Origin of the sequence: Paenibacillus motobuensis (assembly GCF_039521865.1) — a bacterium.
Lineage (GTDB): Bacteria > Bacillota > Bacilli > Paenibacillales > Paenibacillaceae > Fontibacillus > Fontibacillus motobuensis.
Genome location: NZ_BAAACX010000026.1, coordinates 56,651 through 114,321, shown reverse-complemented (window position 1 = coordinate 114,321; position 57,671 = coordinate 56,651). Strand labels below are relative to the sequence as shown.

The 57,671-nt window shown below is 46.9% G+C and carries 55 protein-coding genes, 1 pseudogene and 1 riboswitch (2 of these 57 running past the window's edge); of the genes and pseudogenes, 46 read left to right on the top strand and 10 right to left on the bottom strand.

Annotated features, from left to right (window positions below):
* The 3 genes from ABD014_RS23060 to ABD014_RS23050 form a co-directional block, all read left to right on the top strand.
* Positions 1-1,047 carry the 3' portion of a sensor histidine kinase gene (locus ABD014_RS23060; protein ID WP_343865296.1) on the top strand. The gene continues 675 nt to the left of window position 1, outside the view, so only the last 1,047 of its 1,722 coding nucleotides appear in the window; its start codon lies beyond the left edge, outside the window; it ends in the stop codon at positions 1,045-1,047.
* Positions 1,048-1,060: 13 nt separating this feature from the next.
* The gene (locus tag ABD014_RS23055; protein ID WP_343865294.1) at positions 1,061-2,407 is read left to right on the top strand and encodes an ABC transporter substrate-binding protein; all 1,347 of its coding nucleotides are present in this window, start codon (positions 1,061-1,063) and stop codon (positions 2,405-2,407) included.
* Positions 2,408-2,648: 241 nt separating this feature from the next.
* Positions 2,649-4,265: a response regulator gene (locus ABD014_RS23050; protein ID WP_343865292.1), complete on the top strand. Its 1,617-nt coding sequence runs from the start codon at positions 2,649-2,651 to the stop codon at positions 4,263-4,265.
* 86 nt (positions 4,266-4,351) lie between these two features.
* Here ABD014_RS23050 and ABD014_RS23045 read toward each other — a convergent pair whose 3' ends face one another.
* The gene (locus ABD014_RS23045) at positions 4,352-4,609 is read right to left on the bottom strand and encodes a GlsB/YeaQ/YmgE family stress response membrane protein (RefSeq protein ID WP_343865290.1); all 258 of its coding nucleotides are present in this window, start codon (positions 4,607-4,609) and stop codon (positions 4,352-4,354) included.
* 172 nt (positions 4,610-4,781) lie between these two features.
* On the opposite strand from ABD014_RS23045, the gene ABD014_RS23040 reads away from it, so the two are divergent.
* From ABD014_RS23040 to ABD014_RS23030, 3 genes are all read left to right on the top strand, one after another.
* A complete protein-coding gene (locus tag ABD014_RS23040; RefSeq protein ID WP_343865288.1) occupies positions 4,782-4,976 on the top strand; it encodes a hypothetical protein in 195 nt (64 codons plus the stop codon).
* A gap of 94 nt (positions 4,977-5,070) precedes the next feature.
* On the top strand, positions 5,071-5,406 hold the full coding sequence (locus ABD014_RS23035; protein ID WP_343865286.1) for an antibiotic biosynthesis monooxygenase: 336 nt from the start codon (positions 5,071-5,073) through the stop codon (positions 5,404-5,406).
* Positions 5,407-5,748: 342 nt separating this feature from the next.
* A complete protein-coding gene (locus tag ABD014_RS23030; RefSeq protein WP_343865284.1) occupies positions 5,749-6,522 on the top strand; it encodes an exodeoxyribonuclease III in 774 nt (257 codons plus the stop codon).
* Between the two features lie 75 nt (positions 6,523-6,597).
* Here the strand turns inward: ABD014_RS23030 and ABD014_RS23025 are convergent, their stop codons facing one another.
* From ABD014_RS23025 to ABD014_RS23015, 3 genes are all read right to left on the bottom strand, one after another.
* The gene (locus ABD014_RS23025; protein ID WP_343865282.1) at positions 6,598-6,918 is read right to left on the bottom strand and encodes a PAS sensor protein; all 321 of its coding nucleotides are present in this window, start codon (positions 6,916-6,918) and stop codon (positions 6,598-6,600) included.
* A 198-nt stretch (positions 6,919-7,116) separates the two neighbouring features.
* Complete coding sequence (locus ABD014_RS23020; protein ID WP_343865280.1) at positions 7,117-8,244, bottom strand: VanZ family protein; 1,128 nt, start codon at positions 8,242-8,244, stop codon at positions 7,117-7,119.
* Positions 8,245-8,257: 13 nt separating this feature from the next.
* On the bottom strand, positions 8,258-9,169 hold the full coding sequence (locus ABD014_RS23015; RefSeq protein WP_343865278.1) for a LysR family transcriptional regulator: 912 nt from the start codon (positions 9,167-9,169) through the stop codon (positions 8,258-8,260).
* 134 nt (positions 9,170-9,303) lie between these two features.
* Here ABD014_RS23015 and ABD014_RS23010 point away from each other — a divergent pair, with 134 nt between their 5' ends.
* The 16 genes from ABD014_RS23010 (at position 9,304) to ABD014_RS22935 (ending at position 27,864) form a co-directional block, all read left to right on the top strand.
* Positions 9,304-10,518: an MFS transporter gene (locus tag ABD014_RS23010; protein WP_343865276.1), complete on the top strand. Its 1,215-nt coding sequence runs from the start codon at positions 9,304-9,306 to the stop codon at positions 10,516-10,518.
* 84 nt (positions 10,519-10,602) lie between these two features.
* Positions 10,603-11,523, top strand: coding sequence for a carbohydrate deacetylase (locus tag ABD014_RS23005; RefSeq protein WP_343865273.1), 921 nt, complete (start codon positions 10,603-10,605; stop codon positions 11,521-11,523).
* Between the two features lie 185 nt (positions 11,524-11,708).
* Positions 11,709-12,914, top strand: coding sequence for a phosphoenolpyruvate hydrolase family protein (locus tag ABD014_RS23000; RefSeq protein WP_343865271.1), 1,206 nt, complete (start codon positions 11,709-11,711; stop codon positions 12,912-12,914).
* Positions 12,915-13,039: 125 nt separating this feature from the next.
* Complete coding sequence (locus ABD014_RS22995) at positions 13,040-14,254, top strand: Tm-1-like ATP-binding domain-containing protein (RefSeq protein ID WP_343865269.1); 1,215 nt, start codon at positions 13,040-13,042, stop codon at positions 14,252-14,254.
* Between the two features lie 31 nt (positions 14,255-14,285).
* Positions 14,286-15,110: a phosphoenolpyruvate hydrolase family protein gene (locus tag ABD014_RS22990; protein WP_343865267.1), complete on the top strand. Its 825-nt coding sequence runs from the start codon at positions 14,286-14,288 to the stop codon at positions 15,108-15,110.
* Between the two features lie 79 nt (positions 15,111-15,189).
* A complete protein-coding gene (locus ABD014_RS22985; protein ID WP_343865265.1) occupies positions 15,190-15,348 on the top strand; it encodes a hypothetical protein in 159 nt (52 codons plus the stop codon).
* A 187-nt stretch (positions 15,349-15,535) separates the two neighbouring features.
* Positions 15,536-15,982 (top strand): OsmC family protein, encoded by a 447-nt coding sequence (locus tag ABD014_RS22980; RefSeq protein WP_343865263.1) that lies wholly within the window; start codon positions 15,536-15,538, stop codon positions 15,980-15,982.
* A 703-nt stretch (positions 15,983-16,685) separates the two neighbouring features.
* On the top strand, positions 16,686-17,687 hold the full coding sequence (locus ABD014_RS22975; protein ID WP_343865261.1) for a glycosyltransferase family 2 protein: 1,002 nt from the start codon (positions 16,686-16,688) through the stop codon (positions 17,685-17,687).
* Positions 17,688-17,730: 43 nt separating this feature from the next.
* Positions 17,731-18,900, top strand: coding sequence for a hypothetical protein (locus ABD014_RS22970; RefSeq protein ID WP_343865259.1), 1,170 nt, complete (start codon positions 17,731-17,733; stop codon positions 18,898-18,900).
* The gene (gene wsfD / locus ABD014_RS22965; protein WP_343865257.1) at positions 18,893-20,401 is read left to right on the top strand and encodes a glycan biosynthesis hexose transferase WsfD; all 1,509 of its coding nucleotides are present in this window, start codon (positions 18,893-18,895) and stop codon (positions 20,399-20,401) included. The genes ABD014_RS22970 and wsfD overlap by 8 nt, the downstream gene beginning before the upstream one ends.
* Positions 20,402-20,448: 47 nt before the next feature.
* Entirely contained in the window at positions 20,449-21,984 is a 1,536-nt protein-coding gene (locus ABD014_RS22960; RefSeq protein WP_343865256.1) for a hypothetical protein, read from the top strand.
* Between the two features lie 10 nt (positions 21,985-21,994).
* A complete protein-coding gene (locus ABD014_RS22955; protein ID WP_343865254.1) occupies positions 21,995-23,245 on the top strand; it encodes a glycosyltransferase family 2 protein in 1,251 nt (416 codons plus the stop codon).
* Between the two features lie 16 nt (positions 23,246-23,261).
* Complete coding sequence (locus ABD014_RS22950) at positions 23,262-25,340, top strand: cellulose biosynthesis cyclic di-GMP-binding regulatory protein BcsB (protein WP_343865252.1); 2,079 nt, start codon at positions 23,262-23,264, stop codon at positions 25,338-25,340.
* Positions 25,341-26,192: a GGDEF domain-containing protein gene (locus tag ABD014_RS22945; protein WP_343865250.1), complete on the top strand. Its 852-nt coding sequence runs from the start codon at positions 25,341-25,343 to the stop codon at positions 26,190-26,192.
* Between the two features lie 207 nt (positions 26,193-26,399).
* Positions 26,400-26,831 carry a GtrA family protein gene (locus ABD014_RS22940; protein WP_343865248.1) on the top strand — a complete coding sequence of 144 codons (432 nt, stop codon included), beginning with the start codon at positions 26,400-26,402 and terminating at the stop codon, positions 26,829-26,831.
* 481 nt (positions 26,832-27,312) lie between these two features.
* Complete coding sequence (locus tag ABD014_RS22935) at positions 27,313-27,864, top strand: hypothetical protein (protein WP_343865246.1); 552 nt, start codon at positions 27,313-27,315, stop codon at positions 27,862-27,864.
* Between the two features lie 15 nt (positions 27,865-27,879).
* Here ABD014_RS22935 and aac(2')-IIb read toward each other — a convergent pair whose 3' ends face one another.
* Both aac(2')-IIb and ABD014_RS22925 read right to left on the bottom strand, forming a co-directional pair.
* Positions 27,880-28,599: a kasugamycin N-acetyltransferase AAC(2')-IIb gene (aac(2')-IIb, locus tag ABD014_RS22930; protein ID WP_343865244.1), complete on the bottom strand. Its 720-nt coding sequence runs from the start codon at positions 28,597-28,599 to the stop codon at positions 27,880-27,882.
* Positions 28,600-28,647: 48 nt separating this feature from the next.
* The gene (locus ABD014_RS22925; protein WP_343865242.1) at positions 28,648-29,703 is read right to left on the bottom strand and encodes a serine hydrolase domain-containing protein; all 1,056 of its coding nucleotides are present in this window, start codon (positions 29,701-29,703) and stop codon (positions 28,648-28,650) included.
* 203 nt (positions 29,704-29,906) lie between these two features.
* On the opposite strand from ABD014_RS22925, the gene ABD014_RS22920 reads away from it, so the two are divergent.
* Positions 29,907-31,316 carry a deoxyguanosinetriphosphate triphosphohydrolase family protein gene (locus ABD014_RS22920; RefSeq protein WP_343865240.1) on the top strand — a complete coding sequence of 470 codons (1,410 nt, stop codon included), beginning with the start codon at positions 29,907-29,909 and terminating at the stop codon, positions 31,314-31,316.
* Positions 31,317-31,572: 256 nt separating this feature from the next.
* On the opposite strand, the gene ABD014_RS22915 is transcribed toward ABD014_RS22920, so the two are convergent.
* The gene (locus ABD014_RS22915) at positions 31,573-32,142 is read right to left on the bottom strand and encodes a thymidine kinase (protein ID WP_343865238.1); all 570 of its coding nucleotides are present in this window, start codon (positions 32,140-32,142) and stop codon (positions 31,573-31,575) included.
* Between the two features lie 150 nt (positions 32,143-32,292).
* Here ABD014_RS22915 and ABD014_RS22910 point away from each other — a divergent pair, with 150 nt between their 5' ends.
* Complete coding sequence (locus ABD014_RS22910; protein WP_343865236.1) at positions 32,293-33,057, top strand: SDR family oxidoreductase; 765 nt, start codon at positions 32,293-32,295, stop codon at positions 33,055-33,057.
* Between the two features lie 94 nt (positions 33,058-33,151).
* On the opposite strand, the gene ABD014_RS22905 is transcribed toward ABD014_RS22910, so the two are convergent.
* Positions 33,152-34,282: an amidohydrolase family protein gene (locus ABD014_RS22905; protein ID WP_343865234.1), complete on the bottom strand. Its 1,131-nt coding sequence runs from the start codon at positions 34,280-34,282 to the stop codon at positions 33,152-33,154.
* Between the two features lie 112 nt (positions 34,283-34,394).
* Here ABD014_RS22905 and ABD014_RS22900 point away from each other — a divergent pair.
* The 5 genes and pseudogenes from ABD014_RS22900 to ABD014_RS22880 all read left to right on the top strand — a co-directional run.
* A pseudogene (locus ABD014_RS22900) lies at positions 34,395-34,583 on the top strand (exosporium protein C); the annotation flags it as partial.
* Positions 34,584-34,970: 387 nt separating this feature from the next.
* Positions 34,971-35,417, top strand: a complete 447-nt coding sequence (locus tag ABD014_RS22895; protein ID WP_343865232.1) for a hypothetical protein — start codon at positions 34,971-34,973, stop codon at positions 35,415-35,417.
* 1 nt (position 35,418) lies between these two features.
* Positions 35,419-35,637, top strand: a complete 219-nt coding sequence (locus ABD014_RS22890; RefSeq protein ID WP_343865230.1) for a helix-turn-helix transcriptional regulator — start codon at positions 35,419-35,421, stop codon at positions 35,635-35,637.
* 79 nt (positions 35,638-35,716) lie between these two features.
* Entirely contained in the window at positions 35,717-36,415 is a 699-nt protein-coding gene (locus ABD014_RS22885; RefSeq protein ID WP_343865228.1) for a DUF4386 domain-containing protein, read from the top strand.
* Between the two features lie 5 nt (positions 36,416-36,420).
* Complete coding sequence (locus ABD014_RS22880) at positions 36,421-37,041, top strand: class I SAM-dependent methyltransferase (RefSeq protein WP_343865226.1); 621 nt, start codon at positions 36,421-36,423, stop codon at positions 37,039-37,041.
* 183 nt (positions 37,042-37,224) lie between these two features.
* On the opposite strand, the gene ABD014_RS22875 is transcribed toward ABD014_RS22880, so the two are convergent.
* A complete protein-coding gene (locus ABD014_RS22875) occupies positions 37,225-38,061 on the bottom strand; it encodes a sulfurtransferase (protein ID WP_343865224.1) in 837 nt (278 codons plus the stop codon).
* A 499-nt stretch (positions 38,062-38,560) separates the two neighbouring features.
* Here ABD014_RS22875 and ABD014_RS22870 point away from each other — a divergent pair, with 499 nt between their 5' ends.
* Together ABD014_RS22870 and ABD014_RS22865 are read left to right on the top strand one after the other, a co-directional pair.
* Positions 38,561-39,358, top strand: coding sequence for a sulfite exporter TauE/SafE family protein (locus ABD014_RS22870; RefSeq protein WP_379340745.1), 798 nt, complete (start codon positions 38,561-38,563; stop codon positions 39,356-39,358).
* Between the two features lie 116 nt (positions 39,359-39,474).
* Positions 39,475-40,416 carry a DMT family transporter gene (locus tag ABD014_RS22865; RefSeq protein ID WP_343865222.1) on the top strand — a complete coding sequence of 314 codons (942 nt, stop codon included), beginning with the start codon at positions 39,475-39,477 and terminating at the stop codon, positions 40,414-40,416.
* 76 nt (positions 40,417-40,492) lie between these two features.
* Here ABD014_RS22865 and ABD014_RS22860 read toward each other — a convergent pair whose 3' ends face one another.
* Positions 40,493-40,708 (bottom strand): hypothetical protein, encoded by a 216-nt coding sequence (locus ABD014_RS22860; protein WP_343865220.1) that lies wholly within the window; start codon positions 40,706-40,708, stop codon positions 40,493-40,495.
* Between the two features lie 198 nt (positions 40,709-40,906).
* On the opposite strand from ABD014_RS22860, the gene ABD014_RS22855 reads away from it, so the two are divergent.
* The 15 genes from ABD014_RS22855 to purM all read left to right on the top strand — a co-directional run.
* Positions 40,907-41,479, top strand: coding sequence for a hypothetical protein (locus tag ABD014_RS22855; RefSeq protein ID WP_343865218.1), 573 nt, complete (start codon positions 40,907-40,909; stop codon positions 41,477-41,479).
* Positions 41,480-41,766: 287 nt separating this feature from the next.
* Complete coding sequence (locus ABD014_RS22850) at positions 41,767-43,887, top strand: DNA topoisomerase III (protein WP_343865216.1); 2,121 nt, start codon at positions 41,767-41,769, stop codon at positions 43,885-43,887.
* A gap of 57 nt (positions 43,888-43,944) precedes the next feature.
* Positions 43,945-44,082, top strand: coding sequence for a hypothetical protein (locus tag ABD014_RS22845; protein ID WP_343865214.1), 138 nt, complete (start codon positions 43,945-43,947; stop codon positions 44,080-44,082).
* A gap of 109 nt (positions 44,083-44,191) precedes the next feature.
* Positions 44,192-44,455 (top strand): DUF1294 domain-containing protein, encoded by a 264-nt coding sequence (locus ABD014_RS22840; protein ID WP_068778265.1) that lies wholly within the window; start codon positions 44,192-44,194, stop codon positions 44,453-44,455.
* An 86-nt stretch (positions 44,456-44,541) separates the two neighbouring features.
* Positions 44,542-44,976, top strand: a complete 435-nt coding sequence (locus ABD014_RS22835; protein ID WP_251416717.1) for a universal stress protein — start codon at positions 44,542-44,544, stop codon at positions 44,974-44,976.
* A 199-nt stretch (positions 44,977-45,175) separates the two neighbouring features.
* Positions 45,176-46,594, top strand: a complete 1,419-nt coding sequence (gene spoIIP / locus ABD014_RS22830; RefSeq protein WP_343865210.1) for a stage II sporulation protein P — start codon at positions 45,176-45,178, stop codon at positions 46,592-46,594.
* Positions 46,595-46,891: 297 nt separating this feature from the next.
* Positions 46,892-46,993, top strand: a riboswitch (purine riboswitch).
* Between the two features lie 427 nt (positions 46,994-47,420).
* Complete coding sequence (gene purE, locus ABD014_RS22825) at positions 47,421-47,924, top strand: 5-(carboxyamino)imidazole ribonucleotide mutase (protein ID WP_343865208.1); 504 nt, start codon at positions 47,421-47,423, stop codon at positions 47,922-47,924.
* Positions 47,925-47,932: 8 nt separating this feature from the next.
* The gene (gene purK / locus ABD014_RS22820; RefSeq protein WP_343865329.1) at positions 47,933-49,198 is read left to right on the top strand and encodes a 5-(carboxyamino)imidazole ribonucleotide synthase; all 1,266 of its coding nucleotides are present in this window, start codon (positions 47,933-47,935) and stop codon (positions 49,196-49,198) included.
* The gene (purB, locus tag ABD014_RS22815; protein ID WP_343865206.1) at positions 49,195-50,496 is read left to right on the top strand and encodes an adenylosuccinate lyase; all 1,302 of its coding nucleotides are present in this window, start codon (positions 49,195-49,197) and stop codon (positions 50,494-50,496) included. Before purK ends, purB begins: the two co-directional genes overlap by 4 nt.
* Before the next feature lie 107 nt (positions 50,497-50,603).
* Positions 50,604-51,500, top strand: coding sequence for a phosphoribosylaminoimidazolesuccinocarboxamide synthase (locus ABD014_RS22810; protein ID WP_343865203.1), 897 nt, complete (start codon positions 50,604-50,606; stop codon positions 51,498-51,500).
* A gap of 163 nt (positions 51,501-51,663) precedes the next feature.
* Positions 51,664-51,909, top strand: coding sequence for a phosphoribosylformylglycinamidine synthase subunit PurS (gene purS, locus ABD014_RS22805; protein WP_068778258.1), 246 nt, complete (start codon positions 51,664-51,666; stop codon positions 51,907-51,909).
* A gap of 3 nt (positions 51,910-51,912) precedes the next feature.
* Positions 51,913-52,602: a phosphoribosylformylglycinamidine synthase subunit PurQ gene (purQ, locus tag ABD014_RS22800; RefSeq protein WP_343865200.1), complete on the top strand. Its 690-nt coding sequence runs from the start codon at positions 51,913-51,915 to the stop codon at positions 52,600-52,602.
* The gene (gene purL / locus ABD014_RS22795; protein WP_343865198.1) at positions 52,580-54,826 is read left to right on the top strand and encodes a phosphoribosylformylglycinamidine synthase subunit PurL; all 2,247 of its coding nucleotides are present in this window, start codon (positions 52,580-52,582) and stop codon (positions 54,824-54,826) included. Before purQ ends, purL begins: the two co-directional genes overlap by 23 nt.
* Positions 54,811-56,283, top strand: coding sequence for an amidophosphoribosyltransferase (gene purF / locus ABD014_RS22790; RefSeq protein WP_343865196.1), 1,473 nt, complete (start codon positions 54,811-54,813; stop codon positions 56,281-56,283). The genes purL and purF overlap by 16 nt, the downstream gene beginning before the upstream one ends.
* A 396-nt stretch (positions 56,284-56,679) precedes the next feature.
* A protein-coding gene (gene purM, locus ABD014_RS22785; protein ID WP_343865194.1) for a phosphoribosylformylglycinamidine cyclo-ligase crosses the window boundary here: on the top strand, positions 56,680-57,671 show its 5' portion. 52 nt of this gene lie beyond the right edge of the window; the window shows 992 of its 1,044 coding nt (coding positions 1-992); it begins with the start codon at positions 56,680-56,682; the stop codon falls past the right edge of the window.

The following is a 57,671-nucleotide window of genomic DNA, read 5'->3' as shown; positions in this document are numbered from 1 at the left end:
CCGTTCCTGGCTGACGGCTATGACAATGAACGGGGCTATTACGTCGATAACTATCTTGGCGAGAAGTCGCTGATCACATATTTGCCTTCCTACAATAAGGATTGGTATTTGGCAGCCATTACACCCAGCCGTATGATTGCTTCGGAGTCCGTCTCGATCCGCAATATCGCAGTCATTCTGGTGTTAGTCTCACTGATCTCCGCCTTTCTGTTCGACCGTTTCTTCGTCCGCCGGCTGGTCGGCAGCATCATTAGCGCTGTGAACGGGATGAAGCGGGTTCAGCAAGGTATTTTCGTGCCGATTATAACCTCTGTCAAGGCGGATGATGAGCGTGATCTGCTTATCGATGGGTTCAACCGAATGAGCAAACAGATCGTTGAGCTGATTGAGCAGGTCCAGAAGGAGCAGGATCGCAAGAAAGAGGTTGAACTACAGGCTCTTGTGGCGCAGATCAATCCACATTTTATATATAATTCGCTGGAATCGATCAATTCGATGGCCGTGCTGGAGGGGAACCGGAATATCAGCAAAATGGTCGTGTCGCTCGGGAAACTGCTTCGCATAAGCATTAGCGAGAATCAGGAGATGATTCCGTTAGCGATGGAGATGGAGCATGTTCGTCATTACATGGACATCCAGAAGTTCCGATTCGAGGACAAGTTCTCCTATCAAATTGAAGTGCCGGAGGAATTGAAGTTCTATAAGACACAGAAGCTGATCGTTCAGCCTATCGTAGAGAATGCATTGTACCATGCGATAGAACCGATGGAGGGGAACGGAATGATCTCGATCACTGCCGGGGAGTATGGAGATGATATTGTCATTGATGTCAGAGATAATGGGCCCGGCTTCGATCAGAGTACTCTACTAAGTCTATGGAGTAAGGATTGGAGCACCCTTAAGAAATATCGGGAGAACGGCGTAGGGTTGAAAAATGTCCACGAGCGGCTTCATCTTCAATTCGGTGAATATTACGGCATTATGATTTGTTCCTCCCCTGGATTTGGGTCGATCATCCGAATCCGTATTCCAAAGATGGTGCCATAAGGGGGGGAGAGAAATGAAGTGGTTATTGAATTGGGGCTGGATTGTTCTGTATGCATTGGTACTGGGCGTGTCAGTATTAATCATTATCGCAAACGGAAGTGAACCGATTGAGGAGCCTCAGAGCGAGAAAATAACGTTGACCTTCCGCCATTTCTGGATCAAGGAGCATGACCGACAAATGCTGAATATTTTTGAAGATGTTGTGGAGTCCTATCAGGCATCTCATCCTAATGTAAAGATTAACTTCGAAGGTATGGACCAGACGGTACACCGCGAACAGAAGCTGAAGAGTGAAATGGTAACGGGGACGCCGCCAGATATGTTCGTATTGTTTGGCGGGGCCGAAATTGAGCCTTATGTTCGTTCCAACCGGCTGATGGATTTAACGGGATTCGTACAGGAGAATGGGCTCGGGAATGAGTTCCAGGATCTACAACTATGGACCTTCGACAATCATGTATATGGGTTGCCGATTGAAGGGAACGCAGAGCCGCTCTATTACAATAAGCTTGTCTTCGAGAAGCTCGGTATTAATCCACCAAGAACGTTGACTGAACTGGACTCGGCGATCAAGACCTTGAAGAATTATGGATATACGCCGTTTGCGCTGGGAAATGAAGAGAGATGGCCTGCGGCGATTTATGTCCATTATCTAATGGACCGGTATGCCGGATCGACGCTTATCCAGCAGCTGGCACAGGGAGAGCAAGACAAGAGCTTCAATAATATCGCTTATTTGCAAGCCTTCAGGCATTTCAAGAAGTGGGTTCGAGAAGGAGCCTTCACCTCGCCGGCCAATGATCTGTCGACCGAGGAGGCGATCGATTCCTTTACGAGCGGCCGAGCGGCGATGTATCTGAACGGAAACTGGGACATTAATTTATTTCATAGCAAAGAGGAAACGGAAGATTTCCAGAGTCAAGTGGGGGTTATCCCGTTTCCGTCTCTTCGCGCGGATCAACCGCGTTCGATGGCGGGTGGCTATACGATTGGCATCGGGCTCTCCTCTACTCTTGAAGGCAGCAAGCGGGAGGTGGCGCTGGAATTGCTTAAAATGTTCTATACCCAGGAAGTCCAGAGCAGAGTAGTATACGAGGGCCTGCGGATTCCTTCCATGAAAATCACTTTCGATTCCGAGCAGACAGGCCCGGTATTCGCGCAGGTTGTCAAACTGATGGAAGGCAGCAAACAAACCTTTGTACCTTATGATAATGCACTGTCGCCGGAGGTCAGCAAGACCTTCCTTAAAGTGATCGAAGGGATGATTCTGGATCAGACTTCTCCGAATGAAGCGTTGGAACAAATTCAACAAACCTCAGATCAGTATTGGAAGCAGCGAAAAAGTTTTTTACCGAATTAAAGGGCATGTTCAAAAAGTCCGACTTTCAGCACCGAGAAGGTTGGATGAAGCTAGGGTCTGAGGAGCGGAGCTACACGTTTTCGTAGAAAACGACCTCGGAAGCATTTACTTGTAGTTTGTACGTGAGTACCGGAAGACCCGGCTGAATTCAAGATTCGATGTCGAATAAACTTTCAATGCTACTTCGTGATCAAAGTGGACTTTTTGAACTACTTCTAAAAAAAATCTGGAGGTGTGTGGGATGGAACAGAGAGAGGGGAAGTACCGGGTTATTCTTGTTGACGATGAGCCGATTATTTTACGCAGCTTGAAGGTGGCGATTCCCTGGAATGAACTGGAGCTCGAAATTGTCGGAGAAGCGCGGAATGGAGAAGAGGCGCTGCGTCTCGTACGCGAGCTTGCTCCCCATATGATTATTAGTGATATACGGATGCCTGGCATAGACGGGATCACGCTGATGAAGAAAGTGTTGGCTGAGGACGCCAAGAGGTTATTTATTTTTATTAGCGGCTACGGAGAGTTTGAATATGCCCGGGAGGCTTTGCGGGAAGGGGCATTCGATTATCTGCTGAAGCCGATCGATCATGATGAACTGATTGAGATGATCCTTCGCGCCAAGAAAACCTTGGATAAGCAGATGGAAAATGACAAGCTGCTGCATTCGGTGCAGGTGCTATCGCTGTTAGCCCGTGAACGGATGTTTGCAGAGGTGATTGAGGGCAATCACAGTCAGAGCCCGCTGCAGCATATGCGCTGGCTGGAGAACAGCGAATTGGAAGAAGAGTATTTTATGGCGGTCGTGCAGCTGGATCATTATTTGAAGCTGAACAAAATATGGTCGCTAGAGGAACGAAGGTTATGGCTATTTGCCATCCGCAATATACTTAGTGAGTGGTCGCTGTCCCAGGGGGCGCTTACGGTATTTCCTTTTCATAGCGGAGAATGGGTTCTGCTCTTTCCGGGTTCGATGAAGGAAGAGAAGGAGCGGCTGGGAATCGATATTATTCAGCAGATCAAATGGAATACCAAATTGCCATGCTCCATTGGCTTCAGCCAGCCTGTTACCGGTATTGAGCGATTAAGCCAGGCATACCAGAGCGCGGCCAAAGCGCTGTACCAGCGCTTCTATAGTGATGAAGAAGGAGTATTTATCGATTCGCTTCAAGGAACTGGCGATGCGGGCGACCCGAAATATCCGAAGCATCTGGAATCATCCATGCTGGAATGCATTCGCACGCTGAACCATGATAAGCTTATGGAATTGCTAGATAAGACCCGGGCATATATTGAGGACGAGTCCTTCTCCAAAGAATTGGCCGAGCGGAGCATCGTCGAGTTGACCGTTGTGCTGTACAGGGAATTTGAACATATGAATCTAATTCCTGAATGGTCTCTGGAGGGTCTGCTGCAGGAGCTGCATTCTCTGGGCATACTTAGTGAGATGATTCAGTTATTGAAGATCAGCTTCGGGAAGTGGATTCGCGAAGGGGAACAGAATGAATCCAAAGAAAATGTTCACGTGATCATTACGAAGTCAAAGTCTTATATCGACAATAATTATCATAAGGACCTCAGTGTAGAAGAAGTATCCGAGATCGCCGGACTGAGCATCAGCCACTTCTGTATGCTGTTCAAGCAGGAGACAGGCTACACTTTCCTGGAGTACTTAACGAATTATCGAATTGAGAAGGCTCAATATATATTGAAGAATAGTCATGTTAAAGTCTATCAGGTTGCTCCGTTAGTCGGTTATCAGGACCCGCGTTATTTCACGCAGGTATTCAAGAAGGTAACGGGAAGGACGCCAACAGAGTATCGTGAAGAGAGCCTTAAGACAGGGAGCGGTAATAACGTATAATTGCGGCTTCTGTTCATGTGAAAAAAGGCCAGCCAGACAAATTCTGGGCTGGCCTTTTTTGGTCTTTGGAAAGTCCGCTCCGAGAATTAGGTGCGGTTCTTTCGCATGGAACGCATAATCAGGCTGACGATAAGGACAAGCACGATCGCCCCAATAAGGGCAGGTACGAAGTAGAAGCCGCCAAGGACGGGTCCCCAATTTCCTAACACGAAGCTGCCGAGCCAAGCCCCGATAAATCCGGCAATAATGTTGCCGATGACTCCACCGGGAACATCTTTACCAAGAATTAATCCGGCCAGCCAGCCAAGAACACCACCGATGATTAATGACCATAAAAACCCCATTCATGAACACCTCTGCTTTTTAATTGGTTTGCATTTACTATTTACCAAAGGAAGGTGTTTTAAACATATGTTCTAAAAAAGGTGCCAATTCATAAATTATATATTCAAAATTGGCTATTCCCGCTCCTATTCGGTCAAGGACAGGAAGATCGTTGGAGAAGGCGAAGGTACCGTGTATGTAACGACAAATGCATCGGGGCAGAAGTTCAATGAGAAGAAGCTGGATCAATTCTATCATGCGGTTCATTTTCAAAATTTCAAGCAGATGTACGCCGCCATAACGGTTACGAAAAGCTCGCTTACTTATGAGGCCTACGATATAGAGGGACAACGATTGGACAGGTTCGAGGTTAGACAGCGTAGATAAGAAGCAGATATGGATATTTTGACAATGATAATCATTATCGATTAATATGAATGTAATTATTAAAAAATATTTATATGATTCGGAGGTACTGCCATTGTTTATCATGACAAGAACGATGCTTATCGAAAAGGGAAACAGCGATAAAGTCATTGAACGGTTCAGCCAGCCTGGTCCGATGGATGAGATGGAAGGCTTGATCGATATTAGTGTGATGGTGAATAAGAAGAGCAAGGAACAGGAAGAAGTAGTTACAGTTATCCGTTGGGAATCGGAAGAAGCCTGGAAGAATTGGGAGAAGAGCCCCGCACATATCGAAGGTCACCGTCAGAAGAAAGGCCAGCAGCCTCCGTCCTATATCATTAGTACATCTGTGAATTTATATAATGCTGACGTGGTAAAGAAAGGCAAAGCATTTGCCGCCAATCAATAATAGAGGTTGTTCAAAAAGTCCGCTTTTGATCACGAAGTAGCACGGGTAGCTTATTCGACATCGGATCTTGAATTCAGCCGGGCCTTCCGGTGCTCACGTACCTACTACGTACGTTCCCCTCCTCAGACCCTAACTTCATCCAACCTTCTCGGTGCTGAAAACCGACCTTTTTGAACACGCACTACTACATGAATAATAAGGAGACAGTGCCGTGTCCGTGGTTAGGGGGCGCTGTTTTTTGTTGGAAGCGTTGGTAGGAATATGTTTCAGTAGCTCAACAGGTGCCGGCGACAAATTGTATGATAAAATCAGACTATCTTATATTCTAGCAAGGAGAACATTATGAAACTGGTATCTTGGAATGTGAACGGCCTTAGAGCATGCGTAAATAAAGGATTCTATGATTATTTTAAAGAAGTGGATGCAGATATTTTCTGCGTTCAGGAGACGAAGCTGCAGGAAGGGCAAATTGAACTGGAGCTGGGCGAAGAGTATGAACAGTATTGGAATTATGCGGAGAAAAAGGGGTACTCTGGCACCGCTATATTTACGAGAATTAAGCCGCTGTCGGTATGGTATGGTCTGGAGGAGAATGATGAGCCAGAGGGCCGAATGATTACATTGGAGTTCGATGCTTTCTATTTGGTGAACGTATATACTCCGAATGCCAAGCGCGATTTGACCCGGCTGGAATACCGTCTGGAATGGGAGGATCGCTTCCGCAGCTATTTACTAGAGTTGGATGGGCGGAAGCCCGTAATCGTATGTGGGGATATGAATGTGGCTCATCAGGAAATCGATTTGAAAAATCCGAAGTCGAATCTCGGCAATTCCGGCTTCACCCTAGAGGAGCGGGGCAAGATGACCGAACTGCTTGGCGCCGGGTTCGTGGACACGTTCCGTCATTTCTATCCTGACCGTGAACAGGTTTATAGCTGGTGGTCATACATGCCAAGGGTTCGGGAGCGGAATGTTGGATGGAGAATTGATTACTTCCTGGCCTCAGCCAGGATGACTCCATATTTGAAGGATGCTGACATCGACTGCCATGTGATGGGTAGCGATCACTGTCCGGTGAAGCTCTACTTAGAAATGAGCGAAGCTGAATCTGCTTAAAATACAAAATGGATGAAGTTTCCGTATTGAAAAAGATTCGAGACGTAAAAAAGGAGCCAACTGGCTCCTAGACATTTATAGTACTGGACTTACGGGCCCTTCATACGTAACGCTCCACCATTCACCCGCACCGTTTGTTATTGAAGTGACATAAGTCATGGGTATCCAACCAGCATACCCTCCTTGGTTGTAGTAAATCTGAGTTGGGAGAGAAGAAATAGTAGGATAATTTTGTTTGTTGAATGCGACTACCTGTCTTCCAATTTGTTGAATAGCTGCTGTAGCTTCTACACTAGGTGAATTGTGAATATTAATTGGTGCAGCTCCTACGACTGAAGTACCAGACAATAACAAGAAGCCGAGTATTGAACCTGCTATTAATTTTTTGAGACTCATACAATCAACACCTTTCATATTTTATAGAATACACCAACATTATACAATTAATAGAATTATATGTAAATGATAGAAATATATATATAAGTATTTTAGAGCTTCATCTAAAAGCTTGAATAGGATTGATATCAAAATAAAAGCCCGTCTAGACAAAAGGCCATAAACCGTTTGTTTGGACGGGCGTCTTATTTTATACATCTACTGGCTGTTCGCTTCTTGTACTTGCTTGCTTCGGGGTTCCCAGGCGACGACATGTTTGGTTCTGCTGATCTTCTCGTAGAAGAGCTGCGGCTCCTTGCGTATCATGTAGATGACAACATGAATAAAGAGGGCCACGTCGAGCGCGAATATAGACAGCGTAACTATCACTGAGATAAATGGATGCAGACCATTGGTCAATCTTGGAATGAACTGATGTATGCCGAAGATCAGCCAGTATAGGATTCCATAGCGTAAAACCAGCGACAGTAGCGATACTCTTTGCTTCGGCCCGGTTCGAGTCAGCTTGATGCGTACAATCCATTTGCCGAACGTATAGCCGCCTGTCAGGTAAGGAAGCAGCATGAAGTAAAAGCCTGTTGACAGGAAGAATGACAGAGACAGATTGAACGCCTGGTCGAGGATCACTTCAAAGATAGTCCATATCCAGAAGTCGATCATGTAGGCGATACCGCGCCTCAAATAAGTGACACGTTTGGCGGTTGGGTCTACATCGGCATCCAGATGTTCAACATTGGGCAGCAGACTTGAGGTCCAATCGGCAATTAGAACTCCAAAGATTCCTCCGAGTGTGTTCATCAGTAGATCGTCTACATCGAATACGCGGTAAGGATGCTGATAGATCCCATACAAGCCCGTCAACTGCGTAAGTTCAAAGAACAGGGACAGCAGGAATGTATACAAAATACAGCGCAACCATCCGAGACGGTAGTAATACCGGAGCATCATACCGAAGGGCACGGTTAGAAAAATATTGAACAGAACTTGAAGAAAAGCACGTTCTTTAAGCAAATGCAGGTAAGATGATGGCTTGCTAATGACGACCCCGGTCTCCTTTAGAATATCGTGAATGAAATTGAGCGGCATCCATTGTAGTCCCCCTGCAACCATGGGCAGATTGTTCCTGGATGCGGGCAAGGGCAGAATTACGAGAAAATAAGCATTCATTAAATACAGCAGGAACAAATAGAGAAGAAAAGATCTGAATTTATTGATATAGCCATATTTGCGATACTGTACAATCAAGAACGGCATCGTAAATAAGAATGCAGCGAAAGGAAAAGAGAAAAAAGCATATTTGATTGGAAATAAATAAGATTGTAGCATGTGATTGTCACCCTTAGTTATGTTTGGTCATTGCTCTTTGGTTATGATATTGGTTGGCCGTATTGATCACGAACTGCTTGAACAGGTTTGCCGCAGGGGATAGAAACTTCCCTTCCGCCCAAGCAATCCCGATCTCCCTATTACAGTCAGGATCTGCAATCGTTACCCAGACCAGTCCGTCCTCATCGATGCCCTCCGTCTTCGGAAGGATTGCGATCCCTAGTCCGGCGCATACCAGACCAGCAATCGTATGGATCTCTTCTCCCTCGAACAGAATCTTGGGCGAGATGCCTGCCTGGTGCAGCAGCTCATCCATAATGTGGCGGAGTCCATACCCTTCTTTATATGAAATCAGCATCTCATCCTTCAATTCCTTCAGAGCAACGGATTTTGCTCCAGCGAGCCGATGGTGAACCGGTACCGCGAGGAACAGCTCCTCCGTCCATAGTTTCGTCCAATGAATATTTGGTGGCGTCTCCTGCGGGGAGGACATGCATAGATCGATCTCTCCCGAATGGAGCTGATGAAGCAAATTAAGGTTGCTGTTCTGATGAAGCTGAAAGCGGACATTCGGATAACTCTCGCGAAATTTGCCAATCAGATCGGGAATCCAGCGGATTCCGAGCGTATGCAAGAAGCCCAGCGATATTTCACCTCGTTCGGGGTCAAGCAGCTGCTCAATTTCACGTCGCCCTGCCTGGTATTCCTCCATCATCCTCTCCACTCGAATAAGGAATAGTTCTCCATATCGATTCAGAACAATCGACCGGCCCTTCCGTTCGAATAAAGGAACGTTTAATTCAGATTCCAGTCTGGCAATAGATCTGCTTAGTGCTGGCTGTGTAATATTCATAGCCCTGGCTGCAGAAGTCATGTTCTGCATTCGTGCTACGGTCTGAAAATACTCCAGTTGCTGCCACTCCACAATTACTCTCCTCCTGCTTATTACATACACTATATAAGAGTGTTACTAATAATGCATTATACTATACTTTTGACCCGTCCTATACTTATATGTGGCCAATAAATATAGATAAGTATTGGATTGGAGAGAGAGAAATGAATACCATTGAATTAGGGAGTTCTGAGCATCGGAGAACTTCTCTTAGCATGCTGCTCGGCAGCATTGTTACATTTGCGGTGCTGTATAGTCCGCAGCCGTTAATCAGTTTATTTTCCAAGCAATATCATATTTCTCCGGCGACCGCGGGAGCCTCTGTGTCGCTAGCAACGATCGGCCTAGCAATCGGCCTCATCATTATCTCGACTATATCCGACCGTGTTGATCGCAAGCTGCTAATGAGTCTGTCGCTGCTCAGCACCTCGGTATTAGCCATATTGTCCGCATTCACGCATCAATTCTCGCTATTTCTTGTCATCCGTTTTCTGATAGGGATCAGTGTTTCCGGATTCCCTTCTATAGCAATGGCTTTCCTTAACGAAGAGTTCCACCCAAAAGCTATAGGACGAGTGATCGGAATTTATGTCGCAGGTACTTCAATCGGCGGCCTAGTTGGCCGGATTGTGATCGGGGCATTAACCGACCTGTTCAACTGGCAGATTGCCTTAACGATTCTTGGAGTACTCAGTCTGCTGTTCAGTCTCATCTTTTGGTACAGTTTGCCTTCGTCTCGTAATTTTACACCTGGGAAGACAAGCCTTCAGCAATGGGAGGCAAATTTGAAGCATAATTTCTCGCAGCGTAACTTGTTAGGCCTATTTCTTACGGCCTTCCTGCTTATGGGCGTCTATATTATGATCTTGAACTACATCGGTTATCCGCTCACTAGCAAGCCATATAATTTGAGTCAGACCGTGTTTGGCTTCTTGTTCGTTGTCAATTTGCTCGGCACCTGCAGCTCGGTATTGTTCGGCAAGCTGGCCGACCGTTATTCCAGGCAGCATGTCATCGCTCTAGCGATTGGCATTCTAATGATCGGTGTGCTCCTGACACTAAGCTCTATCCTGTTCTTGAAAATAGGGGGGGTAGCCATTGTCGCGTTCGGTTTCTTCGCTGGACATTCCGTTGCCAGTGGCTGGGTAGGTATTGCCGCAGGACGCGAGTATAAGGCCCAGGCTTCTACGCTATATCTATTATTCTACTACGGAGGATCAAGTCTAGTCGGCTGGTCTGGCGGTTTGTTCTTCCACCATTTCGGTTGGAACGGTATGATCACTTATGCCAGTGTACTGCTTGTCCTAGCGGTGCTCATCGCTTGGCTTGCTACTGGCTCTCGTCGTACACAATATGCGCATGGAAGCGGTATTCGTTAAAACTAAGCAATTGTCCCTTTCATTAGGAGTTCATCCCGCATTAATTATTACATCAGGGTTAATTCCAGAAGAGGGATGTTATAGATGAATCGACAAGTTATTATAAATGCAGATGATTTTGGCCTGTCCCCAGGTGTAAACCGTGGGATTATCGAGGCCTTCAAGGCGGGCGGGATCACTAGTACCTCCTTAATAGTGAACATGCCTGGTTTCGATGATGCGGTGCAATTGGCCCGTAGCTATCCAGATTTAAGCGTAGGTCTGCATTTCAACCTAACCTATGGTCGGCCGGTTTCTGATCCAGCCAGTGTCCCTTCGCTTGTGAAGGAAGACGGGGCATTCCATAGCGAAGCAATTGAACGGATTTGGGATTCGAGGGATGTATCCAGAGAGCTTAAAGCGCAGTGGGACCGCCTCGTCAAGACGGGCTTACGCCCGACGCATCTTGACTCTCATCATTTGCTGCATCAGCATCATCCCACGATTTACAAAGTTATGGCACAAAAAGCATATAATGAGGGCATTTCGCTCCGTAGATTACAGATCTCGCATTCGTTAAGCGATGCGCCGGTACCAAGGATGACGGATTACATTCTATTGGACTCCTATGCCGGAGATGAGGGAAGAAAACGTCTACGGCAGCATTTGTTATCTCTACAAGAGGGCGTAACGGAGATCGTCTGTCATCCAGGCTATGTAGACGATGTATTGCTCCAGTATTCTCGCTGGCTTGAAATCCGTGAGCAGGAGCTTGCTTTGTTCGCGAATCAGGAGGTCGCTAATACGCTGGCTGCTATCGGAGTATCGCCGATTAATTACAGGGCGTTGCAGCGGCGGAAGCCGTCCGTCCGTTCACGAGTTCACTATCGGTCAAGGGCTTCGAGGATGCGGAGATCACCCTCTTCCCCGCTTCATGCTGTTGTGCAGCTCCGATCCAGAGGGAAAAGGAAAAGAGCGAATAATGAGAAGAAAGTCCCACTCCGCTACAATAAGCAGGGTATCTAGCTCATATGGAAAGAAGGATAACCTCCTGATTCAGGGGGTTATTTTTTTTAGTTGTTGGGAATGCAGAACAATGAAAGAGCGGGGGGAAAATGCCTCGGAGAGAAATTTTCTTTATAATAGTAAATAGAAAGACGAGGGGACATTCAGGGGCAGAATGTTCGAGGTCAGGATGAGGTGGGGTAAATATGACAATCAATCGGAAGCGAATTGTAGAGCATATGCATGCGCAGATTCATGAGAATGAGCATATTATCGGTGTAGCTGCAGGAGCGGGAATCTCGGCGAAATATGCGGTGAAAGGCGGAGCTGATTTGATTCTGGCGTTGAATTCAGGGCGCTTCAGACAGATGGGGTTAGGTTCTATCGCTGGACTGATGCCGTTCGCCAATTCCAATGAGATGGTGATGGAATTTGGATCGCGAGAGATCTTGTCTGTTGTAAGGGACAAGCCCGTAGTATTCGGCTTATGCGCAAGCGATCCGACCATCGACCTGCCTTCTTACATTGAGACGATTCGCGGCAGCGGCTTTGCTGGGATTATCAATTACCCCACCCTTGGCTTGATTGATGGACAATTTCGTGAGGCGCTTGAGGAAGAAGGAATCTCCTATCTCCAGGAAGTCGAGGCGATTCGTATTGCCCATGAGCAGGATATGTTCACGATGGCCTTCGTATTTAATGCTGAACAAGCGGCGTTCATGCTTGATGCCGGAGCGGACGTGATCTGTGCTCATCTGGGCGTGACTGCTGGAGGCTTAATGGGAACGAAGAAGGTCCTGTCGCTGGAGACCAGCGCGGAGCTTGCCAGACAGATATTTGCCGTAAGCGATGCCTCGGGACGAAGCCCGATCAAGCTCATATATGGAGGACCAGTACATACACCAATTGATGTGCAGTATATGTATGATAATACATCGGCGATGGGTTATGTCGGAGGCTCAAGCTTTGAGCGGATTCCGACAGAGGAGGCTATTGTAGATACGACGTATCGCTTCAAAGTGACGGGGGAGCTGGAACAGGATCAGCGGCTAATGGGTAAGCTTACACTTTTCAATGAGCCGTATGACTATGTCGCCATTGTAAAAGAGCATATCGCCCAAAACTATATGAACAACATTTCGCTAACGGATCTTGCGGATCAGATTCATGTATCACGGACGCATCTTAGCGCGCTTTTTAATAAAGAGGTAGGGTGTACCTTTCCGGAATATCTGGCCAAGTATCGTATCCATAAAGCTCAGGATATAATAAGGCATACCAAGCTGTCTCTAACGAGTATCGCCGAACTGGTGGGGTATCCGGATTATGTTCACTTTAGCAAGACCTTTAAGAAATATACCGGCATGACGCCGCAAACCTTCCGCAAACAAGCATCAGACAAATATACATGAACATCATACAAGCGTACGATTACTTTCCTTTGAAAGCGCTGTATTATAGAGCCATAGAGGTTCAAGGCGATCGCCTGCAGTTCAATTTCGCTGGAACCTGAATCAAGATTGAAGGAGGGCATACGGTGAAGACGATAGCTATTGCGGGGACATTTGATTCCAAAGGCAAAGAGTTTTTGTATGTGAAATCGGTGATTGAGGGTCTAGGGTTGAAGGCCTACACGATTCACTGTGGCGTGTTTGCACCGTTATTTACCCCGGATGTCTCTAATAGAGACGTGGCGGCAGCAGCGGGCATGAACATTGATGAAATTGCCGGGAAGAAGGACCGTTCCATCGGCACGGAGGCGTTAGCTAAGGGAATGGAACAGTTGATCCCGAAGCTCTACGCAGAAGGCAAATTTGACGGTATTCTGTCCTTCGGCGGAACCGGCGGGACATCGATTGCAACGGCAGGCATGAGAGCATTGCCGATCGGTGTGCCGAAGCTAATGGTATCGACCGTCGCATCAGGTAATACGGCCCCTTACGTGGGGACGAGCGATATTATGATGTTCCCGTCAATCGTGGATGTGGCAGGACTGAATTCCTTCTCTACAAAAATATTTACGAATGCCGTGCATGCGATCGCTGGCATGGTCCAGTTCGAATCGGCTCCGCCGCAGGATAAGAAGCCGTTGATTGCAGCGACGATGTTCGGAGTTACGACACCATGTGTGGATTATGCGCGTGAGTATTTAGAGGAACAGGGCTATGAGGTGCTTGTTTTCCATGCTACCGGAACCGGCGGACAAACGATGGAGAGCCTGATTGAGGGCGGATTTATCGATGGAGTTCTGGATCTCACAACGACCGAATGGTGCGATGAACTGGTCGGCGGAGTGTTAGCGGCAGGCCCGCATCGGCTGGAGGCAGCGGGGCGCTGTAAGGTGCCGCAGGTCGTGTCAACCGGAGCGCTCGATATGGTGAATTTTGGACCGTATGATACGGTGCCGGAGCAGTTCAAGGGTCGCAACCTGTACAAGCATAATCCATCGGTTACCTTGATGCGGACGACGGTGGAGGAGAATCGTCAGTTGGGTGAGATTATTGCCGATAAGCTGAACATGAGCGAAGGACCAACCGCACTGATGATTCCGCTCAAAGGGGTCTCGATGCTTGATGCCGAGGGTGGTCCGTTCAGCGGAGCAGCCGAGGACGAAATGCTGTTCAATATGCTGCGGCAGCATATCGATCGCAGTAAGGTTGAATTCATTGAACTAGACGCGAATATCAACGATCAGGTATTTGCAGTGGCCGCTGCTAAGAAGCTAGTGGAATTGATGGATCAGGGCTCATGAAGCAATTCATATAACCAGGGAGGAAATACAGATGAAGACAAGAGCAGAGGTATTGGCGAAACTAAAAGCAGAGGTAGCCGCAGGCAATGTGCTGTTGGGTGCTGGTGCAGGAACCGGAATTTCTGCAAAAAGTGCGGAAGCAGGCGGTGTTGACCTGATTATCATATATAATTCAGGCCGCTACCGGATGGCAGGACGCGGATCGTTGGCTGGTTTGATGGCCTATGGCGATGCGAACCAGATCGTTGTAGACATGGGCAATGAAGTACTTCCGGTCGTGAAGGATACGCCGGTTCTGGCCGGGGTGTGCGGCACAGATCCATTCCGGATTATGGACATCTTCCTGAAGCAGCTGAAGGATCAAGGCTTCGCTGGAGTGCAGAACTTCCCGACGGTAGGTCTGATCGACGGTGTGTTCCGCGCCAACCTGGAAGAGACGGGTATGGGTTACGATCTGGAAGTGGAAATGATACGTAAAGCCCATGAGCTGGATCTGCTAACGACCCCGTACGTATTCGACCCAGAACAGGCGAAGAAGATGGCCGAGGCTGGAGCAGATGTTCTGGTTGCTCATATGGGATTGACGACGAAGGGAACGATTGGTGCGAAGACGGCCTTAACGCTGGATGATTGTGTTGATAAAATTCAAGCGATCTGTGATGCAGGTAAGGCGGTGAACCCGGATATTATGGTGCTTTGTCACGGTGGTCCGATTGCTGAGCCAGGGGATGCGGAATATGTACTGGCTAGAACGAAAAATGTGGAGGGCTTCTTCGGGGCATCCAGCATCGAGCGCTTTGCGACTGAAGTAGGTATCAAGCAGCAGACCGAAGCGTTCAAAGGAATCTTGAAATAAGGACAAGTGCATAAAAGGGTGTCTATTGCTGCATCCTACAGTTGGACTATATAACAGCTGAAGGGGGTGCAGAAATAGCATGGGCAAGAAATCTCAAGGCCTGAGCAAGTATGAAGTGCAGACGACTCCGCTGAACAAGATGCCGGATCCTAGCAAGGAAAGGGAGGAGTTCGCCAAAGAGATGGTGGAGGACGCCAAGGCGGCATTCGGGCAGGAGCAATCAAAGGATGAGAAGTAATGGTATTGTGAGATAGAGGGTGCCCTAGTCGGTTAAGAGCCGAAGGGCACCTTATTGTTGTGAGCAATTTTCTAAAGATTGACAGTGTACAGCAGTGAATTTATAATATCTTATAAAACCAAGTTGATAAGTATGTTTTGATTAAAATATCGAAACAGATGAGTCCAGACAAAGGAGAGGTTGAAAGATGGCTGCTGTACATACCTTCAAAGCAACTGCGCATTTGCAGGACGGAGTCCGGGTGAAGACTACGGCCCGCAATTTCGAGCTTACAATTGATGAGCCCAAAAGTTTGGGAGGAACAGATACAGGAATGAATCCGGTTGAAGCCTTGCTGGCATCGCTTGGGGCGTGCCAATCGATCGTAGCCAGAGTGTACGCGCCTAAATTCGGAGTGAAGCTGGATGACTTTCAGGTAGAGGTTGAGGGCGATCTCGATCTGGATGGATTTTTCGACCGCGCTCCAGTCCGGCCAGGATATTCCGATATCCGTTATACGTTCCGCATCAAGACCGATTCTCCGAAGGAGAAGGTTGACGAGTTCGTACGCTTCCTGGAGAGCAAATGCCCAGTTGGAGATACGATCGCCAACCCGGTTAATCTTACATTAGAGAGTATTATTATCAATTCGTAATGAAACGTCTGCTGAATGATAGAAATATAAAGCTACAGCTTCATATGCTAGAATATAAGCCTCCGACATCCGGGGCTTTTTCTATTAGACGCTATATTAGAAAAAAAGAGTTATTTTGTTGGAATAAAGTTTATGGGACTTGAAATCATCCCACTTTTTGTTACAATGATCTGGAAAGATACTCCTACAATTGGGACGATTAACGTCCGAGCCTTTTCATTAGGCACCCCATATATATATATTTTGCCCCATTACTGGCGTACTGCATTATGTATGCCAACTATGCCTCAAATATACTTTGAATCCAAAGTTTAGTAAGAGATATACTCGACATTTTGTTGCAAGACGAGACAAGTCATTTGGCTTTTTGTGCATATACAGGTACATGTTTGTTATTACAATATTGTTTAGAAATTGTTCAGTTTGAACTGCTATAATACTTTTTAGCAGTGATCATGAAGGTTCCTCTAAGTCGCATAATATCCCCCAGACACAGTGATGATAGCCATCTTACTTTATTTTCGTGTACAAAATTGAAAACTATCAAAAAAAATATGAAAATAATTGAAAATGATAGAAATGTAGTGAAAACAAGAAATGCGTCGCCTAAGTTTCTATTTTTTGTCGATTTTTCATTATTATAGAGTCCTTGAAAATGATCATATTCGCTTTTATATTCTATAGGTTCTAAGGAGTGGGAGAAATGAACGATAAATGCATATCGGTAGTAATCCCTGCTTACAATGAGGAAGAGGTCATTCGGCAGTGTTACGATTCATTAACAGACGTAATGATCGACACAAGCTACGATTATGAGCTTGTCTTTGTAAACGATGGGAGCAAGGATCGTACACTGGGCATCCTAGATGAATTGGCCAGATTGGATGAACATGTACGGATTGTTAATTTTGCAAGAAATTTCGGCCACCAGGCAGCAGTTACCGCAGGAATCAACTCGTCAAGAGGGGATTGCGTCGTTATTATCGATGCTGATCTACAGGACCCTCCTGAGGTGATCCATCAGATGCTGGAGAAATGGGAAGAAGGCTATGAAGTAGTATACGGAAAGCGCAGGAAGCGCAAGGGGGAAACCTTGTTCAAGCTTGCTTCGGCAGCGCTGTTCTACCGCTTCCTCCAGCGGATGTCGGATACGGACATTCCTCGTGATACAGGTGATTTTCGATTAATCGACCGCAAGGTTGTGCATGTGTTCAATCGAATGACAGAGCGGAACAAGTTTATTCGCGGGATTGTCAGTTGGATCGGATTCAACCAAACCTATGTTGAGTATGACCGGAATGAACGTATGGCGGGCACTACGAAATATCCGCTGCGAAAGATGCTTGCCTTTGCTTCTGATGGGATTTTCTCATTTTCGTCCAAGCCGCTGAAGCTGATCACCCGAATGGGGATGCTGACAGTTCTGCTAGCCTTAGTCGTACTCGTATACTCCTTATGCGCGAAGCTGTTCGATCTTCCTGAAGTGGAGCGGGGCTGGACGTCAATTATGATGGCTATTACACTGTTCAGTGGCGTTCAAATGCTGTCGCTTGGAGTGATGGGTGAGTATATTGCCCGAATCTATGATGAGAGCAAGAACAGACCTCAATATATTGTAAGAGAGACTGTGCATTATCCTCGTGAAGAGATGCAGTCGAATGAGTCTTATCAATATTATCCACCATCAGAGCTGATCTCCAAATAACGATCAGGAAAGTTGTGGTGCAGATTTGAACAGGAGAACAACGTTGAAGAAATTTAGGACATGCATGCTTAGCTTAATTGTACTGCTCAGTGTGATTACAGCCTGTGGCAATATGCCGCTGCAGCAAGGGCAGATAGAACCTGTAGAACGTACGCAGCCAGCACCGATGGATGCGGCCTATAAGGAGAGATTGAAATTGTACCGTGAGCGCACCGAGCAATTCCTCTTAAGCGAGCTATATGGCCCTGACGGTGTATACACGAACTATCTGGATACTAATGAGACAGATACAGCCGCGAGCGGGCATGAGGTGCTGAGCGAGTCCGCTGGTTTAATGATGCGTTACTATGTGCTTATGAACCGCAAAGCGGATTTTCAAGCGGAGTGGGAGCGGGCCAAGCGTGTATTTGAGCTTCCATCGGGCTTTAGTTATCGGTACAGTCCCAAACGGAATGAAAAATACACGATTAATGCCGCTGTTGATGATCTCCGGATTATTCGAGCCCTATATGAAGCCGGAGACCGGCTTGCCCCAGAATATACGGAGCTTGCCGACACATACGGGAAGCTGTTCTACCGCTTCAATATTAAGGACAACAGATTGTACGATTTCTACGATGAAAAATACAAGGTCAACAATAATTTTGTAACTCTATGCTATATCGATTTGAAGACACTGCAGAGACTGCCGATTCCTACAGAGCAGAGGGCGGTTTTAATCCAAAATATGCAGACGATCCTTGAGAACGGATATTTGTCAGATGCGTTCCCTTTCTATGAGACAAGATACGAATATGATACAGAATCCTATCATTCAGAAGGGATTAATACCGTTGAGTCATTGCTGACCATCCTGTCATTGGCTGAGGCTGGCCTGGAGCGTCCCGAGAGCATTGCTTACTTGAAGGAGCAAGTTAGAAGCGGAGCGTTGTACGGTCAATATGACCAACAAGGCAAGCCGCTGAATCAGATCCAATCAACTGCGATTTATGCAATAGCGGCTATGATTGGTTCTATAGCGGGTGACGAAGAATTGTACAGGGACAGTATTAAGCGAATGGAGAAATATCAGGTTCAGGATAAGACAAGCCCGCTCTATGGCGGCTTCGGTGATCCGGAGACGAAGCAGGCTTATTCATTTGACAATTTAATGGCATTGCTCGCTTATGCCCACCAGAACCGGGTGTTTGCGGATATGAAGGCAGGTGAGTAACTTGGCAAAGGCTCCTTGGTTACAAAAACTCGGCTACAGGATGACAGTCCTAAGCCGGTATATTTCCCCATCTCTGCTGGCAACATCACTAGTACTGATCATAACGGTCTTTGTACTCTTTGTGCCACCGTACATCGGGATGGCAGACAACGGCGACTACTTCCGGATTTTATACAGTAATGGGCTGTATTTTAATAATCCTGACTATGACAGTTTATATTTCGGCTATTTTAATAAGGAATTCGGAATCTTCCAGTACTTCAACGAGAATGCTGAGATGTATACCTCCTCACAGTCCCTTCTTATCCGTATATCCATTTGGATCAATCAATGGTTTAATTCGCAGGTGTTTGATATTCGGGTTCAAGCGGTATTACTTACGATCATGTACATGGGAGCCGTCTATCTGTTCGTTGAGGCATTAACTTGGAAAATGAAACGCAAGTACGGTTATATCGTAGCCGTCTTGGCCGTGTTTTTATTTGCAGATACCGCATATACGGCGTTTTTTAACTCGTTTTTTGGAGAAAGCTTAGTTTGGATTATGCTTATCTACTTGTTTGCTTCGGGACTGCTGTTATTCCGTAACCGATACAACGATTATGCAATGATGGCTATTTTTTTCATAAGCGGTCTATTGTTAACAACGAGTAAGCAGCAAAATGCTCCTGTAGGCATCATTATCGCCGTGGTGGGGATCGTCTTGATCTTCATACGCAAGCAGCGAAGCTTCCGGGCGATGATGGCTTCATCGCTTGCGATACTGATGGTTGCAGGTATTGCCACCTATGTGCTAATCCCGAAGGAATTTGTTAATGTCAACAAGTATCATGCCATGACCCGCGGTGTGCTGATGCAGTCCGAAGATCCTGAGGCAACGCTCAAGTCTTTTGGTATTAATAGACAGTACGCAATTCTGAATGGGACCATTCATTACGAACCATATACGACCGTCGATGTGAATTCACAGATTCTAGAAGATAGTTTCTATAATCACTATGGGTTTGTATCAATTCTTGGCTACTATTTAACACATCTTGATCAAGCGGGGAAAATGATGAATCTGGCCGCAAAAAGTGCCTTCACGATCCGTCCGCCAGCGATGGGCAATTATGAGCAGTCTGTAGGGAAGCCCTTTGGCGCGCAAACGAGTTTTTTCTCCGGATATAGCGAACTCAAAAAAGCGCTGGCTCCTAAAACCTTTGGATTTATCGTCATTTGGATATTGGTCATCATCGGGTTATATGCGCCGCACTTCATCGCTGCGATTAAGGCGAAGCATATCCGGAGTATGATAAGGCTGCCTTTGTTTCTTATGATGATCCTCATGGGGCTGTCAGGAATCTTCGTGTCGATCATCGGCGCAGGGGATGCGGATTTGTCGAAGCATGAATTTTTATTTACAGCGTCTTTTGACTTGGTAACCTTTGCCGTAATAGCCGATGCGATATGCCGGAACCTGTGGCAGAACAAGCCAGCGGCGGATGAAGAACCATCATGATTAGTCCTGATACGAGAGCAGAGGCAAAAGAAAGGAGGGACGATTCATTGAGGCGGAAACATCGTTTTCATATCGGGCTGCTGGTGCTGCTTATTTCAGGTCTGATCTATCCGGCATCGGTTCAAGCGGCAAGCTCTTCATCTTTTGATTCAGTGCTGGTTGTGTATGACAGCTTGGGAAGAGGCACAAAGGATGAGGGAAATGTTGAAGCATTAAAGCGGCTTCTCGCTGCATTTCGGGTTGAGGTTACGATAGAGTCGATCGATTCCTATACTGCGGGGTCGCTAAGTAACTATTCCAAGCTTATCGAAGTACACAACCGCTCCGATCTTGCAGAGAAAGATAGCGAATATTTAACAGATTTGCGTTCCTATCAAGGAGATATTCTCTACATAGGAGGGGTGCCGAGGGATAAGCTGGTTCAGTCTTTGGGGCTTCGAGCTCAAGCCGTAGAGAAGGTGGTTGATTTTTCGATCGGGCCGTTCATTGAAAAATCGATCCGTCTCGGGAACATTTTTGATACAGAGCAGCCTGAGGTTCAGCGGTATGGAGCTTTAAAGCTTCAGGATACAAGCTATCCTTACGGGATACGGAAAGGGCCGTATGCCTATGTACCTTTCATGGAAAAAGATACGCTTAGCGAGATTGCATTGTCTTACGTACTTAAGGATTGGCTTCGGCAGCAACAGGAAAGCCACTATTATCTAGTATTCAAGGAAATCTATCCTTTCTCGGATTTGCGGCTGCTGGAGCGAATGTCGGATGAGCTGTATGAAGCCGGCATCCCGTTCATCATAAGCGTGCATCCGGTATTCAGCAATACGGATTATCCTGCCATGAAGCGGTATATCAACACTTTGAAATATGTCCAATCCCGCAACGGCACGGTTTTGGTAGAATCACCTTTTGTCGCTACGATTCGGGATGAGGGCCGTGACTTATACCGTCAGATGGAGCATTTCATCGATGTATTGGCCGAAGAGGGGATTGTGCCGCTTGGAATGGGAACGGAGATGTTCTGGACGTATGATGAGTATTTTGCAACGGAAGGAATGACCTTTTTTGACTCTGTCGTTCTGTTTCCAGACACGCGTTCGATCCATAAGGCAGAACGGAATCATTCTGAAGCGTTCTCGTCCTCGCTCTATAGTATAGATCGGGCTTATCTTCAACGTTATCTGGCCGATGACCGTCCGATAGATTCCCTTCCAATGGACACGGCATTCACTTATAACTTTGTGCAGAATGAAGAGGAGCTAAATAGCCTGCTTGACAGTCTTCGGAACAGCTGGATTACTTTTGAAGATTACAAGAAAGGTGCTCATAAGGTAACGACCGGGAGCAATGAGCTTGGATCGGAACGCGGTTCGCTTGTTCTTAATGGGGTTAGCTTAGGAATTCAGGCGAGCCATGTCGAGACAAGCTCTGACTATGAGTATAAGCAGCATGAGAAGAAGAGCTTTGAGACTTGGTTTACCGTTCAAAATAAATTTTTTATCGTCGTGATCTTCATTACTTTGTTTTTATTTTCCGGCTTTCTAATGATTGGATATCGTATGTATAAACGGAAATTTTATAAGTAAGGAGGCAGTTATGACTGTTGTAGACATCTTGATGCTGATCGCTGTCATCAGTATATGGTCACTGCTCCTCGTCAATGTGGTACTTATTATTGCCGGTTACCTGTATTACATTGCCAACGAGAAACGAGAGGTGCCGCCGCTACCCGAAGAGATTCCCTTTGTCTCGCTCATGGTTCCGGCTCATAACGAAGGCAAAGTGATCACGCAGACGGTAGAGGCGCTGCTTGCCCTGGATTACCCGCAGGACCGCTATGAGATTATTGTCATTAACGACAACTCAAGCGACAATAGCAGCGAGCTGCTTGCGAAGCTGCAGGCTAAGTATAATGAACGCAATCTGATTGTTATTAACACAGATAACATAACTGGAGGCAAAGGAAAATCCAACGCTCTGAACATTGGCTTCAAACAGAGCAGAGGAGAGTATATCGCTATTTATGATGCCGATAATACCCCGGAGAAGACGGCTTTACGCTATCTCGTCGCGGAAATAACGCATGATAAGACACTGGGAGCGGTGATCGGCAAATTCCGTACCCGCAACCGCAATGCCAGCCTGCTCACTCGTTTCATCAATATTGAGACTTTATCCTTCCAATGGATGGCTCAGGCTGGGCGCTGGAAGCTGTTCAAGCTATGCACCATCCCGGGGACGAATTTCATTATGCGCCGGGAAATCATTGAGCAAATTGGCGGCTGGGACGTCAAAGCAATCGCAGAGGATACAGAAATTAGCTTCCGCATTTACATGATGGGCTACCGTATTAAGTTTCAGCCCAAGTCAGTTACCTGGGAACAGGAGCCGCAGACGTTGAGGGTATGGTTTAAGCAGCGGACAAGATGGGCGAAAGGCAATATATATGTCATTGTTAAAAATTTGCCGCTGTTGTTCGATCGTTCAGCAAGACGGATTCACTTTGATCTTCTGTATTTTTTATCCATCTATTTCTTATTGCTGACCTCGCTTATTATGTCTGACGCGTTGCTCATTTTATATGCACTCGGGCTTGTCCATACGACGATTGCCGGGCTCAGTTCGTTCCTATGGCTGCTGGCCATCATATTATTTGTGACCGGCACCTTCATCACGATCATTACAGAAAAAGGAGAAATGAGACTATCCAACTTGTGGATTATTATGCTGATGTACATTTCTTATTGTCAGCTATGGATGGTTGTAGCCGCTAATGGTTTATATAACTATTTCAAAGATTTAATCTTCAAAAGAGAAGTTAAGTGGTACAAAACCGAACGATATTAAGACAAGGGGGAGAACCGTGAACTTAAGATCAATCATCTCCGGATTTCTATGCATTTTGTTATTCGTCATTTCCTGCGGCCAGGTAAAAGCTGAGCCTGTTTCAGGGGGGAGCCGACTTACCTACGAAGCACCTATAACTTCGTCCAACCTCTCTTTATCCGGAGTTACTTCGGCACGTAATATGTATATTCAGCTTGAGGAGTACTGGAATGTCAGCACCTTGACGCTTAATTTGGATTACCAGGCGACTCAGCTGACAAGAAGAGAAGAGTCCAGTGTGACTCTGAAAATGAACGGCACTAAATTTTATTCATTCCGTCCTGTTGTGGATGAGCAGAAAAGACAGACCTTGACCGTATCGGTCCCCAAGGATTTGCTGGTGCCGGGCGGCAATACACTCTCAATCGAGGGTTATATTCTGACCAATCTGCCTGAGGGTATATGTCTAACGGCCGAGAAGCGGGACAATTGGCTTGAGCTATACAAGACCTCTTATGCCTCCATAACGTATACGAAGGATGATATTGGAGGGAGTATCCGTAACTTTAATCAGCAGTTCGTCGGACTGGATTCATTAAAAGGAAATCTTAGCGCACTTGGCGTGCCAAGTGATAGCGACCCTGTTGAGTTGGAAGCTGCGGTATATGCTCTTTCCGGTTTTGCCAAGGGCAGCCATTCTGGTGAAGATACCATTCCGATGCTGCCATTTGATGACTCTACGTTTGGTGGGCGTAAGAATGTGGTTATTGTCTCCTTATATAACCATCTGCCCGCTAAATGGAAGCAGGCCCTAGGAGCAGCTAACGTCAGCGACAAAGCACTGATTCGAGTGGTGAATGCCGGCGGACAAACCGCTCTGATTGTAACCTCCGAAGATCCTAGTCTGCTTACAAAAGCAGGCCGTCTGATCGGTAATCAGATCCTGATGGGCCAACTGACTGGATCGGAGAAATGGGTGGATGCGGGTACGGACGTGGATACGCCTGCAATTCATGTGAGCCGGGATGTAACGCTCACAGAGACCGGGGACAAGCTAACCGGGATGATGCATCAAGAGAAGAGCTATTTCGTGTCATTGCCAGCAAATCGGTTCATCGCCGACTCGAGCAAAATCAGCCTCGATTTCCGTTATTCGGACAATCTTGACTTTGACCGTTCCCTGGTTACCATCCTGATCAACGACACGCCGATCGGCAGCAAGAAACTGACGAAGGAGGCGTCGGGCCAGGACCAGCTTACGCTGACGATTCCGAAGAATCTTGAGGTCTCAGGTAATTTCACAGTCACTGCGGCCTTTGATCTGGAGCTGATCAGCGCAGGCTGCATCGATCTTTCGGATCAAATGCCATGGGCATACATTACCAAGGATTCTATACTTCAGCTGAATACCCAGGATCGTATGGACTTTATGTTCAACAATTATCCGAATCCGTTCTTGAGAGATGCAAGCTTCAACAAGATCGCCGTTCTGCTGCCTGAGAAGATGGATTCCTACAGCTATCTTACACTCGGTAACCTGTTTCATTTGCTAGGGAAGTATGCGGAAGCTAACACGGGCGAGGTAACTTTCTATAGAAACGGGGCACAATCTGAGCTGGAGCAGCATAATCTCATTTCCATCGGTTCTTATAAGGACAATGCCTGGCTGCAAAAGAATAACGACAGGTTATTCTTCCAATATAGCCCGGATGGAGAAGGAATCCAATCCAACGAGAAAATGAGCATAGACGTAGATTACGGCAAGCGGATAGGAACGCTGCAAATGATGGAATCTCCTTATTCACGTGGGTATGGTTGGCTGGCGGTAACTGGTGCAAGTTCCAAATATAATTACCTGGCATCTGAGCTGTTAGCTACAGACAGCGGAAAATGGAAGATTTATGGGGATGGCGTGGTTACGGATGTAGATGGAAATATCAAGTCCTTCCGCTTCAAGAAGCAAGCTGAGCAGGCAGATCAGGGCTTAGTCGCTCAGATTACCGAACGAGGGGATGTTATGGGCTTCATCGTTGCCGCTGGACTCACCTTCCTTCTTGTAGCCGTATCGTTGGTTCTCTTGATTCGTAAGCATAGAAAGAGAGCGGGGGGAGAGTAAATGAGACGCTATCAGAGCAGTTTATTGTCGGATGCGGCTTTTCTGTTGCTATTTATAGTCTGCTTCATCCATGTTGTATTCACGGCGGGGGACCCGGACCGTTATCTCATCAACATGATTCTGTTGAATATCTCGTTCCTGATTGCTGTATTGACTTATTTTACCAGTATTACCGTTGGGCTCATTCTCAACATCGTGTTCATCTTCGGATACGGTACCTATACTATTTATCAAACGGTGATTGTCGGCGAGCCGCTTCAGAGCTATCATTACTATTGGCTGGTGATGATGCCTGTTCTGACGGTGGTTATCGCGCTGCTGACGAATGCCAATCGGCGTCTCCAGCAGGAGAAAGAGCAGCTTCAAGCCAAGAATTCCTCATTAGCTACATTAGATGAGCGTACCAATTTGAAGAACACCCGCTCTTTTCAGAGTGATGCCACCGTGTTCATGGCGCTGTCCAAACGTTATCAGATTCCATTAACTCTGGTCGTCATGACGGTTAAGCACTGGGATGAGCTGAGCCGCATGGTCAGTGAGGCTCAGATTACCGATATGGTCTATGATATATCGCGGATGAGCGAGACGAGCATTCGTATGAATGACTCCCTGTATATGCTCAATGCCGATCATCCTACTTGGGGACTTCTACTGTTCACAGATGAGGATGGTGCTAAGATCGTAGTACAGCGGCTGAAGGAGAAAGTGGATTCATTCAACAATATCGAGTTCTCGAACAAGTATAAGCTTGATATGAAGCTGACGATCGGGGCGATTCAGTACTCCGAAGAAGTTGAGACTCCGCTTGATTTTATCGCGAAGGCGCGACAGAAGATGGAGTATGACGTATAGAAGTATTGTGCAGAAGTTAGGCACAGAGCTGAAGTACAGGAATAATGTGCTTGTAGAAGTGCAGAAGGAAAGTGTTGAGGAAAAAGTATAGAGAAGTAGTATAGAGAAGTAGTATAAAGAAAAAGTGTTAGAACAAAGTACGGGTATGAAGTACAGAGATTAAGTGCGGAAGAAGTATGGGATGAAGCACAGAAAGGTGGGGGCCCTATGAAGTCTTATGTGACAAGCGAGTCGATCCGCTCATTTATAGTTTTTGGCCTTGTAGGGATCCTGAATACCGGCGTAGACGTTGCTGTGTTCACGCTGCTAACCTGGTGGCAGCTGCCTTGGCTTGCAGCCCAGGCCGTTTCTTATGGCTGCGGTGTACTTAACAGCTTCCTGATGAACCGGAAGTGGACATTTAGACAGCAGGGTGCATTGACCAAGGGACTGCTGCGCTTCATCTTGCTGAATTTGCTCACGCTTGGGGTTACTTCCGCATGTATGATGCTCTTGCATGAGCAGTTTGAAATCTCACTATGGCTGAGCAAAGGGGCGGCTACTCTTCTGGGGGTACTGCTCAACTTTGCTGGAAGCCGCTGGTGGGTGTTCCGTGAAGAGCCCAGTCATCGTAATGAAACAGCGAGCTGGGGTAACTAATAGTACCGATAAGAAGGGCTATTCCTTTGCTGATCTAGTCTGCAAAGGGATAGCCCTTCTATTGGCACGTCTGGCAGTATTCTTTTTAGCTCCTATAGGTTCAAATCTATACCTTTTACAAACTGTAGATATGGAAGCGAACGTATAGATTCTTTTATTCTATTTTGGAAACTTTCCCTTTTGTCTGAGCAGGATAGGATTGAAGAACAGTCCCTATATCCTTTATTTTTATGTAAATACCAGAGAAATTGAAATAATCATAAATATTTTTCAATCTAGTAAATACATCATATAGTTTAGCACCTGCAGCAAAACCGGCTGAGCATGCATTAGCACTGCTACCATTTTTGTAGCTAATTGTACCTCTAGGGTTTACATTAGCAAACTCAACGAATATAACATCTTCAAAGGTTTCAATGTGTGAAGCGGCAGATCATAATCTTGTAGAAGAAGTATCGAATGATTTAGGAGGAGATGAGAAATGACAAGAAACGCTTTGTCGACCCGAACAGTTGATAGTATTCCCTGGCAGGGACTGACGACCGCTTATGGAAGAGGTACGAATATTCCTCGTCTTATAAAGACCAGACAGTATGAGGAATTGGCAAATCTGATTGAACATCAGAGCACCTTGTGGCAGGCAACTCCGTGGGTACTGCTCATTCTACTAGATCAGCTTGCAGAGAAGCAGCCGGAGCAGGTCACTGCAGAAGAAATCGCTCTTTATTCAGCTGTCGCTTCAGCTATCTTAGTCGATTATATGGATCCGCAGAATACGATTGCGACCATGGAAGGGATGCTGGTCGAAGAATACTTATGGCCGGACAACGAAGAGAATGATGAAATGCTATGGGAAGAAGAGGAGCCGCCTGGCTACGAGGAGCGTCCTTTCTTCAGTTACTATTATTTCAGTTATCTGCTACTTAGGGAGGCAATTCCAGTCTTCACCAGAATCATGAACAACAATGAACAGCTGGCTAATGCCATTCGGGAGTTGCTATCTATGCTCGACCCGAAAGATAACAGTGATTAGTACTCGTATTCAGTATCAAAAGATCATGAAATTTACGCCATAGAAGGACAAACCGAGTTTCCTAGCAACACTCTGAGATGCCATATTGTCCGTAGATGTGCTGTATAGTGGGAGTCTCCCCGCCTGCCGTACCGCGGTGGCCCACCCAGCTACGACTGCGGCAGCATATCCTCTTCCGCGATACGGCACCAGCGTCTCTAGACCAGCTTCATGGGCCAGTGAAGTGATACGTACGCTCCGGCAGATCGAGACGGCCTGGTTATCGCGTACAAATACTACACAAGGTTGCGCATAGTCGATCTCAGAGACAAGCCATTCGAAATCTTTGGGTAACCATTCCAAGATATTGGAACGGGTGAGGCTGATTACCTGCATGGATGGTGGAACAATCTGAGGAATAAGATAGCATGGTCCCATGGTGAATCTCTCACCTTGCAGAAGGTTCATATAGGCCTCGAAATGCTTCGGCTTCGTCTGAAAATCCTGAATGCTGGGCTCATCGTCACATAGCTCCTGTAATTGCGCAATGAGCGTATCTGGAACATCATGCCGAAAGCGGAAAATAACCGTCCCATCGATCGTCCTTCCTAAGAAAAAACGCGGGACAGGGGCATCTCCAGACCAAGGCTCATTAATGGAGCGAAGCCGCATATCCTGATCATGGGTAAAGAGCGCCTCAACATGAAGTTCCATCAGATCATGAGCGCTCGGTTGATTTCTTTCCCAATTTATCATTAGTTTATCTCTCCGTTCTTTATAGCGGTGATTTGTAGTGGATCATGTTTATTTGTCTGCTAAAATTAGGTTTTCAGCTTTCCAATGTAATTCCCATATATTGCAGGTTTGATTGCCTAAAATAATACTCGTTGTATCTATCTCCGGGTAGTAGGCAAACATAGCCGCTACCCCTGCATTGGAACCATCTTTATACATTCGTATGAGCTTTCCAGCTAGATCATAGGTAAAATGAAAACCAAACCCGTTGATGATTCTTCCCCATTCGAATTCTCGCGTGATTGTCGTCTGCGGCTTCATGATTTCTTTGGTTAATTCATTAGAGAGAAGCTCTCCGTTCACTAACGCGCGCATGAATATATCAAGATCACCGACGGTTGTATAACCTCCTCCATCAGAAGTTCCTATTGGAGGGAACGAATAAATGTTCTTTCTCCACTCCAGCTTGTTATTCTTGTTATAGGTAGCATCATAGCCTTCTGCCACTGGAACGCTACTATCGTCTTTTGAAATGAAAGAGGTGCTATTCATTCCGCATGAACGAAAGATGTTATGTGTAACAAACTCCCGATAGCTTACATGGGTCACTGCTTCGATGGCAAGCCCAAGCAGTACGAATGCACAATTATTATAGCTGACATTTGTACCGGCCTTGAATTTCGGCTCTTTGTAGGCAAATTGCGGGATGAAATCAATGCAATTTCTTATTGAATAGTTAGGCTTATTGACAAACAGCGCTTCGTAGCTCTCTCCCAATTCCTCATCTGCGTCATCTGCTATGCCAGAAGTATGCGTAAGCAGATGATTTAACGTGACATCTATAGGAATTTTCGTACCCGTCAGGTCAATAATATCCGTTATTCGATCATCCAGTTTGATCTTACCTTGGTCAACCAACTGTAGAATGGCTACTGCTGTAAACAGCTTCGTCACAGATGCTGTGTCAAACATCGTATTTATCTGATTGGGCACTTTAAAACCCCTATGAGCCATGCCATAGGCCTGTGCAAAAATGATTTTACATTCTTTCTTGATAAGAGCTGCCCCGGAAAAGTTATACTTCTCGTAGTATTCTTCAAATAATGAAAGTAGTTCATTATACATAAAGTTCTCCCCTAGAATCGGTTATTGGCTACTTAATTTTACCATTTATTTATGAGGAAACTTGGTAAAATTAACTATAGTTGTTTCTTGAAGCACTCGATTCCATTGGGGAATTGTTACAACTTCAAATTGTTGCTTTAAGTTTCGCCCTGCGGTCGCTACAATAACATAAATAGAGCAAGGAGTTGAAGGAGTCGAGACTTATGAATATACAGGATTTAAGGGAACATCGGCAGTATCCGGACAACATTGGGCAGGAAAAGAGTCGCGCCACCTTTGAACGTGACTACTCGCGGTTAATCCACTCGCCGACCTTTCGCCGATTGCAGGGCAAGTCGCAGGTATTCGGGGCAGGAACCGGTGATTACTACCGGACTCGGCTCACACATTCGCTGGAAGTGGCGCAAATTGCCCGGGAAGCGGCGCGCAGCTTGCTTCGCTCCTACCCGGATGTTGCTGCGGAACGGGCCGACCATCCCGGACTGATCATCGATCCTGAGGTTGTCGAGTGTGCGGCGATCTGTCATGATTTCGGGCACCCTCCCTTCGGACATAAAGGCGAAGAAGTGCTGGACAATATATTGGAGAAGCTGGTTGAAGAGAAGATCAGGCTGGCTTTGAAGAATACCAATCCATCACCCGAAGAAGAGCAGCGGGTCCGGGAAGCTATCCGTCAAAAGTACGAGCATTTTGAAGGCAACGCCCACAATTTCCGGTTAATGATGTTCCTGGAGAAACGGGAAAATATCGATGGACTTAACTTGTCTGACGCGGTCTTGCTTGGAACAAACAAATATCCGTATCCTGGCACCGTTAATAAAAAGGGCCTCTACCTGCACGAATGGGAGTATATTTCCTATATCCGTGATCGTTGGGGGATTCCAGAAGGTAAAAAAACGTTCGAAGCGCAGCTAATGGATTTATGCGACGATATCGCCTATTCGGCACATGATCTTGAGGACGGCATCAAAGCGGGGAAAATTGAGGTGCATGAGCATTTTCTCAAGGATTCCCACATTCAGCGGCTGATTGTTGAGAAAATTATGACGTTGGAGGACTTCTTCTGGGACGGCTGGATGCCGGATAAGATTCAGGTCAAGGTTGAGGAGGTACTGGATTCGTTCTTGCGGGTATGGAACGAGAAAATGCCGATTTGCGACCACGATTATTCCCGGACACGCCGCGAGGTAAAGGCATATTGGGTCAGTCTATTCGTCTCCAGCCTTGGCGTCGTCCCTGATGGGAATTGGCAGAAGGTGACCTTCGTTAAGGAGGGGCGGGAGGATGAGGATATGCTGCGTACAGTAAGCGTACTGAAAAGCTTCGCTTGGGTAACGATGATTCGTGACTTGCGCGTACAGCGGCTGCAGAAGCGCAGCGCTTGGGTTATCAAGCGGTTATGGGACGCTTTTGTCGATCCGGAGACATCCAAATCGATCATTCCTGGCGACTGGCTGCGTCGCTTTGACCGCGATCAGGCGAGAGAGAAGCCGATATGGACCTGGGAGCATATGATCATCGATTATATCGCCGGCATGACGGACGCCTATGCGGAGAAAATCTATAATGAGCTGTATGGACTTAAGGTAGGTACAATTTACGATATGGATTGATCAAAGAAGAGGCCAGCGTATAAGCCAGCCTCTTCTTTATTTATTTCTAACGAAACCTGGTATCGCTATTTGCGCTCAAAATGGCTGTTGAAAATTCTAACGAAACTGGGTATCGCTATTAGCCCAAATAGTGACTTGAAACCCTGAATTCGTCCCAAATAACGATTTGGAGTTTCGTTAGATTGGAATCACCCCTGTTTTTGGGAAAATAGCGATCTGTAGTTTCGTTATAGATCTAAACACGGTGGTTCTTACGCTAAAGGGGCGGGTTTGCATGGCATTTGCGGCACACCGGATAATATGATTCGTTGCCGCCGATTTGAATTTGCTCGCCGGTATAGACGGGCTTACCGTTCTCTACCCGCAAATTCATCGTTGCTTTGCGTGCACAGAACCAGCAGATCGTCTTCATTTCTTCTATCTTATCCGCGTAGATAAGCAGTTGGCGGCTGCCCTCAAACAGGTGATTCTGGAAGTCATTCTTCAGCCCGAACGCCATTACCGGAATGTCCAGCTCGTCAACGATCCGGACTAATTGTTTGATACTGCCCTCACTCAGGAATTGGCATTCATCCACCAATACACAGTAGAGCCGAGGAGTATGGCTTTTAACAATTCCAAATATGTCTGTATCCTTGTTCATTGGAATAGCTTGTCGGCGCAGCCCGATCCGAGAGGAGACGAAGCCGACCTCATCCCGATCATCGACAGCAGGAGTAAAAATAAGTACGGGTTTGTTCTGTTCCTCGTAGTTATGGGCCACCTTCAAAATCTCAATCGATTTCCCGCTATTCATTGCCCCGTATTTGAAAAATAATTGTGCCAATCTATGTCGCCCTTTCTCTAGTTCTTATCAATAACCATGATTATTCTATCACATATTGATAGGCTGAATGAATGCCTAATGAGAGAGCAATATTTCGAATATCGCCTTGTGATATAAATAGACATGAATTCGATACAGGGAGATGAAAAAATGGGTAAATTAGAAAATAAAATTGCTTTAGTGACTGGTGCAAGCCGGGGGATTGGTCGTGGCATTGCCTTACGTCTGGCACATGAGGGCGCATTAGTCGCGGTACACTATGGAACAAGACAAAATGAAGCAGAGGAAGTAGTTTATAAGATCAAGCAAGATGGAGGTACTGCATTTGCAGTCGGCGCTGACTTAAGAACTCTTAACGGTATTTATGATTTATATGAGTCATTGGATGAGGTCCTACGGGAACGTACGGGCGATAATCAGCTTGATATCCTAGTAAATAACGCTGGAATCGGTCAAATTTTAACTTTAGAAGAGGCTACAGAAGAATCTTATGATCAAGTCATGAACATGAATGTCAAAGCACCGTTTTTTGTTACCCAACAAGTGCTGCCGCGTCTTAAAGATGGAGGGCGTATTATCAATATATCATCATTTGTCACACGTGTAGCCTCCCCTAGCGTCTTCACGTACAGTATGTCGAAGGGAGCGATTGATGTACTTACGCTTGCTTTGGCGCAGCAACTAGGGAGACGCAATATTACAGTGAACGCAATTCAACCTGGTATTATTAATACAGAAATGAATACGGCAACGCTGCAAAATCCGAATGGACAGAAATATGCCGCTGGTATCTCTACTTTCAATAGGTGGGGTGAGCCTGAAGATATTGCGGATATTGCTGCCTTTCTTGCATCATCAGACAGCCGTTGGGTAACAGGTCAGTTCATTGATGCAAGCGGCGGATCTCATCTGTAATTACGGGGGCCTCAAAGAGAGCTGTAACAGTCTGCCGTCAGTGACTTGTTACAGCTCTCTATCTTGCGTTCAACGTGGACTTCCCGTATTATCATTACTTTTCGGCATTAGCCAGTATTTCTCCAGCCTCCAGTTTCGACATTTGGTCATAGTTATAAGTCTTTCCACTATCAGCCGCCAACTTCTGAATGGCAGACAACTGTGTCATTGTTGCTGGCTGAACCTGAATGAGTTCCATCATATTATCATGGGCAATCTTCTTTGCTAGCTCCGGGTCGTCCAGCAGATAAAGGATCCGATACATCGCGTCGATGGCCTGTTCCTCGCTCTCAATGCCATAGCCAGAGTCAGTGCTGAGCATGAAGCGATTCGGATACTTCTTCATAATCGGTATAAAGTTCTCGGGATGTCCTCCTCCTTCGGGATTATAGACGGAGAACCCGGCGAAAAAATCAGCATACAGATTCGAATGCTTCCCAAGCAATCGATCAATCTCCTCTGGTGAGCTGTAGGCGTTCATATGACCGAAGATAAAAGTCGTGTTCGGATGGGCCTCCAGTGCTTCTTCTAGCTTGAGAACCGGATAACCGTTAGGCGGATCAATGTGTAGCAGGATTGGCGCTTTATAAGTCGCAATGAGTTCATAGATGTCAGGTAGGAACCCATCCATAGGATCCGAGGCCTTCCAGGCGACACGGGATACGACGGGTGAGAAGGTCGAGGCAGCGGCAATCTCGCCAAGGCCGAAATAACCTTGCTCCAGATTGTTTCGAATGACGTCCAGACTGCCTTGGTCATGCAGGTCGAAGCCTGAGAAGAAGGGGAGGAATTGTTCGGGATAGCTCTGATAGGCTGACCAGGCGGCTGCATCTGTACTGATCGCGCTGGGCTCGGATACATCGCCGAAGAGAACGACTCTGTTGATATGATCTTTCTTCCAGAAATCCAGCATTGAGGAATAGCGCGAACCGGAGGCATCATGGTTATGTACATCGATTAACCCCAGTGGTTCGAAGGCATCGACAAGTTGCTCTAGTGTTGGAGTTCCCCCGGCTTGCTTCAGCTTCGTTACACGGTCTGTTACCTCACTCATGGAATTGGCCGAGGCTGTATCTCCCCTCTCAAAAGGCCAATAGTGTTTGCTGTTCAACCAAACAATGGCGATGATGCAGCAGACTGCCAATAGAGCTAGACTCGTCTGTTTTGGATTCAGACTCTTTCTCATTGTGCATCCTTCCCCTCTCCATTTTAGGAAACGTTTTCTAAATTGAATATAATATACTTTGATTTTCTATCATTTGTAAATTAATAAAATAGATGTATGCCAGCAAGATCGTCTTGCAACAATCACTTTACTTATTCCAAAGAATTCTCGACGTAATCAAGTAGATTTGGTAGCAACTGTGGGTGTTCGAGGTGTTACCCATGTTTACACAGTCACAGCAGAAAACCTTACTGCAAATACAAGAGCTGATGTTGTCGGGCCTATATCGTTTAGTGGGCTTGCCGTTAAAACGAGAACCTAAAAGTTATTAGCAATCATTTGTAATCTGTTGAACGAAAGGCCAAAAAGGGCTTTGACAGCCTGCCCCTTGGCAATCTGTCAAAGCCCTCCAATCCCGCGTCCAACGCGGACTCTAGGCTTATTAATCTTCTCCCGTCGCTATAGGATTCTCCTCATAGCTAACCCAGTCGCTCCAGCTTCTTCCCCCCACGAACTTCATATTCGGAGGGTTCCGAAACAAAAAAAAAGGGGGTTCGGAGCAGCGCGGCGGGAATGCCTCGTAGGACATGCCTTATGTGATTGCGAACAACCTAATTGTAAAATAAACTTGACAAAGCATCAAGTTTTCATTATATTGTGTACAGTTTAGTTTACATTTTGTAAATTATTCTTTAATCAGGAGGTCAATATGTCCTATCAGGAAAAAAAAATTTATGTTTCCGTCATCAGCAGTATACTCATCTTCACCCTCTACACTTTATACGCGATAAAAAATGCCGAGGAAGGCAGCATCACTTCGGCCAGCGACTTTAGTTTTTGGGGTTCCTTCATTCTGGTGCTGCTCCCGGTGTCGATTATAGCTAAGGTTATCATTCATATCGTGTTTGTCATCTTTAATAAGATCGCCACGAATGAAGATGAGCCTTCTTTTGAAGATGAGTTTGATAAGATCATCGAGTTGAAGGCAGACCGGATTTCGCTTTATGTATTTTTCCTCGGGTTTATATTATCCATGGTTCCGCTCGTTACGGATCTTCCAACTTACTTAACGTTTCTTGGGTTGATCTTCTTCGGTTTTTTATCCGATCTACTGGGACGTATCGCTCAATTATACTTTTATAGAAAAGGTGTTTAACATGGGAAAGGGTGCGATCAGCAATCATATACGGAATCTTCGCTTTCATCATAACGAGATGACCCAGCAGCAATTAGCAGATAAGGCTGGGGTCACCAGACAAACGATTTTTGCTATCGAGAAGGGGAATTATTCACCTTCATTGGAGTTGGCTTTTCGCATCGCGCGTGTTTTCGGAAAGTCCATCGAAGAGGTCTTTCAATATGATGATGAACAATAAAATATGGATAAAACTGGGATTTTCATCATCGCTACTTCTTTGACCTCTAAATCGCACGTCCTTTATAAGGAGGTTAATTATGTTGAGGAAGAGTACAAATTCAGGTAGATGGTCTGCAGTAATTACTGGGGTGTTATTAATAGCCGGGTTGGTTACAGGTATATTTAGTGTTGTTCCTGTTATAGATGGAGCAGACTACCTTATTAAGGCTTCTACTAATGAAAACCAGGTACTAATAGGAGCGTTTTTCCAGTTGTTAATGGTTGTTGCATATGTTGGTATTCCTATTTTGATGTATCCGATTTTAAGTAAGCATAATAAAGGTTTAGCTCTTGGATCTGTTGCTTTCGGCATCATTGCGGGTGTGTTCATTATTATTGGTGTAATCATTCTTCTGTTGCTATTGACATTAAGCCACGAATTTGCAAAAGCTGGAACTCTGGATGTATCGTATTTTCAGACTCTGGGTGGATTGTTGCGGGAAGGACGTGATTTGGTGAACCACGTGGCCACGACACTGGCATTTGTTTTGGCTATGTTCTTGTTTAACTGCATATTTTACCAAACAAAATTTGTCCCACGTTGGTTGTCCGTATCGGGTCTTATTGGGTCAACAATGTCCATATTGGCAAGCTTATTATTTATGACTAGCTTCATCGATCTGGATGCAACCTACATGACATTGAACGTTCCAATAGCCGTCCAACAATTGGTTTTGGCCATATGGCTAATCCTTAAAGGATTCTATCGGGCGCATGCTCTGGAAAAGAAGGTATAGCTGAAATGAATAAATCAGAAAGTTTTTGGGACAAAACAGCAAGTAAATATGATCAATTAGAGATGAAGGATGAACAGTCTTACATCAATATAATAAAAAGAACGAAAACGTATCTCAAAATAAGCGACATTGTTTTGGATTACGGCTGTGGGACTGGATTGATATCAAATGAAATTGCAGAATATGTGAAAGGGATTCATGCGATTGATATCTCTTCTAAAATGATAGGAATTGCAGAAAAAAAGGCAAAAGAGCGAAACATTGCAAATATCAACTATTCTCATTCGACCATTTTTGATGAAAGGTACAAGAAAGGCTCATTTGATGTCATCCTGGTTTTTCATGTTCTGCATTTGTTGGAAGATGAACATATCGTTCTACAAAGAATGAATGAACTGTTGAAACCGGGAGGATTATTGATTTCTGCAACACCGTGCGTGGGAGAAAAGATAATTTTAAGGAACTTGTTGTTCTTTGCAGGTAGAGTTGGTTTAGTGCCGAATATAAGACCATTTAAAATACGCAATTTAGTCGATACAATTGAGGAAGGAAATTTTTCATTTGTCGAAACGGATTGCTTGAAGAAAAGTTCTCAAGAATATTTCATTGTTGCTAGGAAGAATTGATAGGTTACAAAGGAGCCGTTTCACCAAATACTTCCTTTACTTATGTCGTCCGTTCTTGATCAGCTGTTACCTAAAATTGAACAGCATCAAAATTCGTGGCAGTCACTTGGGAGTCCTTTTCTCCGGTTGACTGCCATTTGTTGTCACAGCCCCCAAACCCGGTCCGACGCGGCCTCTCGGCTCTTATTCTTCTCCCGTCGCAATCGGGTTCTCACTGTACGAAATCCAATCGCTCCAACTTCCCGCATAGAGTTTTACCCTCTCATATCCTGCTTCCTTCAGCCCAATGAAATTCGGACAAGCCGAGACGCCTGAACCGCAGTATACGATAATTTCCTTGTCGGTGGGAAATTCCTTGTAATGCTCCGCTAGCTGATCGGAAGTAATCCATTTTCCATCCTGTTCTACGAGCAGCTTCCAGAACTTATTCTTGGCTCCTGGAATATGACCGGCCGCCTTATCCATCGTCTCCTCCAATCCTTGATAGCGTCGCGGATCGCGCGAATCGATGACGATTACTTCCCTATTACCGGCTGCGCTGCGTACCTCATCCATGCTGGCAAGTATTTCAGGATGCAGGCTATATGAGTAGCTTGCAGGCACGCGGATCGGCTGATCAGCGGTCACCGGATAATTGGCATTCTTCCAAGCTGTGAAGCCCTCGTTCATAACATAGGCCTGTTTATGTCCTAAATAGCCCAGTAGCCACCATAACCGGGAAGCATACATTCCGCCTTGGTCGTCATAGGCGATAATTCGTGTTTCAGGCGTTATGCCGATTTTGGCCAGAGTAAGGCTCAGTTGGTTCGGATCGGGAAGAGGATGGCGTCCACCATGCTCGCCTATCGGGGAGGAGAGGTCTTGTTCAAGATCTAGGTAGACCGCGCCGGGAATATGCTCCTCTTCATAGGCTTTCCGTCCTGCGTATGGCTTCCCCAATTCAAAGCGGCAATCCACAATCGTTACGTCGGGCTCGTACATCCGTGCCAGCACCCAAGGCTTGCTTACCATAATGCTCATAAAAGAATAACACCGCCTTCTAGAAATAATGAATAATGCCAGTATACACCGTTTGCAGTAAAGAAAAAATAACCAGGCTACATGCACAGGTGCATGAGGCCTGCTGTACATAATAAATAAGAGGCGGTATGATTAGGGACGCGGATAAGTATCGAAATTTCAAAAAAATAAGCACCCCGCCGCGACGAAGTGTCTATGGGTTTATCCAGATTTAATTGCGGTACACGATACGAATATTTAGATGGAAGTATGTCTCTTCGGTATAATGCTGATTGGGACAACTCTTGATACAGCGAAGTGAATCCGATGTGACATGAAGCTTTTTATCGCAATCCGGACAGCGGTCCTGAAATAAAGATTTGAGTTTGCTAAGCATGTCAACACCTCCGCACATATTTATCCTATTGAATTACTCGGTTTTTGTTTATTATAGCGCATCCTGATTCATTCGTATATCGGTTGTGCAAAATATTATGAGCAGCTTGGGAGGTATACATACGTGGACACAGCAGGATATTTCATTATGTTTCTGATTGGCCTAATAGGTTCGTTTTTTTCCGGCTTGCTAGGCATTGGTGGGGCGATTATTAATTATCCGCTGCTGCTGTACATTCCTGATCTACTTCATGTAGGTAACTTTACCCCGAAAGAAGTAGCGGGAATCAGTATGTTTCAGGTGTTCTTTTCGTCTTTGGCAGGTGTCCTGGCATACAAGCAGCAGAGCAAGAATGAAAAGCCCTTAATGCATAAAGGGCTGATCAGCAATATGGGGATCAGCATCCTGATTGGCAGTTTGGCAGGCAGCGTTAGCTCTAAGTATTTGCCTAGTGAGACGATTAATATCCTATACGGAATACTGGCCGTCATCGCGGCTATCATGATGATGGTACCAAATCGGGGGAGCAGGGAAAATACGGAGCTTCGGGAGATTTCCTATAACCATGTTACTGCTTCTGTTGCAGCACTCTTGGTTGGGATCGTATCCGGGATTGTAGGCGCAGGCGGCTCGTTCATCTTAATCCCTATCATGCTGACCGTATTAAAGCTCCCTACCCGTGTTACGGTGGCATCTTCACTTGCCATTGTATTTATTTCGGCGATTGGCGGTGTAACAGGCAAACTCATCGGCGGAGGGATTCCGCTGCTGCCCACGATGTTTACGATATTCGGCAGTGTTATTGGCGCTCCGATCGGCACTCGGGCTAGCCGTCACCTGAACGTGAAGTACCTTCGGGTTGCATTAGCCGTGCTAATCGCCGCAACCGCCATAAAAATCTGGTGGGGCATTATTGCGTGAATGGAGTAAGGTAAGAGACAACTGTAAAAAATCAATTGCTGGGACCAGGACGTATCGCTATAATGTGGTGTGTTGACATGTAAAATATACATATTTTTGGATCGAGGGACGCTAAAATGTACTCCAGGGTTAAATCATCTGTGTCATATGAAGTACTCTATATAATCGGTATCATAGCGATATCGTTTTCTTCTATTTTTGTGCGTTGGTCTACCGCCGAGGTATCTATTATTGCGATGTACAGATTGTATCTTACAAATCTGCTTATGCTCCCTCTACTATGGAAGTATCGTAAAGAAATGCTTCAGCTGGCTTCCAAACAATGGCTCTTGTTGATCTCATCGGGACTCATGCTGGGACTGCATTTTCTGTTGTGGATGGGCTCCTTGCAACTAACGACAGTAGCCAGCTCAACGGTAATTTTAACCTTGGAGCCGATTATCGTTATGTTCGGATCATTTTTACTGTTCGGCGCCCGGATCAACCGGGCTATGCTAATTGGTCTCGGTCTCGCTCTCATTGGCTCAATTGCTATCGGCATTGGAGATTTCCAGCTATCGGAGGAGGCAATTCGGGGGGATATTCTATCTCTTCTAGGGACAGTCGCGGTAGCGGCACATATGCTGATCGGCAAGCACTTACTTAAGAACTTGAGCGCTTATGTGTATAATTTTTGGGTTTTTGCGATCGCGGCAACTTTTCTGGGAGGGTATAACCTAGTTCGTCATATTCCGTTTACAGGTTATGCGCCGAGAGAATGGGGGATTTTCCTTCTGTTGGCTGTAGTACCGACTCTATTCGGCCATTATCTGTTCAACTGGCTGATGAAGTATATTAGTGCGGCTGCTGTATCCATGGCTGTATTGGGGGAGCCAGTCTTTGCGTCTTTGCTGGCATGGCTGCTGCTAAAGGAGGCCCTTAGCTCTGTACAATTGTGGGCTGGAGCCATAATATTATGTGGTGTGGCGATCTTTATCCGCTATGGCAAAGACGCACCTTCGGATCAAGTAAGCCATGGCCAAATTGGTAGATCCACTTCTGATTCCGAAGGCGCTTAAGTCGGTTTATCTGGAATTTATATGATGCGTTCGTTCGGGTCATTTCGAAGAAAAAATAAGCCCCTATTTTTATAAATTACCCCTTCTTTAATTGAAAAAACTCGCATTCTTGACGCGAATGATACGTGAGATCACTAACGCTGGTCTGAGTAATAATCTTATCCTCGGTAAAGCGGACGATTATTGCTCCGCTCTCAACCATATGACTATTGTGAAATACGCGAATCCGCAGCTGACGGTCCAGCGCATCCTGGAAATCTTGATCAGTGTTAAGGCGTCTATTAATCGGCATAATGTCCGTTCTCCTTCTTCTCTCTGAATGAATACTCTTGTCTGTAACACTTGAAATAGCATAGCAATCAGAACAGGCTGTTGTCCAGCCCAGGGTATTTAGAATGTCCTTCCATACTAAATGTAATGAGCCCAGTCCATTTTATAGGTCATTTCCATACAATATAGCAGTCTAGAACCGCTATAGGGGGATGATGTTATGGTGAAGCATAGGGGCAGGCGGCCCGTTCACGCCCCAACAGGAGCAGCATTGCAGCGGATTGCACGGCAGATGCTGCCCTTTTACAAAGCTATAGCCTGTAATCGAAAATATGCCGCAGCCTGGAGCAGGACTGTCGTCTCGGCTGATCTTAATGCGATGATCAAGCTACTACGCAAAGTATCTCCTGTGTTGGGCAAACATGGACTAGGAACCAATGCGATCGGATATTTCATTTCATTTGCGATTAATAAATCAAGCTATTCGAATGGTGTAACGATTCCGCCAGGAACGGTGCGATTCAAGTTCGAGACCGCTGCTCACTGCGCCTTGACACGGGCAATCTTGCCTCTTTATCGCAGGCTGGCTTGTCAGCGTTCCTTCGTGGATCGACTTGCCCGGGCCATTCGTTGTCATAATAAACCGCTGGCAATTGCACTCATCCGTAGCACTATAAGGTCTTCGGCATTGAAGGCAGTCTATATCGATCATACTGGCTTTGGGTTGAGTTTCAAATTTCCTTTCAGTAAACATGTGTATCAGAATCTATTGTTTCTTGAATTCGAGAAGTAAATAACGGCCCCAAATATGGGTCAGGACGACTTATTGGAATCACAAACGGAAGACTCCTATGTCAATGTAGGAGTCTTCCGTTTGTATTGGGAATAAGCACGAAATCATCGTAAGTCCAAACTAAGATCGTTGTCGAGGTCGTTATCCTCGATTCCACCTCAACCTCGAACTCCACAAACGGATTGTCCGTATCGACTTCTATTTATTATTAGGAGGAAATGAGAATTTATAGTCATGCAGGATGAGATGCTATAATGGGGGGAGGAAGGGAGTGCATTTTTTACAATATGAAAACTTTGGTATTGGCGGAAAAGCCGTCTGTTGCGCGTGAGATTGCGCGGGTGATGGGTAGCCGTGAGAAGCATAAGAGTCATTTTGAAGGAAGTAAATATGTAGTTACCTGGGCGCTTGGCCATTTGGTTGGACTTGCTGAGCCTGAGGATTATGATAAAAAATTTGCCAACTGGTCACTGGAGGACCTGCCGATTCTCCCTGATAAAATGAAACTAAAGGTGCTAAGAGAAAGCAGTCATCAATATAAGGCCGTTCAGCAGCTTATGCGCAGGCAGGATATCAAGGAACTGATCATCGCCACCGATGCGGCGCGTGAGGGAGAGCTTCTGGCTAGATGGATCATGGATATGGCGAAATGGAACAAGCCGTTCAAGCGGCTGTGGATATCGTCACAGACGGATAAAGCGATCAAGGAAGGGTTCGCATCACTCAAGCCGGGAAGCCAGTTCGAACGGCTGTATCAGTCGGCCCGCTGTCGTGCAGAAGCAGATTGGATGGTCGGCTTGAACGTTACGAGAGCCTTGACCTGTAAATTTGGATCGCCTTTATCGGCCGGGCGTGTACAGACACCTTCGCTAGGAATGATTATGCAGCGTGAGAATGAGATTCTTAGATTCCGCTCGGAGGAATACAGCATTCTCCGCGCTGACCTAGGTAATTTTGAAGCGACCTGGCGGGGAAGCAATGGCGACTCGCGTATTTTTGATGGCGATAAGGTACAAGCTCTGCAAGATAAATTAAGCGGGCGCTCCGGTAAAATCGTCAAGCTAAAAAAGACAGAGAAGCATGTCCCTCATCCTCTTGCTTATGATCTGACGGAGCTGCAGCGGGATGCAAACCGCCTGCTTGGCTTTTCGGCCAAGCAGACATCGAACGTGCTGCAGCGCTTGTATGAGCAGCATAAGCTAGTTACCTATCCGCGTACGGATTCACGCTATTTATCCTCGGATATGGCCGATACGTTAAAAGAAAGGCTGACTAGTGTAGCCATCGGTCCTTATGCGGCGATCGCCCGGCCTCTGCTCCGCAAGCCGCTGCCTATATCGAAGCGTATCGTTGATGATAGCAAGGTTACCGATCACCATGCGATTATTCCTACGGAGCAGACCGTGCTGTTGAACGCACTAAGCTCTGAAGAACGCAAACTGTATGATCTGATCGTACGGAGGTTCATCAGCTTGTTCTATCCGCCTGCTCGCTATGACAATGTCGCCGTAGAGCTTGATGTTACAGGAGAAACCTTGCACGCCAAGGGTATTACGATGAAGGAGAGTGGCTGGCGAGCTGCTTATGATGAGTCGCTTCTTGATGGAGATGAAGACGATGATGATCTGGAGAGCGGAGCATCACTTCCGGAATTGAAGGAAGGGGAAGCTGTAACCGTTAAGCGCTGCATAATTCAGAGCGGCCGTACTCAGCCGCCGAAGCGTTATACCGAGGCAGCCCTCCTGACGCAAATGGAGAAGCATGGCCTTGGCACGCCGGCGACACGCGCAGATATTATCGAGAAGTTGGTGAATTCGGATACGATAGAGCGGCAGGGAAATCTGCTGCATCCAACCGGCAAGGGTAAACAATTGATTGAGCTAGCTCCAGCGGATCTGCGCAGTCCTGACCTGACGGCACGTTGGGAAGCGGAGCTCGAGCGGATCGCTCGCGGACAAGGTAAACCGGGACCGTTCCTGGGCGGTATCCGCGAAATGGCGCAGAGCCTGGTGAAGGGCGTTAAGAATAGTGAGGCATCTTATAAGCCGCATAATGTCTCGAACAGTCATTGTCCAGATTGCGGGACAAGATTGTTGGAGAAGAAGACGAAGCGGGGCCTGCTCTTAATCTGCCCGAATGAAGACTGCGGCTATAAACGCTCCGGAGAGAAGAGATTGTCCAATCGCCGCTGCCCGCAATGTCATAAGAAAATGGAGATGAAGGAGGGCAAGGCAGGACTATATGTGCAGTGTCTTTCCTGTGGAATAACTGAAGTTATGAATAAGGATTCGAAGCATATCAACAAGCGGGAACAGCAGAAGCTGGTCAAGCAATATGCGAAGCAGGAGCCGGTCGGCAATAATCTGGGTGATCTGCTCAAGGCTGCAATGGAGAAGAAGAATCAGTAATTGTTATGCATAAATCATTTATCATCCCGGGATGCTATGCCTGGAGGTGGTATGCACATGCCGCATAATAAAGCGCAGAAAATCAAAAATCAGCAGAACAAGTCAAGTATTATGGAAGCCGCTGATGAGCTTCAGCCTAAGAAGCAGGCGGAGAGGCCATCCAGCTTGAACAAGATTCCGAAGCAGGAATCCTAGCTGCTGCATGGAAGCTCCCCTTGCGGGGAGCTTTTTAATTGCTGAGATTGGCGTTATAATATTATTAGATAGAGCTATCTCTATCTCGAATTCGAAGGGAGCAATCGGCATGAGAATGGGCCTAGTAATCTGGCTGATTTTTATTAATTTAGTGGCCTATCTGGTCATGTCCGACGATAAGCGGCGCGCAAGGCAGAGGAAGGAAAGAATCCCCGAGAAGACGCTGTTCCTGCTGGCCTTCATCGGCGGGGCGTTAGGCGTATTGATCGCCATGAATACGAAACGCCATAAGACCAAGCACATGAGCTTCCGGATCGGGATTCCGCTGTTACTCCTTTTGAACGCGGTGTTGTATGGTTATTTTCTAACCTGATTTATGATTGGCGCATCAAATTCTATCGTACTATTGGCTAGTTGACGGTTAATCGTATTAATACTTAGATGAGAGAGGTGCTTGTCATGTTATTCTCCAAAATAGTAGCAGCATACGATGGATCCAAAGCGGGTACCAAAGCGTTAGACAAAGCGATTGAATTGGCAAAATTAAACCCGGATGCAACGCTTGAAGTGCTTCATGTATTTGATTTTCCGCGGTTCTATGTAGCGGATGGCTTTGCCCCTGTACCTGCTTCCGTGAATGAGGAGTTCTATGAACTTGCAGAGAAGACGGTGGAGGAAGCTAAGAAGCGACTTGAAGAGGCAGGGGTTAATGCTACCGTTCAATTGATGCAGGGTGCGCCAGCAGAAGTCATACTTGATTATACGAAGAAGAATCATAACGATCTGATTGTAATTGGCAGCCGCGGTCTTGGCGGCATACGCGAGTTCGTGCTTGGCAGCGTCAGCCACAATGTTGTACAGCATGCCAGAATCCCGGTTCTGGTCGTAAAATAAAGAATAAAGCTTAAGATAAGGGCTAGCTCTTAGTGAGGAAGATTGCTAAGAGTTGGCCCTTGTTTACTTTTTAGATGCTAGGAAGGTGTAATGGGTATTTTCTCTCTATTAATCTAGTATTTCGGCGAATAGGGGAGGGTTTCATCTATCTATGTCGAAATAATAGAGTAAGACTAACGATGTTGGGAGAGAAATTATTTTGCCTCGTTTCAAAATGTGGAGAGTTGCTGTATGTGTCGTTCTTTTACTAGGTAGTGCTAATGGTCTCTATGCTTCAGGTCAGGCTTATGCGGCCAAAGGGAACGCTGCTGAAGTCAAGACAGTGAAGAAGCAAAGTACCAAGCCAAGTGATAATTCTAAGAAGATTGAATATGCCAGAAGTACGGTTGAACGTTTGAATGTACGTACAGAGCCAAACTTGAAGGCAGCAGTTATCCAGATGATCGGCAAGCAGAGTACATATCAAGTGCTGGATAAGCAGGGGAAATGGATCAAGATTAAGCTGGCGAAGTCTGATGGATGGGTACACACCGATTATATCGAGTATGTGAAAGACGGGAACAAAGGAACTGTTAAGGACGAGACTAAAGTCGTTAAGAATGAGACAAAAGCCGTCCAGGACGAGACTAAGATCGTTAAGCAGGAGCAGGATAAGTTCCAGAGCGGTCAAGAGGAGAAGCCTCAAACCGTGGAGCAGAACAAACCTGATCAAGCGGCGGACGGAGAGTCCGATGCTGGGGATCAGAGTGCTTCCGTCGTTAAGATTGTTGATGTTACTAATTTGCGAGTCGGACCTGGCATGGATTATGAGATCGTTGGCAAGGCACAGCCCGGCGAATCTTATACAATCGTAGAGAGTGATGGAGAGTGGTTCAAGGTCGCACTGCAGGATGGCAACACGGCCTATATCGCTGGCTGGGTTGTGCAGACTGGTTCTGCCAACGATGCGCAGGACACTGCGGGACAGTCCAATGCTGAAGTGAATTATGAGAATCAAGTATTCATTTATTCCTCTCATAATCGGGAATCCTGGCGAAGTGTTGCCCGTAATGTGAAGGGCTCTTCGGTAGATGATCGTGATATTAATATTGCGATGGTCGGCAGGTATCTAGGTGATGTGTTACAGGAGAAGGGTGTACCGACGTTCGTTAATAACATCGATATAGCGAGGCGGTTGGAGGAGCAAAGACTCAGCTATTCCAAATCATATGAGGAATCGCGCAGGGCGATTAATACAGCGCTGAAGACGAATCCTTCATTGACTTATTTCCTCGATATCCATCGTGACAGCGATGTACCGAAACAGACGACGACAACTTCGATTAACGGGGAGTCCTATGCGCGCATTTTGTTCGTGATTGGAACGAATCATAGCAACCATGCGAAGAATAAGCAGTTTGCCGATGCGCTGAATGAGCTGTTGAAGCAGAATTACCCTGGCTTGTCTCGGGGCGTGCTGCTGAAGACTGCAAAGCAAGGTAATGGCGAATACAATCAATCGGTATCCCCAGGCAGCATCCTGATCGAGATCGGGGGAGCCAATAATACGTTCCAGGAAAGCCAGCGTGCCGCAGAAGCTTTGGCGGATGTGTTTGCACAGTACTATCATTCCAAGTAATAATTATATTTTTTATATCAGATAAGCGCAGAGACCGTCCTGTACAGCAGTTTAATACTGAGGACGGTCTCTTGTTATAAATACATAATTTATGTAGATTTGCGATGATATAAGGCTTTAAGATGAGGTTAACAAGGAGTAACAATGGTTAAAAACGAACATTAATATACATCGTTTTTATATTGTTCGTGTTTTAGTTGACATATGATAGGAGGGATTGTTAAACTAGACATAGAGAGGTAATTTACTCATAGAATGTTCACATCATAAGCTTTGTTGAACAAGCCTTTTTCTAATAAATTTTGTGGAATAATTGCTCGTATAACCTTGGGAATATGGCCCGGGAGTCTCTACCCGATTACCTTAAATAGTCGGACTACGAGTGAATACGTCAGTTTAGGATAGGTCATACCATTCTCCTTACGGATCATTGGAACAACGACATGCGGATGCTGCGAGTTTAGTCTATTGGCTTAAGTGAAGGCCAGCATGCATGGGTTAATGAAGATTGGACGAAGCCCCGGATGGGGAGTTTGTCCACGGTGTGGCGCAGCCTGAGACGAAGATAGCCGCATTAATCATTCATGAAGCCGATCGTTCTGTTCCCGTTGGTTGCAAAAGGGCGAGGGCGTATTCACTTTTGGTCCGGATTTCTGGAAATACTTTGTTATTTCTTGGAGTTTCCAGGACTTTTTTTGTTTCTTCTACCTTCTACATCAACGAAACGACACAACGTTATTTTCCCAGCCTTTTTAATAATTAATTCACCTCAATAGCAATACCCAGTTTCGTAATTATACTTTTACTTAAGAAAGTAGGTTGAAGAATGTCAGCACAGGTTGCAGTGATCATGGGCAGTAAATCGGATTGGGATACGATGTCTCATGCTTGTGTCATTCTGGAGGAGCTTGGGATTCCGTATGAGAAGAAGGTTGTCTCCGCTCATCGTACTCCGGACTTGATGTTTGAATTCGCAGAGCAGGCAGCAGGGCGCGGTATTAAGGTGATTATTGCTGGTGCGGGCGGCGCGGCCCACTTGCCAGGCATGGTTGCCGCGAAGACGACCCTTCCTGTCATTGGCGTTCCGGTCAAATCCGCTGCGCTTAACGGACTTGATTCACTGTTGTCCATCGTACAGATGCCTGGCGGCATTCCTGTAGCAACGGTTGCGATCGGCAAGGCGGGAGCTACCAATGCTGGCCTGCTGGCTGCGCAAATCCTTGGCGCGTTTGATCCTGAGTTAGCGCAGCGTCTGGAGCAGCGGCGTACAGCATTACGTGATGCGGTCATTGAGACAAGCGATGATCTAGTGTTGGAGGAACGACAATAATGGATAGAATGATCTCGGAGCGTAAAGCTGTCACAGGACTTGAGACGGAACGGATTATTCAGCCAGGCGCGGCCATCGGCGTCCTTGGCGGAGGTCAGCTTGGAAGGATGATGGCGCTCGCCGGAAGCAATCTGGGCTATCGCTTCATCGCGCTTGATCCGACACCTGCTGCGCCGTGCGGTCAGGTTGCTGATCAGATCGTAGCTGCTTACAGCGACAAGGAAGCAGCGAAGGTACTTGCTGAACGATCGGATGTCATTACTTATGAATTCGAGAATGTCGATGCAGAGGTGGCGGCCCTGCTTGCGGAGCAATCCTATGTGCCGCAAGGAAGTCGCCTGCTGTACACCACGCAGCATCGTCTGCGGGAGAAGAAGGCGGTGGAAGCTGCGGGGGTACGCGTGGCCCCCTACGCGGAGATTGGTAGTGAAGATGAACTGAGGGCGGCTATAGCTAGGCTCGGATTACCGAGTGTTCTGAAGACGGCGACCGGAGGCTATGACGGCAAAGGGCAGTGGGTGATCCGTTCGGGAGAGGAAATTGCTGTGGCCTATAGGGAGTTAAGCAAGGCTGGGACGGAACTCGTTCTGGAGCAATTCATCCCCTTCGAGAAGGAATTGTCCGTCATTGCTGCACGCAGTCCACGTGGGGAGATTAAGACATTTCCTGTTGCCGAGAACATTCACGTCGATAATATCCTGCATGTATCGATTGTTCCGGCTCGGGTAGCCGAGTCAATCCAGCGTGAGGCGGAACGGCTTGCCGCTCGTATCGCCGAATCGATGGGTGCGGTCGGATTACTTGCCGTGGAGATGTTCCTGACGAAGGACGGAGAGCTGTTCGTTAACGAACTTGCCCCGCGACCTCATAATTCTGGACATTACACAATGGAAGCCTGCAATACCTCACAGTTCGAGCAGCATGTCCGGGCGATATGCAATCTTCCGCTCGGCGATCCTTCGCTGCGAACACCTGTCGTAATGGTGAACATACTTGGAGAGCATATAGATAAGGTTGTACAGGCGATGACAACGGATCAGTGGCATAGGGATTTGTCGAACTCCGAAGACCAGGATGGACAGGAACAGCCAGACGAACAGATGGCTTCGGGTAGGCAGACTGGATTTGCCGTCATTCCGAAAGTACACTTATATGGAAAGAGCGGTTCGGTACCTAAACGGAAGATGGGGCATATCAATTTGCTCTGTGGAGAGGTATCGGACGGGCTCGACTGGATAAAGAAAACCAAAATATGGAGGAATCAACATTCATGATTGAACGTTATAGTAGACCGGAAATGAGAGCGATCTGGACGGAGGAAAATAAATTCAAGGCATGGCTGGAGGTTGAGCTGTGCGCTTGTGAAGCTTGGTCGGAGCTAGGGATTATTCCTAAGGAAGATGTTGAGCTGCTGCGGAAGAACGCTTCGTTTGATATGGACCGGATCTATGAAATTGAACAGGAGACGCGTCATGACGTTATTGCTTTTACACGGGCTGTATCTGAGACATTGGGTGCAGAGCGTAAATGGGTTCATTACGGTCTGACCTCGACCGACGTCGTTGATACAGCTCTTGGCTATTTGCTGAAGCAGGCCAATGAAATCCTGGAACGGGATATTATCAATTTTATTGAAATTTTGCGTGATAAGGCGCTGACTTATAAAGATACCCCGATGATGGGGCGGACGCATGGGGTACATGCCGAACCGACCACCTTCGGATTAAAAATGGCGCTCTGGCATGAAGAGATGAAACGCAACCTGGATCGCTTCCGTCACGCGGCAGACAATGTGCAATACGGTAAAATCTCCGGTGCTGTCGGAACGTACGCCAATATCGATCCTACGGTTGAACAATTCGTCTGCAAGAAGCTTGGCACGAAGGCAGCTCCAATCTCGACACAGACGCTGCAACGCGACCGTCATGCTGAATATATGGCGACGCTGGCTCTAATCGCTACTTCGCTCGACAAGTTCGCTACCGAGATCCGCGCATTGCAGAAGAGTGAATTCCGTGAGGTGGAGGAAGCCTTCGCCAAAGGACAAAAAGGCTCCTCAGCGATGCCGCATAAGCGCAATCCGATCGGTTGCGAGAATATTTCTGGTTTGTCTCGTGTCATCCGTGGTCATATGATCTCTGCTTATGAGAATGTGACACTCTGGCATGAGCGCGACATCTCGCATTCCTCGGTCGAGCGGGTCATTCTCCCAGATGCAACGATGCTGCTCAATTACATGTTGAATCGCTTCGGTAATATCGTGAAGAATCTAACGGTATTCCCTGAGAATATGAAGCGCAATATGGAGCGCACTTACGGCGTGCCGTTCTCCGGCCGCGTGATGACGAAGCTTATTGATAAAGGCTTCAGCCGTGAACAAGCTTATGATACAGTGCAGCCTCGGGCGATGCAGGCTTGGGAGACGCAGCGTCATTTCCGTGACATTATCGAGGAGACGCCGGAGATTACAGCGGTGTTAAGCAAGGAAGAGATTGAGGATGCGTTCAATCCAGCTTGGCATTTGAAGCATGTGGATACAATCTTCCACAAGCTCGGATTGATCGAAGACTAAGGGGAGTTCATCGCCTCTTATGAGGCTTAAACGGCAGCGCCGCTTGACGATAGATGTTGAATGAAGGGCAGGGCAGGCGGCGCGCGCCACTAAGGAGGACAGTGATTATGTCAGCAAGAGCCATTTCTACGGCGGAGGGCCTCGTGAACGCCCCGCTGCTGTACAAAGGTAAGGTCCGCGAATTGTATGATCTTGGTGAACATTACTTAATCGTCGTGACCGATCGGATTTCCGCTTTTGACTATGTGCTTGAACCGGCCGTTCCTGATAAAGGCAATGTTCTGAATCGGCTAAGCGCCTTTTGGTTTGAGCAGACTGCAGAACTGATGGAGAATCATGTCGTGCATACCGATGTCGAATTGCTTGGCGATGTGATCAGCGAAGAGAATAAGGACGTTCTACGTAAAAGAGTGATGGTTACCCGCAAAGCGCAGCGCATCGATATCGAATGTGTGGTGCGTGGTTATGTCACCGGCGGAGGCTGGCGGCAATATCAGAAGAACGGTAAGATTAACGGCATTTCGCTTCCGGAAGGCTTGCGGATGAATGATCAATTGCCGGAGCCGATCTTTACTCCTGCAGCCAAGAACGATGTTGGCCACGATGAGGATATCTCGTTTGAAGTGATGGCGGAGAAGGTTGGAGTCGAATTGGCTGAGCAACTACGCAACCGCAGTCTTGAATTGTATGCCTTCGCTCGTGATTTCTGCGAGAAGCGCGATATTATTCTTGCTGATTGCAAGCTGGAATTCGGTCTGATCGACGGCGAGCTGATTCTGATTGACGAGATTTTCACTCCAGATGCATCTCGTTTCTGGGCCAAAGAGAAATATGCGTTGGGTGTGGATATTGACAGTATGGATAAAGAACCGGTACGCAATTATCTGGCCCATTCCGACTGGGATAAGAACAGTCAGCCTGATCCGCTGCCGACATCTGTAGTCGATGAGACTTCACACCGCTATCGTGAGATTTACTCTCGTATTTCCGGGCAGCAGCTATAAAACTGGTATTTTCCGCAATGATATTTTAATAGACAGATTACTTGGCATTGACAACTAGATTTTCTATCATCCTGTGTTTCAAGCTTTTGTATTCATAGAGCAGTTCATAAAATTATATCGCGGCAGCGCCGCAATACAAACCCTTAGGAGGAACATGAGAGATATGTTGAAAGCGAAGGTCTATGTCACCATTAAACAAAGCGTACTTGATCCGCAGGGAGTTGCCGTACAAGGCGCACTGCATTCTATGGGATTCCACGAAGTAGGAAGCGTTCGTATCGGTAAGTATATGGAGCTCCAATTGGATACGGATGACCGCTTCGAGGCCGAGGCTCGTGTCAAGGCAATGTGTGAGAAGCTTCTGGCGAATACGGTCGTAGAAGACTACCGCTTTGAATTGGAGGGCTAATTCATGAAATTCGCAGTACTCGTATTTCCCGGTTCCAACTGTGACATCGACTGCTACAAAGCGGTAGAGGATACATTAGGTGAACCTGTTGATTATGTATGGCATACTGCTACGGATTTATCCGTCTATGATTGTATCCTAGTTCCGGGCGGTTTCTCATATGGTGATTATCTTCGCTGCGGCGCGATTTCCCGCTTTGCTCCAGTTATGGCTGAGGTAGCCAAAGCGGCAGAGGCAGGCAAGTATGTGCTTGGCATTTGCAACGGATTTCAAATTTTGACGGAGGCGGGCCTGTTGCCAGGAACACTGCGCCGCAATATGTCGCTGAAGTTCCGCTGTCATGACACGCTTCTGCGGGTTGAGAACAACAGCAATCCGTTCACGAGCGAATATGCACTTGGCGAGGAGATTAACATTCCGATCGCTCATGGGGAAGGCAACTATTATTGCGATGAAGCGACTCTCACGCAGCTGCAGACGAACGGGCAAATTATTTTCCGTTATGTTAATAATCCGAATGGGTCTCTTGACGATATCGCTGGTATCTCCAATGAACGCGGTAATGTGGTCGGCATGATGCCGCATCCAGAACGTGCAGTTAGCAGTCTGCTTGGATCAGAGGATGGTAAGAAAATGTTTACATCGATTTTGAAGACTTGGAGGGATCAGCATGAGTCAGCAAGTGTCCGCTAAAGAACCGAATGCAGAGCAAATTGCAGAGCAGCAAATTTATAAACAGATGGGCGTTTCGGATAGCGAGTATGAGCTGATCTGCGGATTTCTCGGCCGTAAACCGAACTATACAGAGATCGGCGTATTCAGCGTAATGTGGTCCGAGCACTGCGCATACAAGAACTCCAAGCCGCTACTGAGAAGATTTCCAACTAGCGGCCCACACGTATTGATGGGTCCTGGAGAAGGCGCAGGTATCGTAGATATCGGCGACAATCAGGCGGTTGTATTCAAAATTGAAAGTCATAACCACCCTTCGGCTGTTGAGCCTTATCAAGGTGCGGCTACTGGGGTAGGCGGCATTATTCGCGATATTTTCTCCATGGGCGCAAGACCAATCGCTTCTCTGAACTCTCTGCGTTTCGGCAAGCTGGAGAGCGACCGGGTTAAATATTTGTTCGAGCATGTAGTAGCTGGAATTGCTGGTTACGGCAACTGTATCGGGATTCCGACGGTTGGCGGCGAGGTTGTCTTCGATGAGTCCTATGACGGTAATCCGCTTGTCAATGCGATGTGTGTCGGTCTAATCGATCATGATAAAATCCAGCGCGGTGTGGCGAAGGGTGTTGGTAACCCGGTGTTCTATGTGGGGCCACCAACAGGTCGCGACGGCATCCACGGTGCGACGTTCGCATCCGAGGAACTGACTGAGGAGTCGGAAGCGAAGCGTACGGCTGTACAGGTTGGCGATCCGTTCATGGAGAAGCTTGTGATGGAAGCTTGTCTGGAACTGATCGATACGGGCATCGTACTCGGTATTCAGGATATGGGTGCAGCGGGTCTTACCTGCTCCAGCGCAGAAATGGCTAGTAAAGCCGGCAACGGTCTGGAGCTGTATCTAGACGAAGTTCCACAACGAGAGGAAGGCATGACGGCTTATGAAATGATGCTCTCAGAGTCTCAGGAACGAATGCTGTTTGTGGTAGAGCCAAAGGATGAAGCTCAGGCACTGGAGATTTTTGAACGTTGGGGCGTGATTTGCTCCAAGGTTGGTAAAGTAACGGATGACGGTCGTCTGAAGCTGATTCATCATGGCGAAGTTGTTGGCGATATGCCAGTGACAGCGCTTGTTGATGAATGTCCTATCTATAATAAACCGTCTAGCGTACCTGCTTACTATGAAGAGAATGCAAATATAGATACTTTAAGATATGAAGAAGTTCGTGATTTGAACGGTGCATTGGACAAAGTGTTATCTTCGCCTTCTGTAGCCAGCAAGGCATGGGTCTACAACCAATACGATTACATGGTGCGTACGAGCACAGCAGTGCGTCCAGGTTCAGACGCTGCTGTCGTAACGGTGCATGGAACACGCAAGGCGCTGGCCATGACGACGGACTGTAACGGACGGTTCGTGTATCTCGATCCTGAGGTTGGCGGCAAGATCGCCGTAAGTGAAGCAGCGCGCAATATCGTCTGCTCCGGTGCAGAGCCGTTAGCGATTACGGATAACTTGAACTTCGGTAGCCCGGAGAAGCCGGATATTTTCTGGCAGATGGAGAAAACGGTTGACGGGATGGCGGAAGCCTGCCGTGTCCTTGATACTCCAGTCATCGGCGGTAATGTCAGTCTCTATAACGAAAATACCAAGGGTGCGATCTATCCGACACCTGTCGTTGGTATGGTCGGTCTAGTGCATGATACGGATCATATCACAACGCAAGGCTTCAAAAATGAGGGAGATGCCATTCTCCTGCTTGGTAACACTTATGGTGAACTTGGAGGCAGTGAGTTCCAAGCTGTTGTTCATGGCACTACTGAAGGACGTCCACCGCAGCTTGATTTGAATAAGGAAAAATCACTGCTTAACGCAGTTCTTAAGGCAATTCAGAGCGGATTCGTTCAATCGGCACACGATCTCTCTGAAGGCGGTCTTGCAGTCGCTTTAGCAGAATCCTGCATCAGCGGTGGTTTAGGAGCTCAAGTTGAGCTGCCTGCATCGGACTTACGTGCGGACATCGCCCTGTTTAGTGAATCTCAATCGCGCATCCTGCTCTCGTCTTCGCCAAATCATGTGGATGAGCTTGTACAGTTGATCGGGCAGTACGGCGTGCCAGTTCAGGTAATCGGAAGCGTGGAAGGCAAGGATCTTGTCGTTCATGCAAGTGGCACTGCTGTTGTGAATAGACCGGTACAGGAGCTGAAGCAGGTCTGGGAGGATGTCATTCCATGTCTGATGAAATAATGCCTTTCTGGACAGGTGATTATTACAACGAGGGCAGCGGGCGAGACGGCATATTCGATAAACTAAAAGAGGAGTGCGGCGTATTCGGGGTGTTCGGTCATCCCGAGGCCGCTTCCCTATCTTATTACGGCCTGCATGCGCTGCAGCATCGTGGTGAAGAGAGCGCAGGGCTCTGCGTTACGAATGGAACGGAGTTCAATTATCACCGCGAGATGGGGCTGGTCAAGGAAGTGTTTGACCGTGACAAGCTGTCCTCACTGCAGGGAGAGTGCTCGATCGGTCATGTTCGTTATTCGACAAGCGGAGATAGCCGCCTAACGAATGCCCAGCCGCTCATCTTCAAGTATCGCGACGGCGACCTTGCGGTTGCGACGAACGGCAATATCGTCAACGCTCCGAAGATCCGCCGTGAGCTGGAGCAGTCCGGCTCGATCTTCCAGACGACAAGCGATACAGAAGTCATCGCTCATCTGATCGCCCGTTCCTCTAAGGACTTCGTGGAGGCGGCGAAGGATGCGCTTCGTCAGTTGGTCGGCGGATTCGCCTTCCTGTTGATGACGAATGACAAGCTGCTTGTTGCCAGCGATCCAAACGGCTTGCGGCCTGTTTCGATGGCACGACTTGGCGATGCTTATCTGTTCTCGTCCGAGACTTGTGCCTTTGAGGTTGTCGGGGCAGAGATCATTCGCGACATCCGCCCTGGCGAATTGCTGGTGTTGGATGCGAATGGCCTCCGCGAAGACCGCTATGCCGAACCGCAGCGTAAAGCTCTATGTGCGATGGAGTATATCTACTTCGCTCGCCCGGATAGCGATCTGAACGGCTCGAATCTGCATTCGGCCCGGAAGCGGATGGGCCAGGTCATGGCTCAAGAGTCTTTTGTCGATGCGGATGTTGTTACAGGTGTGCCGGATTCCAGCATTTCAGCGGCGATTGGCTATGCGGAGCAGACCGGGATTCCATATGAGCTCGGCTTGATCAAGAACAAATATACTGGCCGGACCTTCATTCAGCCTAGTCAGGAGCTGCGTGAGCTCGGCGTAAAGATGAAGCTTAGCGCTGTACGCCGTGTTGTGGAGGGGAAACGTGTCGTTATGATCGATGACTCCATCGTGCGCGGAACTACATCTCGCCGTATTGTTAATTTGCTGCGTGAAGCAGGGGCAACAGAGGTGCATGTCCGCATTACCTCACCACCATTCAAGAATCCATGCTTTTATGGGATTGATACACCGGATCGCGGCGAGTTGATTGCCTCCTCCCGCTCCGTCGAGGAGATTCGCCAGGAGATTAATGCCGACTCATTGGAATTTTTAAGCGCAGAAGGCTTGATTCAGGCTGTCGGCGGCGACAATAAAGATGACTATAAAGGCGGTATGTGTATGGCTTGCTTCGACAACGACTACCCTACACGCACCGACTTTAATGGTGAAGAGAAGTACGGCTGTACTAGTTAATATTTCTAACGAAACTACAATTCGTTATGTTGGTTAAATCGATGGGTATGCGGTTTCAATCGTATCGCTATCGGGACTAATCTGGTGGTAATTTAGTCTAACGAAACATCGTATCGCTATTAGAGCTAATATGGCAGCAATTTATATCTAACGAAACACCATATCGCTATTTGGGCTAAATCGAGGCTAAAAGTCACTATTTTGGCTAAATAACGATCCCCAGTTTCGTTAGATTTCTCAGATGCTCTATTTCACCTAAATAGCGATACCACGTTTCGTTAGAAATTAGAAACCGAGTTCATATGTGATGAACAATGTGATTAATGATGTGAAATATCATAAGTTCGAGGAACTTTTTGAACTACCTATAATCTACGTTAAGGAGAGTGTCCTGTCGTGTCAGAAGCATATAAGAACGCCGGGGTGGACATCGCGGCTGGCAATGAAGCGGTAGAACGGATGAAGAAGCACGTCAAACGGACGTTCCGTCCGGAGGTCATGACCGACCTGGGCGGGTTCGGTGCTTTATTCGGCTTGAACAAGGATAAATATGAGGAGCCGGTGCTTGTATCGGGAACCGATGGCGTGGGAACGAAGCTGAAGATTGCCTTTGCGATGGACAAGCATGACACGATCGGTATCGATGCGGTGGCGATGTGCGTGAATGACATCGTTGTTCAAGGCGCGGAGCCGTTGTTCTTCCTTGATTATCTGGCCTGTGATAAGGTGGTTCCGGCCAAGATCGAAGCGATCGTTGCTGGAATTGCCGAAGGATGCCATGAATCCGGCTGTGCGCTGATCGGCGGAGAAACAGCCGAGATGCCAGGTATGTATGCAGACGGTGAATATGATATCGCTGGTTTCACAGTAGGTGTTGTAGATAAGAGTAAGATTGTTAACGGAAGCACAATTGCCTCTGGTGACGTTGTGATCGGCCTTGCTTCCAGCGGAGTCCATAGCAATGGCTTCTCGCTGGTACGCAAGCTGCTGTTGGAAGATGGAGGTTATGGCCTGCAGGATGAAGTAGCTGAGCTTGGTGGTGCGAAGCTGGGTGATGTGCTGCTGACGCCGACGAAGCTGTATGTGAAGCCTGTACTTGCTTTACTGGAGAAGGTTCAGGTGAAGGGCATGGCTCATATTACCGGCGGCGGCTTCATCGAGAATATTCCGCGCGTATTGCCGGAAGGGGTTAATGTCGAGGTCGATTATGGCTCCTGGCCGATTCAACCGATCTTCCCCCTGCTTCAGCAGCAAGGCAATGTCAGCAATCGCGATATGTTCACGACATTTAATATGGGAATCGGCCTGGTGATTGTTGTTGCCAAGGATCAGGCTGAGGCTGCTCTTGCTGCGCTTCGCGCTGCTGGAGAACACCCATATACTATTGG

Coding starts and splice junctions, on each gene's coding strand:
- ABD014_RS22890 (WP_343865230.1), top strand. CDS start 35,419: ATGGGAAAGGGTGCGATCAGCAATCATATACGGAATCTTCGCTTTCAT.
- ABD014_RS23025 (WP_343865282.1), bottom strand. CDS start 6,918: ATGAGTCTCAAAAAATTAATAGCAGGTTCAATACTCGGCTTCTTGTTA.
- ABD014_RS23050 (WP_343865292.1), top strand. CDS start 2,649: ATGGAACAGAGAGAGGGGAAGTACCGGGTTATTCTTGTTGACGATGAG.
- ABD014_RS22855 (WP_343865218.1), top strand. CDS start 40,907: ATGGTGAAGCATAGGGGCAGGCGGCCCGTTCACGCCCCAACAGGAGCA.
- ABD014_RS22925 (WP_343865242.1), bottom strand. CDS start 29,703: ATGTATAATGAACTACTTTCATTATTTGAAGAATACTACGAGAAGTAT.
- ABD014_RS23055 (WP_343865294.1), top strand. CDS start 1,061: ATGAAGTGGTTATTGAATTGGGGCTGGATTGTTCTGTATGCATTGGTA.
- ABD014_RS22885 (WP_343865228.1), top strand. CDS start 35,717: ATGTTGAGGAAGAGTACAAATTCAGGTAGATGGTCTGCAGTAATTACT.
- purE (WP_343865208.1), top strand. CDS start 47,421: ATGTCAGCACAGGTTGCAGTGATCATGGGCAGTAAATCGGATTGGGAT.
- ABD014_RS22895 (WP_343865232.1), top strand. CDS start 34,971: ATGTCCTATCAGGAAAAAAAAATTTATGTTTCCGTCATCAGCAGTATA.
- ABD014_RS22835 (WP_251416717.1), top strand. CDS start 44,542: ATGTTATTCTCCAAAATAGTAGCAGCATACGATGGATCCAAAGCGGGT.
- ABD014_RS22990 (WP_343865267.1), top strand. CDS start 14,286: ATGAAGACAAGAGCAGAGGTATTGGCGAAACTAAAAGCAGAGGTAGCC.
- purB (WP_343865206.1), top strand. CDS start 49,195: ATGATTGAACGTTATAGTAGACCGGAAATGAGAGCGATCTGGACGGAG.
- ABD014_RS22945 (WP_343865250.1), top strand. CDS start 25,341: ATGAGACGCTATCAGAGCAGTTTATTGTCGGATGCGGCTTTTCTGTTG.
- ABD014_RS22860 (WP_343865220.1), bottom strand. CDS start 40,708: ATGCCGATTAATAGACGCCTTAACACTGATCAAGATTTCCAGGATGCG.
- ABD014_RS22865 (WP_343865222.1), top strand. CDS start 39,475: ATGTACTCCAGGGTTAAATCATCTGTGTCATATGAAGTACTCTATATA.
- ABD014_RS22880 (WP_343865226.1), top strand. CDS start 36,421: ATGAATAAATCAGAAAGTTTTTGGGACAAAACAGCAAGTAAATATGAT.
- ABD014_RS22975 (WP_343865261.1), top strand. CDS start 16,686: ATGAACGATAAATGCATATCGGTAGTAATCCCTGCTTACAATGAGGAA.
- ABD014_RS23030 (WP_343865284.1), top strand. CDS start 5,749: ATGAAACTGGTATCTTGGAATGTGAACGGCCTTAGAGCATGCGTAAAT.
- purQ (WP_343865200.1), top strand. CDS start 51,913: ATGAAATTCGCAGTACTCGTATTTCCCGGTTCCAACTGTGACATCGAC.
- ABD014_RS22875 (WP_343865224.1), bottom strand. CDS start 38,061: ATGAGCATTATGGTAAGCAAGCCTTGGGTGCTGGCACGGATGTACGAG.
- ABD014_RS22940 (WP_343865248.1), top strand. CDS start 26,400: ATGAAGTCTTATGTGACAAGCGAGTCGATCCGCTCATTTATAGTTTTT.
- purS (WP_068778258.1), top strand. CDS start 51,664: ATGTTGAAAGCGAAGGTCTATGTCACCATTAAACAAAGCGTACTTGAT.
- ABD014_RS23020 (WP_343865280.1), bottom strand. CDS start 8,244: ATGCTACAATCTTATTTATTTCCAATCAAATATGCTTTTTTCTCTTTT.
- ABD014_RS22850 (WP_343865216.1), top strand. CDS start 41,767: ATGAAAACTTTGGTATTGGCGGAAAAGCCGTCTGTTGCGCGTGAGATT.
- ABD014_RS22905 (WP_343865234.1), bottom strand. CDS start 34,282: ATGAGAAAGAGTCTGAATCCAAAACAGACGAGTCTAGCTCTATTGGCA.
- ABD014_RS23005 (WP_343865273.1), top strand. CDS start 10,603: ATGAATCGACAAGTTATTATAAATGCAGATGATTTTGGCCTGTCCCCA.
- ABD014_RS23000 (WP_343865271.1), top strand. CDS start 11,709: ATGACAATCAATCGGAAGCGAATTGTAGAGCATATGCATGCGCAGATT.
- ABD014_RS22935 (WP_343865246.1), top strand. CDS start 27,313: ATGACAAGAAACGCTTTGTCGACCCGAACAGTTGATAGTATTCCCTGG.
- ABD014_RS23045 (WP_343865290.1), bottom strand. CDS start 4,609: ATGGGGTTTTTATGGTCATTAATCATCGGTGGTGTTCTTGGCTGGCTG.
- ABD014_RS22810 (WP_343865203.1), top strand. CDS start 50,604: ATGTCAGCAAGAGCCATTTCTACGGCGGAGGGCCTCGTGAACGCCCCG.
- ABD014_RS22985 (WP_343865265.1), top strand. CDS start 15,190: ATGGGCAAGAAATCTCAAGGCCTGAGCAAGTATGAAGTGCAGACGACT.
- ABD014_RS22845 (WP_343865214.1), top strand. CDS start 43,945: ATGCCGCATAATAAAGCGCAGAAAATCAAAAATCAGCAGAACAAGTCA.
- purK (WP_343865329.1), top strand. CDS start 47,933: ATGATCTCGGAGCGTAAAGCTGTCACAGGACTTGAGACGGAACGGATT.
- ABD014_RS22840 (WP_068778265.1), top strand. CDS start 44,192: ATGAGAATGGGCCTAGTAATCTGGCTGATTTTTATTAATTTAGTGGCC.
- purF (WP_343865196.1), top strand. CDS start 54,811: ATGTCTGATGAAATAATGCCTTTCTGGACAGGTGATTATTACAACGAG.
- purL (WP_343865198.1), top strand. CDS start 52,580: ATGAGTCAGCAAGTGTCCGCTAAAGAACCGAATGCAGAGCAAATTGCA.
- ABD014_RS23010 (WP_343865276.1), top strand. CDS start 9,304: ATGAATACCATTGAATTAGGGAGTTCTGAGCATCGGAGAACTTCTCTT.
- ABD014_RS22980 (WP_343865263.1), top strand. CDS start 15,536: ATGGCTGCTGTACATACCTTCAAAGCAACTGCGCATTTGCAGGACGGA.
- ABD014_RS22955 (WP_343865254.1), top strand. CDS start 21,995: ATGACTGTTGTAGACATCTTGATGCTGATCGCTGTCATCAGTATATGG.
- ABD014_RS22920 (WP_343865240.1), top strand. CDS start 29,907: ATGAATATACAGGATTTAAGGGAACATCGGCAGTATCCGGACAACATT.
- ABD014_RS22910 (WP_343865236.1), top strand. CDS start 32,293: ATGGGTAAATTAGAAAATAAAATTGCTTTAGTGACTGGTGCAAGCCGG.